General features: G+C 59.2%; 49 protein-coding genes (2 of these 49 cut by a window edge). 27 read left to right on the plus strand and 22 right to left on the minus strand.

All coding sequences use genetic code 11. The annotated features are described in order from the left end of the window. The 5 genes from BWR59_RS05560 to cfaB all read left to right on the plus strand — a co-directional run. Window positions 1-783, plus strand: partial view of a protease modulator HflK gene (locus BWR59_RS05560; protein WP_081564648.1) — the 3' portion only. Its footprint begins 1,185 nt before the window's first position; only the last 783 of its 1,968 coding nucleotides appear in the window; its start codon lies beyond the left edge, outside the window; the stop codon is at window positions 781-783. A gap of 11 nt (window positions 784-794) precedes the next feature. Next, the gene (locus BWR59_RS05565) at window positions 795-1,829 is read left to right on the plus strand and encodes a protease modulator HflC (protein WP_081564649.1); all 1,035 of its coding nucleotides are present in this window, start codon (window positions 795-797) and stop codon (window positions 1,827-1,829) included. After that, a complete protein-coding gene (locus BWR59_RS05570; RefSeq protein WP_081564650.1) occupies window positions 1,826-2,893 on the plus strand; it encodes an SPFH domain-containing protein in 1,068 nt (355 codons plus the stop codon). Before BWR59_RS05565 ends, BWR59_RS05570 begins: the two co-directional genes overlap by 4 nt. A 71-nt stretch (window positions 2,894-2,964) precedes the next feature. After that, entirely contained in the window at window positions 2,965-4,845 is a 1,881-nt protein-coding gene (locus tag BWR59_RS05575) for a heavy metal translocating P-type ATPase (RefSeq protein WP_230981972.1), read from the plus strand. Window positions 4,846-5,125: 280 nt separating this feature from the next. Next, complete coding sequence (gene cfaB, locus BWR59_RS05580) at window positions 5,126-6,310, plus strand: C17 cyclopropane fatty acid synthase CfaB (RefSeq protein WP_081564652.1); 1,185 nt, start codon at window positions 5,126-5,128, stop codon at window positions 6,308-6,310. A 103-nt stretch (window positions 6,311-6,413) separates the two neighbouring features. On the opposite strand, the gene cls is transcribed toward cfaB, so the two are convergent. Beyond that, window positions 6,414-7,853 carry a cardiolipin synthase gene (gene cls, locus BWR59_RS05585; protein ID WP_081564653.1) on the minus strand — a complete coding sequence of 480 codons (1,440 nt, stop codon included), beginning with the start codon at window positions 7,851-7,853 and terminating at the stop codon, window positions 6,414-6,416. 174 nt (window positions 7,854-8,027) lie between these two features. On the opposite strand from cls, the gene BWR59_RS05590 reads away from it, so the two are divergent. Both BWR59_RS05590 and BWR59_RS05595 read left to right on the plus strand, forming a co-directional pair. Beyond that, window positions 8,028-8,549 carry a DUF3617 domain-containing protein gene (locus BWR59_RS05590; RefSeq protein WP_081564886.1) on the plus strand — a complete coding sequence of 174 codons (522 nt, stop codon included), beginning with the start codon at window positions 8,028-8,030 and terminating at the stop codon, window positions 8,547-8,549. Window positions 8,550-8,798: 249 nt separating this feature from the next. Then, the gene (locus BWR59_RS05595; protein ID WP_081564654.1) at window positions 8,799-10,043 is read left to right on the plus strand and encodes an N-acetylmuramoyl-L-alanine amidase; all 1,245 of its coding nucleotides are present in this window, start codon (window positions 8,799-8,801) and stop codon (window positions 10,041-10,043) included. On the opposite strand, the gene BWR59_RS05600 is transcribed toward BWR59_RS05595, so the two are convergent. Then, the gene (locus tag BWR59_RS05600) at window positions 10,040-10,429 is read right to left on the minus strand and encodes a glutamine synthetase (protein ID WP_081564655.1); all 390 of its coding nucleotides are present in this window, start codon (window positions 10,427-10,429) and stop codon (window positions 10,040-10,042) included. The two genes, BWR59_RS05595 and BWR59_RS05600, sit on opposite strands and share 4 nt — an antisense overlap. Before the next feature lie 89 nt (window positions 10,430-10,518). Between BWR59_RS05600 and zigA the strand changes: the two genes are divergently transcribed. Further along, the gene (gene zigA / locus BWR59_RS05605) at window positions 10,519-11,721 is read left to right on the plus strand and encodes a zinc metallochaperone GTPase ZigA (RefSeq protein ID WP_081564656.1); all 1,203 of its coding nucleotides are present in this window, start codon (window positions 10,519-10,521) and stop codon (window positions 11,719-11,721) included. A gap of 14 nt (window positions 11,722-11,735) precedes the next feature. On the opposite strand, the gene BWR59_RS05610 is transcribed toward zigA, so the two are convergent. Continuing rightward, a complete protein-coding gene (locus tag BWR59_RS05610; protein WP_081564657.1) occupies window positions 11,736-12,107 on the minus strand; it encodes an NADH:ubiquinone oxidoreductase in 372 nt (123 codons plus the stop codon). Window positions 12,108-12,161: 54 nt separating this feature from the next. Between BWR59_RS05610 and BWR59_RS05615 the strand changes: the two genes are divergently transcribed. Then, on the plus strand, window positions 12,162-13,124 hold the full coding sequence (locus BWR59_RS05615; RefSeq protein WP_081564658.1) for a CobW-like GTP-binding protein: 963 nt from the start codon (window positions 12,162-12,164) through the stop codon (window positions 13,122-13,124). A 44-nt stretch (window positions 13,125-13,168) separates the two neighbouring features. Here BWR59_RS05615 and BWR59_RS05620 read toward each other — a convergent pair whose 3' ends face one another. After that, window positions 13,169-13,561: a DUF3301 domain-containing protein gene (locus BWR59_RS05620; RefSeq protein WP_081564659.1), complete on the minus strand. Its 393-nt coding sequence runs from the start codon at window positions 13,559-13,561 to the stop codon at window positions 13,169-13,171. Between the two features lie 134 nt (window positions 13,562-13,695). On the opposite strand from BWR59_RS05620, the gene pdxY reads away from it, so the two are divergent. Next, the gene (gene pdxY / locus BWR59_RS05625) at window positions 13,696-14,562 is read left to right on the plus strand and encodes a pyridoxal kinase PdxY (RefSeq protein WP_081564660.1); all 867 of its coding nucleotides are present in this window, start codon (window positions 13,696-13,698) and stop codon (window positions 14,560-14,562) included. A gap of 170 nt (window positions 14,563-14,732) precedes the next feature. Here pdxY and BWR59_RS05630 read toward each other — a convergent pair whose 3' ends face one another. Further along, complete coding sequence (locus BWR59_RS05630; protein ID WP_081564661.1) at window positions 14,733-15,218, minus strand: acyl-CoA thioesterase; 486 nt, start codon at window positions 15,216-15,218, stop codon at window positions 14,733-14,735. 313 nt (window positions 15,219-15,531) lie between these two features. On the opposite strand from BWR59_RS05630, the gene BWR59_RS05635 reads away from it, so the two are divergent. Next, window positions 15,532-17,295 (plus strand): cation:proton antiporter, encoded by a 1,764-nt coding sequence (locus BWR59_RS05635; RefSeq protein ID WP_081564662.1) that lies wholly within the window; start codon window positions 15,532-15,534, stop codon window positions 17,293-17,295. Between the two features lie 28 nt (window positions 17,296-17,323). On the opposite strand, the gene BWR59_RS05640 is transcribed toward BWR59_RS05635, so the two are convergent. The 3 genes from BWR59_RS05640 to uvrD all read right to left on the minus strand — a co-directional run bounded on the left by BWR59_RS05640 (window position 17,324) and on the right by uvrD (window position 21,202). Then, the gene (locus BWR59_RS05640; RefSeq protein WP_081564663.1) at window positions 17,324-17,731 is read right to left on the minus strand and encodes an SMI1/KNR4 family protein; all 408 of its coding nucleotides are present in this window, start codon (window positions 17,729-17,731) and stop codon (window positions 17,324-17,326) included. A 130-nt stretch (window positions 17,732-17,861) separates the two neighbouring features. Further along, window positions 17,862-18,713, minus strand: coding sequence for a Tim44 domain-containing protein (locus BWR59_RS05645; RefSeq protein ID WP_081564664.1), 852 nt, complete (start codon window positions 18,711-18,713; stop codon window positions 17,862-17,864). Window positions 18,714-19,018: 305 nt separating this feature from the next. Continuing rightward, window positions 19,019-21,202, minus strand: coding sequence for a DNA helicase II (gene uvrD, locus BWR59_RS05650; protein WP_081564665.1), 2,184 nt, complete (start codon window positions 21,200-21,202; stop codon window positions 19,019-19,021). Between the two features lie 289 nt (window positions 21,203-21,491). On the opposite strand from uvrD, the gene BWR59_RS05655 reads away from it, so the two are divergent. From BWR59_RS05655 to BWR59_RS05665, 3 genes are all read left to right on the plus strand, one after another. After that, window positions 21,492-23,504, plus strand: coding sequence for an EAL domain-containing protein (locus tag BWR59_RS05655; RefSeq protein ID WP_081564666.1), 2,013 nt, complete (start codon window positions 21,492-21,494; stop codon window positions 23,502-23,504). Window positions 23,505-23,674: 170 nt separating this feature from the next. Next, on the plus strand, window positions 23,675-24,541 hold the full coding sequence (hexR, locus tag BWR59_RS05660) for a transcriptional regulator HexR (RefSeq protein ID WP_074754821.1): 867 nt from the start codon (window positions 23,675-23,677) through the stop codon (window positions 24,539-24,541). Between the two features lie 197 nt (window positions 24,542-24,738). Further along, window positions 24,739-24,963 (plus strand): hypothetical protein, encoded by a 225-nt coding sequence (locus tag BWR59_RS05665; protein ID WP_081564667.1) that lies wholly within the window; start codon window positions 24,739-24,741, stop codon window positions 24,961-24,963. Here BWR59_RS05665 and BWR59_RS05670 read toward each other — a convergent pair. After that, complete coding sequence (locus BWR59_RS05670) at window positions 24,917-25,867, minus strand: LysR family transcriptional regulator (protein WP_081564668.1); 951 nt, start codon at window positions 25,865-25,867, stop codon at window positions 24,917-24,919. The genes BWR59_RS05665 and BWR59_RS05670 overlap by 47 nt on opposite strands. Before the next feature lie 197 nt (window positions 25,868-26,064). On the opposite strand from BWR59_RS05670, the gene BWR59_RS05675 reads away from it, so the two are divergent. Together BWR59_RS05675 and oadA are read left to right on the plus strand one after the other, a co-directional pair. Then, entirely contained in the window at window positions 26,065-27,480 is a 1,416-nt protein-coding gene (locus tag BWR59_RS05675) for an acetyl-CoA carboxylase biotin carboxylase subunit (protein WP_081564669.1), read from the plus strand. A gap of 11 nt (window positions 27,481-27,491) precedes the next feature. After that, a complete protein-coding gene (oadA, locus tag BWR59_RS05680; protein ID WP_081564670.1) occupies window positions 27,492-29,300 on the plus strand; it encodes a sodium-extruding oxaloacetate decarboxylase subunit alpha in 1,809 nt (602 codons plus the stop codon). Window positions 29,301-29,447: 147 nt separating this feature from the next. Here oadA and BWR59_RS05685 read toward each other — a convergent pair whose 3' ends face one another. From BWR59_RS05685 to BWR59_RS05695, 3 genes are read right to left on the minus strand one after another with little or no spacing between them, the layout of a single operon-like run. Further along, on the minus strand, window positions 29,448-30,125 hold the full coding sequence (locus BWR59_RS05685; protein ID WP_081564671.1) for a GNAT family protein: 678 nt from the start codon (window positions 30,123-30,125) through the stop codon (window positions 29,448-29,450). 15 nt (window positions 30,126-30,140) lie between these two features. Next, window positions 30,141-30,587, minus strand: a complete 447-nt coding sequence (locus tag BWR59_RS05690) for a GNAT family N-acetyltransferase (protein ID WP_081564672.1) — start codon at window positions 30,585-30,587, stop codon at window positions 30,141-30,143. Next, window positions 30,580-31,218, minus strand: a complete 639-nt coding sequence (locus BWR59_RS05695; RefSeq protein WP_081564673.1) for an FMN-binding negative transcriptional regulator — start codon at window positions 31,216-31,218, stop codon at window positions 30,580-30,582. Before BWR59_RS05695 ends, BWR59_RS05690 begins: the two co-directional genes overlap by 8 nt. Before the next feature lie 89 nt (window positions 31,219-31,307). On the opposite strand from BWR59_RS05695, the gene BWR59_RS05700 reads away from it, so the two are divergent. Then, window positions 31,308-32,855: a PLP-dependent aminotransferase family protein gene (locus BWR59_RS05700; RefSeq protein ID WP_081564674.1), complete on the plus strand. Its 1,548-nt coding sequence runs from the start codon at window positions 31,308-31,310 to the stop codon at window positions 32,853-32,855. Window positions 32,856-33,034: 179 nt separating this feature from the next. Beyond that, window positions 33,035-34,246, plus strand: a complete 1,212-nt coding sequence (locus tag BWR59_RS05705; RefSeq protein WP_081564675.1) for a YeeE/YedE family protein — start codon at window positions 33,035-33,037, stop codon at window positions 34,244-34,246. Between the two features lie 113 nt (window positions 34,247-34,359). Here the strand turns inward: BWR59_RS05705 and tkt are convergent, their stop codons facing one another. Continuing rightward, the gene (tkt, locus tag BWR59_RS05710) at window positions 34,360-36,441 is read right to left on the minus strand and encodes a transketolase (protein WP_081564676.1); all 2,082 of its coding nucleotides are present in this window, start codon (window positions 36,439-36,441) and stop codon (window positions 34,360-34,362) included. Window positions 36,442-36,657: 216 nt separating this feature from the next. Between tkt and BWR59_RS05715 the strand changes: the two genes are divergently transcribed. Then, window positions 36,658-37,539 (plus strand): bestrophin family ion channel, encoded by an 882-nt coding sequence (locus BWR59_RS05715; RefSeq protein ID WP_143490771.1) that lies wholly within the window; start codon window positions 36,658-36,660, stop codon window positions 37,537-37,539. Between the two features lie 139 nt (window positions 37,540-37,678). Here BWR59_RS05715 and BWR59_RS05720 read toward each other — a convergent pair whose 3' ends face one another. From BWR59_RS05720 to BWR59_RS05745, 6 genes are all read right to left on the minus strand, one after another. Then, window positions 37,679-38,791, minus strand: a complete 1,113-nt coding sequence (locus tag BWR59_RS05720) for a polyamine ABC transporter substrate-binding protein (RefSeq protein WP_081564677.1) — start codon at window positions 38,789-38,791, stop codon at window positions 37,679-37,681. A gap of 29 nt (window positions 38,792-38,820) precedes the next feature. Next, window positions 38,821-39,849 carry a histone deacetylase family protein gene (locus BWR59_RS05725; protein WP_081564678.1) on the minus strand — a complete coding sequence of 343 codons (1,029 nt, stop codon included), beginning with the start codon at window positions 39,847-39,849 and terminating at the stop codon, window positions 38,821-38,823. 160 nt (window positions 39,850-40,009) lie between these two features. After that, window positions 40,010-41,002 (minus strand): AraC family transcriptional regulator, encoded by a 993-nt coding sequence (locus BWR59_RS05730; protein WP_081564679.1) that lies wholly within the window; start codon window positions 41,000-41,002, stop codon window positions 40,010-40,012. 247 nt (window positions 41,003-41,249) lie between these two features. After that, window positions 41,250-42,254, minus strand: coding sequence for an asparaginase (locus BWR59_RS05735; RefSeq protein WP_081564680.1), 1,005 nt, complete (start codon window positions 42,252-42,254; stop codon window positions 41,250-41,252). 30 nt (window positions 42,255-42,284) lie between these two features. After that, on the minus strand, window positions 42,285-43,739 hold the full coding sequence (locus tag BWR59_RS05740; protein ID WP_081564681.1) for an alanine/glycine:cation symporter family protein: 1,455 nt from the start codon (window positions 43,737-43,739) through the stop codon (window positions 42,285-42,287). A 250-nt stretch (window positions 43,740-43,989) separates the two neighbouring features. Next, window positions 43,990-45,414: an aspartate ammonia-lyase gene (locus BWR59_RS05745; protein WP_081564682.1), complete on the minus strand. Its 1,425-nt coding sequence runs from the start codon at window positions 45,412-45,414 to the stop codon at window positions 43,990-43,992. Between the two features lie 221 nt (window positions 45,415-45,635). Between BWR59_RS05745 and BWR59_RS05750 the strand changes: the two genes are divergently transcribed. From BWR59_RS05750 to BWR59_RS05770, 5 genes are all read left to right on the plus strand, one after another. Further along, window positions 45,636-46,547, plus strand: a complete 912-nt coding sequence (locus BWR59_RS05750) for a LysR substrate-binding domain-containing protein (RefSeq protein ID WP_081564683.1) — start codon at window positions 45,636-45,638, stop codon at window positions 46,545-46,547. Window positions 46,548-46,758: 211 nt separating this feature from the next. Continuing rightward, window positions 46,759-47,250: a 5-(carboxyamino)imidazole ribonucleotide mutase gene (gene purE, locus BWR59_RS05755; RefSeq protein ID WP_081564684.1), complete on the plus strand. Its 492-nt coding sequence runs from the start codon at window positions 46,759-46,761 to the stop codon at window positions 47,248-47,250. A 7-nt stretch (window positions 47,251-47,257) separates the two neighbouring features. Next, window positions 47,258-48,340 carry a 5-(carboxyamino)imidazole ribonucleotide synthase gene (locus BWR59_RS05760; RefSeq protein WP_081564685.1) on the plus strand — a complete coding sequence of 361 codons (1,083 nt, stop codon included), beginning with the start codon at window positions 47,258-47,260 and terminating at the stop codon, window positions 48,338-48,340. Window positions 48,341-48,433: 93 nt separating this feature from the next. Then, window positions 48,434-48,679 carry a GlsB/YeaQ/YmgE family stress response membrane protein gene (locus BWR59_RS05765; RefSeq protein ID WP_081564686.1) on the plus strand — a complete coding sequence of 82 codons (246 nt, stop codon included), beginning with the start codon at window positions 48,434-48,436 and terminating at the stop codon, window positions 48,677-48,679. Window positions 48,680-48,760: 81 nt separating this feature from the next. Continuing rightward, the gene (locus BWR59_RS05770) at window positions 48,761-49,297 is read left to right on the plus strand and encodes a DUF3299 domain-containing protein (protein WP_081564687.1); all 537 of its coding nucleotides are present in this window, start codon (window positions 48,761-48,763) and stop codon (window positions 49,295-49,297) included. 158 nt (window positions 49,298-49,455) lie between these two features. Here the strand turns inward: BWR59_RS05770 and BWR59_RS05775 are convergent, their stop codons facing one another. Both BWR59_RS05775 and BWR59_RS05780 read right to left on the minus strand, forming a co-directional pair. After that, window positions 49,456-50,367 (minus strand): D-hexose-6-phosphate mutarotase, encoded by a 912-nt coding sequence (locus tag BWR59_RS05775; protein WP_081564688.1) that lies wholly within the window; start codon window positions 50,365-50,367, stop codon window positions 49,456-49,458. Window positions 50,368-50,467: 100 nt separating this feature from the next. Further along, window positions 50,468-50,869 carry an acyl-CoA thioesterase gene (locus BWR59_RS05780; RefSeq protein ID WP_037016781.1) on the minus strand — a complete coding sequence of 134 codons (402 nt, stop codon included), beginning with the start codon at window positions 50,867-50,869 and terminating at the stop codon, window positions 50,468-50,470. 380 nt (window positions 50,870-51,249) lie between these two features. Between BWR59_RS05780 and BWR59_RS05785 the strand changes: the two genes are divergently transcribed. Continuing rightward, window positions 51,250-52,554, plus strand: coding sequence for an MFS transporter (locus tag BWR59_RS05785; RefSeq protein WP_081564689.1), 1,305 nt, complete (start codon window positions 51,250-51,252; stop codon window positions 52,552-52,554). 50 nt (window positions 52,555-52,604) lie between these two features. Here BWR59_RS05785 and BWR59_RS05790 read toward each other — a convergent pair whose 3' ends face one another. Beyond that, window positions 52,605-53,954 (minus strand): hypothetical protein, encoded by a 1,350-nt coding sequence (locus tag BWR59_RS05790; RefSeq protein ID WP_081564690.1) that lies wholly within the window; start codon window positions 53,952-53,954, stop codon window positions 52,605-52,607. A gap of 506 nt (window positions 53,955-54,460) precedes the next feature. On the opposite strand from BWR59_RS05790, the gene BWR59_RS05795 reads away from it, so the two are divergent. Together BWR59_RS05795 and BWR59_RS05800 are read left to right on the plus strand one after the other, a co-directional pair. Next, window positions 54,461-55,432, plus strand: a complete 972-nt coding sequence (locus BWR59_RS05795; RefSeq protein ID WP_081564691.1) for a phosphate ABC transporter substrate-binding protein PstS family protein — start codon at window positions 54,461-54,463, stop codon at window positions 55,430-55,432. 198 nt (window positions 55,433-55,630) lie between these two features. Continuing rightward, window positions 55,631-57,671, plus strand: partial view of an ABC transporter permease subunit gene (locus BWR59_RS05800; protein WP_081564692.1) — the 5' portion only. Its footprint extends 245 nt past the window's final position; the window shows 2,041 of its 2,286 coding nt (coding positions 1-2,041); its start codon is at window positions 55,631-55,633; its stop codon lies beyond the right edge, outside the window.

The following is a 57,671-nucleotide window of genomic DNA, read 5'->3' on the forward strand; positions in this document are numbered from 1 at the left end:
CCGCCGGCCGTCGCCAACCGGCTGTGGGACGCGACGCACATCAACGATAAATCCCAGGTCATTGCCAGCGGTTCGGGCGACAAACAGAGCTTCCAGATCGTCAACATGGACGTGCGCTTCGTGTATCGCGTCGGTCTCTCGGACGAGGCGGCGATGGCTGCGACCTACAACAGCGCGGACATTCCGAGCCTGATTCGCAGCACCGCCAGCCGCGTGCTGGTTCATGATTTTGCATCGCGCACCCTCGACGAACTGCTCGGCGAACAGCGCACCGATCTCGCCGCCGACATTGGCGACGCGGTACAGCGTGACCTCAAGAAACTCGACAGCGGGGTGGAAATCCTCGCCACCGTAGTCGAATCGATTCACCCTCCAGCGGGCGCTGCCAACGCTTATCACGCGGTGCAGGCTGCGCAGATCAGCGCTCAGGCGTTGATCTCCCGAGAGCGAGGCGCGGCAGCGGACAAGGCCAACCTGGCGCAACTGCACGCCAGCATCGCTCACGATCAGGCCGCAGCCAATTCCCGCGAGACCATGGCAACCGCGCAAGGCGCGGACCTGCGCTTCACGGCTGAACAACAGGGCTATGCCAAGGCCGGTCAGGCGTTTCTGCTCGAGCAGTACCTGAGCCAGCTGACCCTGGGCATGACCCACGCCAAGTTGCTGGTTCTGGATCACCGTTTGGGGGGCACAAGCGCGCCCACCATCGATCTGCGTTCATTTACCCTCCCGGTCGACCCGTCGGCGTCGCCCAAGTCAGCTGAACAGCCATCGGCTGAATAAGGAGTCGTCCCTTGAGTCTGTTTCATAACCACGATCATTCCGGCCACGACCACGGCGGCCACGGTCATCATCACGGTCACCACCATGGTGAGGCATCGGCACCGGTGGGTTTCCCGTGGCGTCGTGCTTCGCTGGCAGCAGTGCTGATCGCCTTTGCGGTCGCGGCCGCGAGCCTGGTGCAGGTGCGCTCCGGGGAGGCCACAGTCGTCACTCGCTTCGGCAATCCTTCTCGGGTATTGCTCGACCCTGGTCTGAGCTGGCGCTGGCCTGCGCCGTTCGAAGCGGCCATTCCTGTGGACCTGCGCCTGCGCACGACGTCGAGCGGTCTGCAGGACGTCGGCACCCGCGACGGCCTGCGGATCATCGTTCAGGCCTATGTCGCCTGGCAGGTACAGGGCGACCCCGACAACGTGAAACGCTTCATGCGCGCTGTGCAGAACCAGCCTGACGAAGCGGCGCGGCAGATCCGCACCTTCGTCGGTTCGGCGCTGGAAACCACGGCCGCCAGCTTCGACCTGTCGAGCCTGATCAACACCGACGCCAATCAGGTGCGCATCGCTGATTTCGAAGACCAGCTGCGTCAGCAGATCGACAAGCAACTGCTGACCACTTACGGCGTACGCGTCCTGCAAGTGGGTGTCGAGCGTCTGACACTGCCATCGGTGACCCTCAACGCCACCGTTGACCGCATGCGTGCCGAGCGTGAAACCATCGCCACCGAACGCACCGCCATAGGCAAGCGTGAGGCAGCGCAGATTCGCTCCGCTGCCGAGCGTGATGCTCGAATCGTCGAGGCGGATGCCACGGTGAAAGCCGCCGATATCGAGGCGCAATCCCGAGTCGAAGCCGCGCTGATCTACGGCCGCGCCTACGCCAGCTCACCGCAGCTGTACAACTTGCTGCGCTCACTGGACACCCTCGGCACGGTCGTCGGTCCGACCACCAAGCTGATTCTGCGTACCGATGCCGCGCCGTTCCGCGTACTGGTTGACGGTCCGCCTCAGCTGGACGGAAAGCCGGATGGCAAGCCTGGAACGCAGCCATGAGTGAACAGGACTCGACGCAGATCGAGCGTCCGGTGGTGAACAGCCCGTGGCTGCAAGCCAGTCGCCTGGCGTTTTTGGGTCTGTACGCCGTCACGTTGCTGGCTGCGCTCGGTTGGGCGGTGTCCAATGTCCGGCAGATCGACCCTCAGAACCGAGCGGTCGTGTTTCGTTTCGGCGAGCTGGATCGTGTGCAGAATGCAGGCTTGCTGATGGCCTGGCCGCAGCCGTTCGAACAGGTGGTATTGCTGCCATCGGCGGATCGCGTGATCGAGCGCCATGTGGAAACCCTGCTGCGTTCCCCGACCGCCTTGGCGGCCGACAAGGTCACCAGCTTTGCCACGCCGATGAGCGACGCGCTGGCTGGCTCCGGTTATCTGCTGACAGGCGACGCTGGTGTCGTACAGCTGGATGTGACTGCGTACTACAGGGTCACCGACCCTCGTGAGTTTGTGCTGCAGGGCGAGCATGTGCTGCCAGCGCTGGATCGTCTGGTCAATCGCAGCGCCGTCAGCCTCACGGCGGCGCGCGACCTGGACACTATTCTGGTGGCGCGTCCTGAGTTGGTGGGTTCGGACAGTCAGTCTGCCGAACGTCGTGAACGCTTGCGGGGCGACCTGGTGCAAGGCATCAACAAGCGCCTCGACGATCTGGCGAAGACCGGCGTGGGCCTGGGCGTTGAAGTGGTTCGGGTGGACGTACAGTCGAGTCTGCCTGCCGCTGCGGTCAACGCGTTCAATGCCGTGCTCACCGCCAGCCAGCAAGCCGATCAGGCGGTAGCCAACGCGCGCACCGATGCCGAGAAGGTCAGCCAGACCGCCAATCAGCAGTCTGATCGCACCTTGCAGGTCGCCCATGCTCAGGCATCGGAACGGCTGGCGAAAGCCCAGACCGACACCGCTGCCGTCACAGGTCTTGCCCAGTCGATTCAGAACAAGAGCGACCCGGGCTTGCTGCTGCGCATCTATCGCGAGCGTGTCCCGGCCATTCTCAAGCAGGCGGGTTCTGTGACGACGGTTGATCCCCATGACGATTCACGCCTGATCATTCAGGGAGCCGACAAATGAGTGGCGAAGTTGCACACACCCATGCTCACGATCATGACCACGGTCACAGCGATGCGCCCGCGCCGGGCAGCATGCTGACCAGCACCGAGCAACGCAGCGCTGCGCGACAACTGACCATGGCGATGCTTGCTCTGGGCTTGCTGGCGCTGGGGTTGGTCTGGCGTTTTTTTGCGCCCGAACAAGTCGGCGTCAGCCAATTGCTGCTCGGCGCCGCCTCCCTACTGGTAGCGATTCCCGTGGTCAGCGCTGGTTGGCACAGCCTGCGTTACCCCAGCCTGCATGGCATCACTGATCAACTGATTGCGCTGGCCATGCTAGGTGCCTGGGCCACGGGAGACCTGATGACTGCCGCATTGCTGCCGATCATCATGATCTTTGGTCACGTGCTGGAAGAGCGTAGCGTCATCGGCTCTCAGGAAGCGATTCAGGCTTTGGGCAAGTTGACCCGCAGCCACGCACGCCTGATTACCGCGGACGGCTCGATTCGCGAAGTCGACAACGGCTCGCTGGTTGCCGGTGACCGGGTTGAAGTGCGCGCCGGTGACAGGGTGCCCGCCGACGGTCTGGTGATGTCCGGCCAGGCGAGTCTCGACACTGCACCAATCACGGGTGAGTCGGTACCGCTGGAGGCCCGCGCGGGCATGGAAGTGTTCGGTGGTGCGATCAACCTCGACGGACTGCTGCGCATTGAAGTGACGCGCATTGGTAACGAGTCGACGTTGGGCAAGGTCATCGCGCTGATGCAGAGCGCCGAACGTTCGAAGCCACCCATCACTCGCCTGCTGGAACGTTACGCAGGCAGTTACATGGTGCTGGTGTTGCTGATCGCAGCCGTGACCTGGTTCATCACCAACAACGCGCAAGCGATGCTCGCGGTGCTGGTGGCGGCCTGTCCTTGTGCGCTGGTGCTGTCCGCGCCCGCGACGGCGATTGCCGGGATCGCGGTGGCCGCACGCCACGGCATTCTGATCCGCAGCTCGGCGTTTCTCGAAGAGTTGGCGGACCTGACTTCGCTGGTCGTCGACAAGACCGGCACACTGACCTACGGCAGCCTGCGATTGCAATCGGTGCAGGCCGAGGAGGGCGCTGGCGATGAGGTGATTGCGCTGGCGGCGAGCCTTGGCGCGGCCAGCAGTCACCCCGTCAGCCGTGCTCTCGCGGGGTTGGTGGAGAAAGATCATCTGCTGGCGCTGGAAGATATCCGCGAGCGTCAGGGTCTGGGCGTCGTTGCGCAGACTGCTCGTGGCGAAGCGGCGTTGGGACGTCCCGAATTATTCGCGCAACTGGGAATCCAGACGTCGCCGGTTCCGAACCACGACGGCCCTATTGCAGGGCTCTCGGTCGATGGTGTTTTCCTCGCCTGGCTGCTGCTGGCCGACAGTCTCAAACCCGAAGCGCGTCAGGCCTTGAGCGAACTGCGTGAGCTGGGCATGGGGCGTCAGCTGCTGCTGACCGGCGACCGCCAAAGCGTGGCTGACAGCCTGGGTCATGAGGTCGGTATCAGCGACATCCACGCTCAGGCGCTGCCCGAGGACAAGCTGAATCGCGTCATGGGCGAGATCAAGAATGGCTTCCGGCCGATGGTGGTGGGCGACGGCATCAACGACTCACTGGCTTTGAAAGCCGGTGTGGTCGGGGTCGCCATGGGTGCGGGCGGGGCGGATATTGCGCTGGCGTCCGCTGACATCGTGCTGATTGGCAGCGACCTGCGCCGCCTTGGCACCTGCGTGCGGTTGAGCCGACAGTGCCGCCACACCTTGCAGGTCAATGTGATCATCGGGCTGGGCTGGACTCTGGCGATAGTCGCCCTGGCTGCTTTTGGCGTGCTCGGTGCTGCGGGCGCAATGATCGCTGCGATATTGCACAACCTCAGCACATTGCTGGTCCTTGGCAACGCGGGTCGTCTCCTGCGCTTTCACGAGCCCATCGCAAAATTTCACAATCCTTCCTAAGTCTTTGAATTTGGCGCTTTCCCTGAAAGCGCCGGGCTAGAGGGTCCGCTAAGTATAAAATTTTGCTTGAGCTTTGAAGAACTCTGTAACAAATTACCAATCAGTCATGAGAGGGTGCTCCATCGCAGGCTTCAAATTGGCTCGAACCCTGGGGCGCATGGAAGTACCCGTATTCAGGTTCATCGTCGTCGTTCATAAAAGCCGATAGCCTGACGGTTCCTGCTCCGGAGCCGGTTTTGGACTACCCTTTTCCGTGTTTCTGGATCAGGGGGTTTTCTCAATGCTCGCGCAACTTCCACCGGCGTTACAGAAGCTTCACTTACCACTGCGACTCAAACTCTGGGACGGCAATGCGTTCGATCTGGGTACTGATCCCAGCGTCACCATCGTCGTCAAAGACCCTTCACTGGTTTCCGACTTCTCGCATCCCAGCCTCGACCTTCTGGGCAGCGCCTTCGTGGAAGGGCGGCTGGAACTGGAAGGCTCGATCAGCGAAGTGATGCGCGTCTGTGACGAGTTGACGGCCGCGCTGGTGGACGAAGACGAGGAAGTCGTCCCGGTCCGCACGGAACACGACAAGGAAACCGACGCCAAGTCGATCTCCTACCACTACGACCTGTCCAATGCGTTCTACCAGCTGTGGCTGGACCAGGAAATGGTCTATTCTTGCGCGTACTTCAAGACCGGCAATGAAACGCTGGAACAGGCTCAGCAGGACAAATTCCATCACCTGTGTCGCAAGCTGCGCCTGAAACCCGGCGAGTATCTGCTCGATGTCGGCTGCGGCTGGGGCGGGTTGTCCCGCTTCGCTGCCCGCGAGTACGGCGTGAAAGTCTTCGGCATCACGCTCAGTCGCGAGCAATTGGCGCTGGCGCAGGAACGTGTAAAAGCCGAAGGACTGGAGGATCGCGTCGAGCTGCAATTGCTTGACTACCGCGACCTGCCCCAGGATGGTCGCTTCGACAAGGTAGTCAGCGTCGGCATGTTCGAGCACGTTGGTCACGCCAACCTGGATTTGTACGCCAAGTGCTTGTTCGGGGCGGTGAAGGAGGGCGGCCTGGTGATGAACCATGGCATCACCGCCAAGCACACAGATGGCCGTCCGGTTGGGCGAGGTGCGGGCGACTTCATCGACCGCTACGTGTTCCCCAACGGCGAGTTGCCGCATCTGGCGATGATCAGCGGGTTCATCAGTGAGGCGGGACTGGAAGTGGTCGACGTGGAAAGTCTGCGTCTGCACTACGCCAAGACGCTGGATCACTGGAGTACGCGCCTGGAAGAGAAGCTAGATGTGGCGGCGGCGATGGTGCCTGAGCAGGCGCTGAGGATCTTCCGTCTGTACCTGGCTGGCTGCGCGTATGCGTTCTCCAAGGGCTGGATCAACCTGCACCAGATCCTGGCCGTGAAGGCGCGAGCCGATGGCAGCCATGACTTGCCGCTGACTCGGGATGATCTTTACGCCTGAGTGGCTCTTGTGGGGTCCTGTAGCCGTCCGGCTTGCCGGCGGTGGCGAATTTGAAATCGCTACCGTCGGCAAGCCGGACGGCTACAGAGTGATGGGCCGCGCCTCAAAGAATCGGTGAAATCAACCGCGCCACGCGCATCCCCAACTGCTGCAAATGATGGGTCTCCTTGCTGTCTTCGATGGAGATTTCCTTTGCCTGGGCGAAGTCGTCGCTGAGCATCGCCTCCACTTCCCTGGCGAAGTCTTCGTCCACGGTCAGCAGCATCAATTCGAAGTTCAGGCGGAACGAGCGGTTGTCGAGATTGGCGCTGCCAATCGCTGAAATCTCGTTGTCCACCAGCACCACCTTCTGATGCAGGAAACCGGGCTGATAGCGGAACATCCGCACCCCGGCGCGCACGGCTTCGAACGCGAACAGACTCGACGCGGCATACACGGTGTAATGGTCTGGACGCGAAGGCAACAGCAGGCGCACGTCGACCCCCCTCAGCACTGCAAGCCGCAAGGCAGCTGATACCGCCTCATCCGGAATGAAATAAGGGGTCGTGATCCACACCCGCGTGGTAGCAGCGTGAATCGCTTCGACAAAAAACAGCGAGCAGGTTTCTTGTGCGTCGGCAGGACCGGTCGCCAGGAACTGGCACAGCACGCCGTCTTCCGGGTAACTGTCGGGCAGGATCAACGGTGGCAGTTGGCGGGTAGCCCAGAACCAGTCCTCGGCAAACGACTCTTGCAAGCACGCCACCACGGGGCCGATGATCGCCACATGCGTATCTCGCCAAGGCGCAAGAGGAGGCTTGAGGCCCAGGTATTCGTCGCCAACGTTATGGCCGCCAACGAAGCCTTTAATGCCGTCCACGACAACGATCTTGCGGTGGTTGCGGAAATTGACCTGAAAGCGATTGAGCCAACCCCCACGAGTGGCGAAGGCTTTGATCTGCACATTGCCTGCCCTGAGTTTTTGCACATAGCTGGCGGGCAATGCGTGGCTGCCGATGCGGTCGTACAGCACGAAGATCTCGACGCCCTCGGCCGCCTTCTCCAGTAACAGCGATTGCAATCGGCGCCCCAGATCGTCGTCATGAATGATGAAGAACTGCACGAACACCACACGCTTCGCCGCGCGAATCGCGTCGAATATCGCGGTGAATGTCGCGTCACCGTTAATCAGCAGCTTTACCTCGTTGTTGGCCAGGCACGGCATGCGGCCCAGCTTCGGCATGGCGCGCAATGACGCGTAGGCGTCCGAGCGTCTAGCAGCGACAGCTTCTTCGATCCAGGGCTTCCAGTTGAAATCGACGATGGCGTTGCGCATCTCGTTGTTGGCCTGCCGTCGCGCCTTGATGTAGGCGTCGAACGTGCTGCGGCCAAACACAAGGTAAGGAATGAGCGTGATATAGGGGATGAAAATCAGCGGCATCGCCCAGGCGATGGAGCCTTGTGCAGTGCGCACCGTCAGCAAGGCATGAATCGCTGCTACGATGCCCAGCAAGTGGGTGAAGCCCAGCAAATAGCCAAAGAAATACGGGCTGTGATAATCCATGCGCAACCTTGTGCTTTAGGCATATTGGTGTCTAACAGACCACAGTACGCGGGGATTGTCGCTATTTTATTCAGGGTGCAACTGGTTAACCCGATTCGTCGTCTAAGCGTCATCGTCAGATGGCCTGAAAGTGCCGTGTTCAAACTGCCTCAGAGCAAAAAGGAAATCAGATTCATGAAAAAGCGCGTATTGGCGTTGATGGTTTGTCTGGCTGCGCCCTTCGCTCAAGCGCAAGTGCTGCAGCCCGGTTTGTGGGAGCTGACCTCGAGCAACATGCAGGTCGACGGCCAGCAGATGCCGGACATGCAAGTCATGCTCGCCCAGCTGCAAATGATGGCGCCGCAGCAGCGCGCGGCAATGGAACAAATGCTGGCAAAACAAGGTATTACCTTGGGCGGTCAGGGGGTCCGGGTATGCCTCACACCGGAACAGGTGAAAAACGAGCAGATCCCGCTGACCGATCCAAAGACTGGCTGCACTCAGCAGATCACCGATCGGAATGGTCCGACCTGGAAGTTCAAGTTCAGCTGCCCACGTGCGCAAGGCACGGGCACTGCGCAGTTCCTCAGTGATCGCGCCTTCAATACTCATGTGATCGGTTCGTTTAATGCGACTGGCCAGCAGCAGAACGGCAGCATGGATACCAAAGCCGTATGGCTGGGGAAGGACTGCGGCACCGTGAAGCCAAGAACCTGATCTACCGTTTGTCCGAACGCCTCGCCTGCCGGGGCGTTTACATTTCCCCGCTTTAGCCTCACGTGTGTTCCACGTGGAACATGCTCTTGTTTCACATGAGGTTTTTGCTCTTTACCTTTGATTTACGTCTTAAAATTCCAGGCGTTTCTGTAAAAAGCTTCATCTATGTCGCTTGATCGGCATGTTATATTGTTACTAACAATGTCATGTCTATCAGAGCCAGGATGCTCATCTTTTTCGGAACGTGTCATGCACCGACGTCAAATGCTGCTCAATATGCTTTTGGCCAGCGCCGCCTTCGCGCTCCCTTTCTCCGTCAACGCTGCTCAGATCCGTAACGCGCGATTGTGGCGTTCCGACAACAAGCTACGACTGGTCTTCGATCTCAGCGGCCCGGTGCAATACAAAACCTTCACCCTCAGCGCCCCTGAACGCATCATCATTGATGTCAGCGGCGCCCGGCTGGAAGGCAATTTCCCGGAACTGGCGCTGGAGAACACGCCGATCAAGGCGATTCGCTCCGGGCACTTTGGGCAGGGCGATACTCGCATCGTGCTGGATCTCGCCTCACCGGTGCAGCTCAACAGCTTCCTTCTGGGGCCTGAAGGTTCTCAGGGTAACCGGCTGGTGATCGATCTGGGCCATGAGGCTGTTGCGCATCCCCCCGTGCAACTGGCTGCCGTTGCTGCTCCCCTTATGAAAGAGCCGCCCGCGCCGGTCATCGATAAGAATCACCCCAAGCGCGACATCATGGTGGTCGTCGATGCCGGACATGGCGGCAAAGACCCCGGCGCGATTGGTTCGAAAGGCGAGCGCGAGAAAGACGTGGTGCTGTCCATCGCGCAGTTGCTGGCCAAGCGCCTGAAGCGCGAGAAAGGTTTCGATGTGCGTCTTGTGCGTAACGATGACTTCTTCGTACCTCTGCGCAAACGCGTGGACATCGCCCGCAAATACAATGCCGATATGTTCATCTCCGTTCACGCTGATGCTGCTCCACGGCTGACGGCGTCGGGGGCATCGGTGTTTGCCTTGTCGGAGAACGGCGCTACCTCGGCGACCGCGCGTTTCATGGCGCAGCGCGAGAACGGCGCCGACCTGATCGGTGCCACCAGCCTGCTAAACCTCAAGGACAAGGACCCGATGCTGGCTGGCGTGATTCTCGACATGTCGATGAACGCGACCATCGCTGCGAGTCTGCAACTGGGTCACACGGTGCTCGGCAGCCTGGAAGGCGTCACCACGCTGCATCAGAAGCGCGTAGAACAAGCCGGTTTTGCGGTGCTGAAGTCACCGGACGTGCCATCGATTCTGGTGGAGACCGGTTTCATCTCCAACAGCCGCGACAGCCAGCGGCTGGTCACTGCACGCCACCAGCAGGCCGTGGCGGATGGCCTTTTCGATGGCATGAAGACCTACTTCGAGCGCAATCCTCCGGCAGGTTCGTTCATCGCCTGGCGACAGGAACAGAAGGCAGCCGAACAGGCCGTTGTTTAACGGCAGCCCGTCACGCGGCTACAGGTGATCTTGCTCCGGCTGCCGCTGGAGCTGGACACCCGGCTGATCGTCGTCCACCCGACCTTCTGGATATACCCCACCCACGCCTCGCCATCCGAGGCCAGTCCTGTGAAAAACGTCATCGAGCCGTAGCGGCTGTTGGTTTGCGCCCAGCGGCGTTTGTCCGCGCTTTCGTAGCCGCGCAGATACATCGTCGTGCCCGACATCGCCACGCTGTAGCTGTTGTCATAAGCGTCGATGCACGCCAATAGGTTCGCGCTGCGTGTACACAGCGCCTGACCCAGCTTCGGCGATGGCGGCGAGGCAAACACCTGCGTACTCAGCAGCAGGCAAAACCCCAGGAAAACCTTCAGAACCCTGACCATCGAGCTGACCTTGTAAAAAGTGTTAGCAGGTTTGTGTTGTTATACTATAACGTAAAAAGCACATGAACCTGCTACCTGATGAGACCTCCATGAACCGCCTCCCCGTTACTGTCCTGTCCGGCTTTCTCGGTGCCGGCAAAAGTACGCTGCTCAATTATGTCCTGCGCAATCGTGAGAATCTGCGCGTGGCTGTCATCGTCAACGACATGAGCGAAATCAACATCGACGGGGGCGAGGTGCAGCGTGACGTCAGCCTCAATCGCGCCGAAGAAAAGCTCGTGGAAATGAGCAACGGCTGCATTTGCTGCACGCTGCGCGAAGACCTGCTGGAGGAGGTCAGCCGCCTGGCCAATGACGGCCGCTTCGATTATCTGTTGATCGAGTCCACCGGCATTTCAGAACCGCTTCCAGTGGCTGAAACCTTCACTTTTCGCGACGAGTCGGGACAGAGTCTCGCCGACATCGCGCGGCTCGACACGATGTTGACGGTGGTCGATGGCCTGAATTTTCTGCAGGACTATCAAGCCGCCGAAAGTCTGGACACTCGCGGCGAAACGTTGGGTGAAGACGACGAGCGTTCCATCACCGATCTGCTCATCGAACAAGTCGAATTCGCCGACGTGATCCTGATCAGCAAGATCGACCTGATCAGTTCCAGCGAGCGGCAGGAACTGATGGCGATTCTGAAACGGTTGAACAGCCAGGCCGAGATTCTGCCGATGGTGATGGGGGCAGTGCCGCTGGGCAAGATTCTCGACACCGGACGATTCGACTTCGAGCGCGCGGCCCACGCGCCGGGCTGGCTCAAGGAGCTACGCGGCGAACACACGCCGGAAAGCGAGGAGTACGGCATCGCTTCGACGGCGTATCGGGCGCGCCGGCCGTTTCATCCGCAGCGCTTCTTCGACTTCATCAACCAGCCATGGACCAATGGCAAGCTGCTGCGCTCCAAAGGTTTCTTCTGGCTGGCGAGCAAACATCAGGACGCTGGGAGCTGGTCACAGGCGGGTGGATTGATGCGTCACGGGTTTGCTGGCCGATGGTGGCGCTTCGTGCCCAGGGCGCACTGGCCGCAGGATGAAGAAAGCACCCAAGTGATCATGCGGAACTGGTTGGCGCAGACCGGCGATTGCCGTCAGGAACTGGTGTTCATCGGCCAGAACATCGACTTCGAACAACTGACGGCTGATCTTGATGGTTGTCTGCTAAACGATGCGGAGATGGCTATCGGCGTCGAGGGTTGGGGCCAACTGGCCGATCCGTTTGGTGATTGGTACGGCGAGGTGGCCTGACCCGCCGCTGCGCCTCACTGCGCCTTCCACACACCCTTGCTTTGCTGTTCGCAAAACGGTTTGAGAAAGGCTGCATCGCTCGCCACGCCGTAATAGTGAATGTTCTGCCGATAAGGCATATTGGCGACTTGCGCGTTGCTGCACTGGCCGAATGAGCCGGTCGGGCACTGTTCCATGTAGGTTACTTCGACCTTCTGATCCTTGAGTTGGGGTTTGCAGAAGCCGTCGTGAAACAGATCGGGCGGGATGTTCAAATTTTCCTGACAGACTTTTACATCAAGCCGCTCGGCCTGACTGTGAACCACACAGGACTCCGCCCACGCCTGACTCGACGACACCGCCAACAGCACCAACGCCAGCCGCACGGGCAGCCAGATTGCTCGCATCGTTTACCTCCGTCTGCGCTCGTTTTCGGGAGCGACGTTCAAGAATGGCCGGACATGCTGCAGAACATTCCTACCCATGTCATTGCTGGCCCTTTGGGCGCGGGCAAGACCAGCCTGATCAAACACCTGTTGACGCAAAAACCGGCGCACGAACGCTGGGCGATCCTGCTCAATGAATTCGGCCTGATCGGCCTGGATGCCGCGCTGCTGACCACGGCCGAGGATGGTATCGCACTTGGTGAAGTGGCTGGCGGTTGCTTGTGCTGCGTGAACGGCGCGCCATTCCAGGTCGGGTTGGGTCGGTTGCTGCGCAATGCCAGGCCTGATCGGCTGTTTATCGAGCCATCTGGTCTCGGCCATCCTGTGGAGTTGATGAAGCAGTTGCGAGACGCGCCATGGGTTGGAGTGCTTGCCGTTCAGCCTGTTGTGATGGTGCTCGACGCACAAGCCTTGGCGGCCGACAAACCCCTGCCTGTAACCCAACAGAATGCGTTGGTAGATGCTGGCTTACTGGTGCTCAACAAGTCTGCGGGGCTGGATGAATCGACGCGACAGACCATCGTTGGGACTTTGCCCGAGCGGCCTGTTTTCTGGACCGAATCCGCTGCGCTACCCCTGGAGCATCTGCCCGGCATCCATGCTCATGCCATCGAGGGTGTGGATAACTTCATCGCGCCCAAAACGCTCACTCAGTTGCCTGCAGTGTGGGCCGACACGATGACCCCGATCTGCCTGAGTCAGGGTCAGGCAGATGGCTGGAGCGTCGGATGGCGCTGGCATCCTGAATGCATTTTCGACGCATCGAAAGTGCAGGTGTGGCTGCAACGCCTTGATTGGCGCCGGGCCAAGCTGGTTATCCACAGCGAGTCGGGTTGGGTGTCTGGCAATGCCCTGGAGGGAGGGGAGATTGCATGGTCGGCAAGTGAATGGCGCAAGGATTCGCGTCTGGAACTGATCTTCGCCGAGCCTCGGGACGAAGCCTTGTTGAGCGCGCAGCTCGCGGGTTGTTTGGCGTAGGACCTCGGAGAATTACCGCAGGGTAGCCGTCCTACCACAGCAGCTTACTGCTTCCACTTGTTGTGTTCCTGACGCCATTCGCTCAGTTGAATGATCTCGGCCGTCGGCTTGGGATTCTTGATCTCGAAAGGGTAGGGTGCCAGTTCGATCTGCGCGGTGTGCGCGCCGAACATGGTGATCGTGCCGGGATGACGCTGCTCGCCGGTGACCGTGAATTCGAAGTTGTACACACGCGCCAGCCGCTTGCGGCCTTCATTGTCACGCTTGAAGGTGATGCGGCGCAGGGCGACATTACCGTCGAGCAATTCGATATCGAGCTTGGCGCAATGTTGTTTGACGCGCTCCAGTGCCCGTTCACGCAGACCATGGGAATGCCACAGCCAAGCGCCAGCGGTCGCCAGCAGCATCAGGACGAATATGTTGCCCAGGGTCAGCATGAAAAGAGAGCTCCAACAGAAGATGTCCAGCTTAACTGCGTCGGGCGACCGACAGCCATAGTCCGAAAGCTTAATTTCGCTTCACTTCGTCCGGCATCGCTACTACTGTGCTTTCCCGGCCTCAGGAACCCGTCATGAAACGCTCGCCTCATTTACTCGCCATCCAGTCACACGTGGTCTTCGGGCACGCTGGCAACAGCGCAGCCGTGTTCCCCATGCAGCGTATCGGCATCAATGTCTGGCCGCTGAATACCGTTCAGTTCTCCAACCACACTCAGTATGGACACTGGGCGGGCGAAGTGTTGGCGCCGCAGCAGATTCCTGCGCTGGTCGAGGGTATCGCGGCGATTGGCGAACTGGGCCACTGCGATGCGGTGCTATCGGGGTATCTGGGCAGTGCGGCGCAGGGGCGGGCGATTCTGACGGCGGTGTCGCAGATCAAGCGCGCCAATCCGCGTGCGCTTTACCTCTGCGACCCCGTGATGGGCCATCCGGAAAAGGGCTGTATCGTGCCGCAGGAGGTCAGTGATTTCCTGCTTGAAGAAGCGGCTGCGGTGGCCGACTTCCTATGCCCGAATCAGCTGGAGCTGGACAGTTTTTCAGGACGCAAGCCGAGTTCGCTCCTCGACTGCCTTGCCATGGCTCGCGCGCTGCTGGCTCGAGGCCCGAAGGCTATCGTCGTCAAACATCTGGATTATCCGGGGAAACCCGCAGACGGGTTTGAAATGTTGCTGGTGACTGAGCACGAAAGCTGGCACTTGCGTCGGCCGCTGCTGGCGTTCCCGCGTCAGCCAGTCGGCGTGGGCGATCTGACCTCGGGGTTGTTCCTGTCCAAGGTGCTGCTGGGCGAGGATTTGCGCAGTGCGTTTGAGTACACAGCGTCGGCAGTCCATGAAGTGCTGCTTGAGACTCAGGCGAGTGGCAGTTACGAGCTTGAACTGGTCAGAGCACAGGACCGGATTGCCCACCCGCGGGTGAAGTTCGAGGCGGTTCGTCTCTGAGCAGGACGCTGTTCTGACGCCGGCATAGAACCTGTGGGAGGGAGCAAGCTCCCTCCCACGTGATTCGGCGTTTGCCAGATATGGTCCTCAGCAGCGCCACCGCTGGCAATCCGTGCTGCAGGATCTCGTATCTCTTCAGTTGAAACGGGGTGCCGAATGACTGTTGTACTTCAAACCCCATCTTCCCGAATTTCGCGGTAACGCTTTTCCAGCTCCTGACGAAGCTGACGACGCTGCTGCGCCTGCACGTAACGGCGTTTGTCTTCGCTGGTTTGCGGGTCCAGTGCAGGCACGCTGGCCGGTTTGCGTTGGTCGTCCACGGCCACCATGGTGAAGAAGCAGCTGTTGGTGTGACGCACCGAGCGCTCGCGGATGTTCTCCGTCACCACCTTGATGCCAACTTCCATGGACGTATTGCCGGTGTAGTTCACTGATGCCAGGAAGGTCACCAGTTCGCCGACATGAATCGGCTCGCGGAAAATCACCTGATCCACCGAAAGAGTCACGACATAACGGCCGGCGTAACGGCTCGCACAGGCGTACGCGACTTCGTCGAGGTACTTGAGAAGGGTGCCGCCGTGCACGTTGCCAGAAAAGTTGGCCATGTCCGGGGTCATCAATACAGTCATCGACAGCTGGGCGTTTCCGGGTTCCATAGCGTGCTCACGGTCAGTTGAGTCAGAAAAATTGGCACCTGTGTCGGTGCTCGATGCAAATCGTTGATACAAACCACCATATCGGGACGCTGACAGCCGTGTTGCCGTCACGCCTGATGGCTATCTGTTTCCATATATTGCACCGGCTTTATCCGCTTTTGTGCGGTGTTAACCTGCGAAAACCCTTGGATGGGGTATTTCCTGCGTTTCGCACAGATTTATCTGACTCCGCTGACGATCTTTCGTACAGCAGGCGTCCGTCTTTCCGGTAGAAGCCCGCACCTTCACGGTTCGTCACAAGGAGTCCGCGCCCATGCATGCCATCAGTTTCATTCAGGATCTGGCAGTCATCATGCTAGTGGCGGGCGTGGTCACCGTGTTGTTTCATCGTCTCAAGCAACCCGTGGTGCTGGGTTACATCGCAGCCGGCTTCATCATTGGTCCTCACACGCCGCCATTCGGCCTGATCCACGACGAAGACACTATCAAGATCCTCGCCGAGCTGGGAGTGATCTTCCTGATGTTCTGTCTGGGCCTGGAATTCAGCCTGCGCAAGCTGTTCAAAGTCGGCGCCACGGCATTTATTGCCGCTTTTCTCGAAATCATGCTGATGATCTGGATTGGCTATGAAATTGGCCAGCTCTTCGGCTGGAGCACCATGGATTCGCTGTTTCTGGGCGCGATCCTTGCCATTTCTTCGACCACCATCATCGTCAAGGCCCTGAATGACCTGAAGATGAAAAACCAGCGCTTTGCTCAGCTGATCTTCGGCGTGTTGATCGTCGAAGACATTCTGGGCATCGGCATCATCGCGCTGCTGTCCGGGATTGCGGTCAGCGGCACGGTCAGTTCGGGCGAAGTCTTTTCCACTGTCGGAAAGCTCTCGCTGTTCATGGTCGTCGCGTTGGTGATCGGGATTCTGCTGGTGCCGCGTCTGCTGGCTTATGTGGCGAAATTCGAAAGCGACGAAATGCTGCTCATAACGGTTTTGGGCCTGTGTTTCGGCTTCTGTCTGCTGGTGGTCAAACTCGAATACAGCATGGTGCTCGGCGCATTCCTGATTGGGGCGATCATGGCCGAATCAAAGCAGCTGGTGAAAATCGAGCACCTGATCGAACCCATTCGCGACATGTTCAGTGCCATCTTCTTTGTTGCCATCGGGCTGCTGATCGACCCGCAGATTCTGCTGGATTACGCCTGGCCCATTGCGGTGATTACCGTAGCGGTTGTTCTGGGCAAGATGTTGTCTTGTGGGCTTGGAGCGTTCATCGCTGGCAACGACGGGAAAACCTCACTTCGCGTGGGCATGGGGCTGTCACAAATTGGTGAGTTTTCCTTCATCATTGCAGCGCTCGGGATGACGCTGCAGGTCACGAGCGACTTTCTCTACCCTGTGGCGGTGGCTGTTTCGGCGATCACCACACTTTTGACGCCTTATCTGATTCGTGCCGCTGACCCGTTATCGCACTCGCTCGCAGGAATCGTTCCCAAACGCGTGGCTCGGGTTTTCGGCATGTATGGTGAATGGTTACGCAGCATTCAGCCACAAGGCCAGGGAGCGCTTCTGGCATCGATGATCCGCAAGATCCTGCTGCAAGTTGGGGTAAATCTCGCGCTGGTGGTAGCGATCTTCTTCTGCGGGGCTTATTTCGCTGAGCGGATTGGCGAGTATTTCAGCGAGTGGGTCACTGAAGTCGGACAGCAGAAGGCGTGGATCTGGGGAGCGTCGTTGCTACTGTCGCTGCCATTCCTGATCGCGGCGTATCGCAAGCTCAAAGCGCTGTCGATGTTGCTGGCGGAAATGAGCGTCAAACCGGAAATGGCGGGACGTCACACCGAGCGCGTGCGGCGGGTGATCGCCGAGGTGATCCCATTGCTGTCGTTGGGGGGGATCTTCCTGCTCATTGCACTGCTGTCGGCAAGCATGTTGCCGACCAGCGAATGGCTGCTGCTGATCGTGCTGGTGGCCGCTGTGATCGCCGCTGTGCTGTGGCGTTGGTTCATCCGTGTGCATACGCGGATGCAGATCGCGCTGCTGGAAACCCTCGGTAACCATCAGGAGCCTTCAGACCGTTAGGGGTTGAAGGCTCTCCAAAGCGCGGGTCTCAGCTTTCCAGCCAGACGTCCCGCGCCCAGTGCCAGACCGATTCCCAGCTGTCTTCGGTGACCAGTTCTTCTTCACCGGACCACAGCACCACGGTGCCGTCTTCCTCGACGCAGTAGTAATCCTCGCCATCCTGACAGATCGGGATCAGCTCACGGGGTACGCCGATGTCCCAAGCGTTCGCTGCTACATCCGGCAGGTAGGTGTGGGACTGTGGGTCGGTCACGGTGACCGGCTCCAGGCTGCCGTAAACCACGTCGCTGACGGTCAGCAGAAACTCTTTGAAGACAAAAGGGATATTGATGAACAGCTGCTCTTCGATTTCGACCAGCTGATCTTCGTCCGGCAGCTCGAGCGGGACGGGAACCGGCTCATTGGCTTCACGGAGTTGTTCGATGACTTCTTCCACGACGTGGATCCTCTAACGATTTGCGCGGTTTATACAGTAGCTCAAAGACATCACCAAATTAACTGCGCACTCTAAAAAACAAAACCCCGAACACAGTCGGGGTTTTGGATTAGCGAAGCGGCAAAGAGTTTCAGCCGTTCTGGCGAATACCTGCCACCAGCCAAGGCTGGTTGTCGCCAGGAGCGCGTTCCATGTTCCAGCTTTCGCTGAACACTTCACCCTGATCGAAGCGCGAGGTTTTCGATACGCCGGCAAATGTCAGCGTAGCGATGGTCCTATCGGCACGATCATCCAGGCCGTCCAGTTGCACGGTCAGGTTGTCGATGTAGGTCGACTGGAAGCCGTCGCCCAGATCCGCGCGTTCTTTCTTCAGGAACTGCAGCATTTGCGGGGTCACGAACTCGGCGATCTTGTCCATTTCGTTCGCATCCCAGTGCTGCTGCAGCGACTGGAAGTGCGTACGGGCAGCTTCAAGGAAGCGTTCTTCGTTGAACCAGGCCGGAGCATTGATCACTGGACGCGCTGCAGCGGCAGGCGAACCACCGAACATCGAGTTTTGTGGCTGCGCAGGCTGCTCGAAGGTTTCACGCTGGTAAGGAGCGCCAGCCGGAGCCATTTGCGGCTGCTGCTTGCGTCGACGTGCCGCGATGAAGCGGAAGATCACGAAGGCGATGACCGCCATGATCAGGATGTCGAAGAACTGCATGCCCTGGAAACCACCGCCCATGAACATGGAGGCCAGCAGGCCACCGGCAGCGATACCGGCCAATGGACCCAGCCACTTGGAAGCACCGCCTGCAGCAGGCGCAGGGCGGCCCGCGGCGTTAGGTGCAGCGGCAGGAGCGGATGGGGCTGTCTGACGCGCCTGGTGACTTGGCGCCGAGCCCATGCTCTTGCCGCCACCGAAACGCGCGGCGTTGGCATCAAGACTCATGGTGAGCCCGATGACCAGCGCCAAAGCGATGCTTAGAAAACGTTGCATATTGGGAATTCCCGTTTGTGGATTGCACGCGCGCCATATTGAACAGGACAAATGTGTCTGACCAGCGGCCATATGTTTCTGGCTTTTGCGTGGATGTTCAAAGCGCCTGTACTACTTGGGTTGTAGGCCGATGAAGAAAGTTCTGTAGGAAAGATGGGGGTGAGATGTGGGAATGCAACTGTGAAGGATCATGCATCACACAAATATCTTGTAGCAGTCCGGCTTGCCGGCGGCGACGAGCTCAAAATCGCTACCGCCGGCAAGCCGGACTGCTGCAGAGGGATCAAAACATTACCGACACCGGCTCAAACCGGCTCCAGCTTCGCGTAACCCAGCATCAGCCATTTGCTGCCTTCAGCGAAATTCACTTGAACTCGGGCCTGCGCGCCGGCACCTTCGAAGTTGAGAATCACGCCCTCGCCGAACACCGCGTGCTGCACTCGCTGGCCCAGGGAGAACTGGCTCTGCGGGATCCCTTCACCGTCGAACAGGCGGCTTGGCGCCATGGTCTTGGAACCACCGAAAGGACGCGTGACGCTGTTGGACAGGCGCACTTCCTGAATCAGGTTCGGTGGCACCTCGCGTACGAAGCGTGAGACCTTGTTGTAGGTCTCGCTGCCGTACAGCCGTCGGGTTTCGGCGTAGGTCAGTACCAGATGCTGCATGGCACGGGTGATACCGACGTATGCCAGACGGCGCTCCTCCTCCAGACGTCCCGGTTCTTCCAGGCTCATCTTGTGCGGGAACAGGCCTTCTTCCATTCCCACCAGGAACACATACGGGAATTCGAGGCCCTTGGCGCTGTGCAGTGTCATCAGCTGAATGCTGTCTTCGTGCTCGTCAGCCTGGGTGTCGCCAGCCTCAAGCGAGGCATGACCGAGGAAGGCGGCCAGCGGTGTGAGGTCCTGCTCATCTTCGCTCGCTTCGAAGGCGCGCGCAGCACTCACCAGCTCCTCAAGGTTTTCTACCCGGGCCTGGCCTTTCTCGCCTTTTTCTTCCTGATGGTAAGTGATCAGTCCGGACTGCTCGATGACGGTCTGGGTCATCAGATGCAGGGGCATCTCCATGACCTTGGCCGACAGGTTTTCGATCAGCTCGATAAAGGCACCCAGCGCGCCGGCCGCGCGACCGGTCAGGCCCTTGTTGGCAACCAGCAGGCGCATGGCCTCCCACATCGAGACATCAGAGTGGCGCGCGTGCTCGCGAATGGCCTCGACGGTTTTCTCGCCGATACCCCGCGGCGGCACGTTGATCACGCGCTCCAGCGCCGAGTCGTTGCCGCGACCTTCCAGCAGACGCAGGTACGCCATGGCGTTCTTGATCTCGGCGCGTTCGAAGAAGCGCTGACCGCCGTAGATGCGATACGGAATGCGCTCGCGCAACAAGGCTTCTTCGAGCACCCGCGACTGGGCGTTGGAGCGGTAGAGAATGGCGATATCGCTGCGCGACATGCCTGTCTTGATCGCGCTCTCGATGGTTTCCACCACATAGCGCGCTTCGTCGTGTTCGTTGAAGGCCGCATACAGGCTGATCAACTCGCCATCGCCGACGTCGGTCCACAGCTCTTTGCCCAGACGGCCGCTGTTGTTGACGATCAGGCCGTTGGCGGCTTTCAGGATGCTGGCCGTGGAGCGATAGTTCTGCTCCAGACGAATGGTTTCGGTGTCCGGGAAGTCATCGGAATACTGGTGGATGTTCTCGATCTTCGCGCCGCGCCAGCCGTAAATCGACTGATCGTCGTCGCCGACCACCATCAGGCTGTCCCCGCCCCGGGCAAGCAATTGCAGCCAGGCGTACTGCACGGCGTTGGTGTCCTGGAATTCGTCCACCAGGATGTGCCGGAAACGACGCTGATAATGTTCCAGCAAGCCTTTGTTGTCGCGCCACAGGTCCAGGGCGCGCAGCAGCAGTTCCGAGAAGTCGATGACGCTCGCTCGCTGGCAAGCCGCCTCATAGTTTTCGTAGATCGACTTCATGGTGCTCAGGAACAGGTCGCCGGACGCCTGGATGTGTTTGGGCCGCAGCCCTTCATCCTTCTGCCCATTGATGAACCACTGAGCCTGACGCGCAGGCCACTTTTGTTCGTCCAGGCCCATTTCTCGAATGACGCGTTTGACCAGGCGTTGCTGATCGTCGCTGTCGAGGATCTGGAATGTCTGGCTCAGCCCGGCTTCCTGCCAGTGCGCACGCAGCAGGCGGTGCGCCAGACCGTGGAAAGTGCCGACCCACATGCCCGCCGGGTTGATACCCATCAACTGCTCGATGCGATGACGCATCTCTGCAGCGGCCTTGTTGGTGAACGTCACCGACAGGATCGAATGCGGTGAGGCATTCTCGACCTGCATCAGCCAGGCGATACGATGCACAAGCACACGGGTTTTGCCGGAACCAGCGCCGGCCAGGACCAACTGACGACCCAGGGACGCGGCTACGGCCTGACGTTGGGCATCGTTGAGGGAATTAAGCAGAAGGGAGAGATCATCGCGCATCGGCGCATTCTAGGGTGCTGGGGTGGCGTGGGCAAACTCTAACGCTGGTCGGTCGTGAAATCGGTCATCCCGATGTCTGCTGGCACTTTTAGCAGTCCGGCTGGCCGGCGTTGACGAACTCAAAATCGCTACCGCCGGCCAGCCGGAAGGCTACAGGGTGGCGCTGGATCAGGCTATCCAGTGTCAGGCCACGACCGTCCATGCAATTTATTTTTCTGACTGTTTGGTCTGTCCGGTGGCTTGTGTATGCTCCGCTGACGTTCAAGGCTCACTAATTACAAGAACCGCCATGACCTCCAGCTCAGAAGCCCCGGCCGACTCTGTGGCGACACGCCGTGTCATTCACAAACAGTTCGCCACTCAGCTTGCCGTCGAGCGCACACGCCTTCTCTATCAGGGGTCGTTGCTGCCGACCCTGTTCATGTTCATCAATGGTTTGCTCTGCGCCTGGTTGCTCTGGAGCCCGGAGCGCTATGTGCTGGTCAGTGTCTGGCTCGGCTGGTTGTCGGCGCTGGTGTGCCTGCGCGTGCTGCAGGTGGCGGCGTTTCGAGCAGCTGCCCCGGAGCGTCAGGCGCAGCCGATCTGGAAGCGCATGTTTCTCGCCGGTGCCTGTGTCAGCGGCCTCACGTTGTCCAGCGCGGCTTTAGTGCTCGTGCCGGTCGAAAGCTTCGTTCAGCAGGCCTGGGTGTTTGGGTTGATCGGTGCTGCCACGCTGTCCGCCAGCGTGGCCTACGCCGCGAGTATTCCAGCGTTTCTGACGTTCGCCGTACCTTGCCTCTTGCCGCCGATCGTTTACCTGTTCTGGGGCGGCGACGTGCCGTTGCGGGGCTGGGGCTGGCTGGGCCTGATCCTGTTGCTGGCGCTGATCGTGGTGGCTGCGCAGGTCAACCGACTGATCCAGCGGGGCCTGACGAGGCGATTCCAGAATCTGGCGTTAATCGAGCATCTGCAACAGGCGCAGGCTCGGAGCGAAGAACTCAACCGCGAACTGGCTCGACAGTACGAAGAGCGCACCCGCTATTTATCGCATTACGACGAACTGACGGGCCTTGCCAATCGCTTGTTGTTCAACGAGCGGCTGCGTGAGGCCAATCAGCGTGTGCGTCAGGGCGGACGAAACCTGGCGCTGCTGCACATCAATCTGGATCGCTTCAAATTGCTCAACGACAGCCTCGGGCATGATGTTGCCGATCAGCTGTTGCGTCAGGTAGGACGCCGTTTGAGCGCCGAGCTGACGGATGCAGACACCGTTGCACGTCTGTCTGCCGACGAGTTTGCGGTGTTGTTCGACGGCTACGGCAACCTGACCACCCTGGCGCGGGTCACGACTCGCTTGTTGGCCAAGTTGCGCTCACCGTTGTGTGTTTCCGGACACGAACTGGTGGTCAGTGCCTCCGTCGGCATCGCCCTGTTGCCGGATTCGGCGCGAGACATCGCCGCTCTAGTCTCCCAGGCCAACATGGCGATGCAACACGCCAAGCATCTGGGCGGCAACAACTTCCAGTTCTACACCGAAAGCCTGCAGGCACGGACGCTCGAGCGCCTGCAACTGGAGATCCAGTTGCGCCGGGCAATCGAGGAAGGGCAGCTTGAAGTGTTCTACCAGCCGAAGCTGGAGCTGGCGAGCGGGCGTCTGAGTTCGGCCGAGGCACTGGTGCGCTGGCGGCATCCGACCCGGGGAATGGTGCCGCCGAGCGAATTCATCGGGCTGGCGGAAGAAACCGGACTGATCGCCGACATCGGCGAGTTCGTGTTGCGTCAGGCCTGTCGACAGGCTCGTGAATGGCAGCGCTGCGGGCTGCTGCCAATTCGTGTCTCGGTCAACCTGTCGGTGCATCAGTTGCGCCAAGGCAAACTGGTGAGCCTGGTGCGTCAGGTTCTGGATGAAACCGGCCTGATGCCTGAATACCTTGAGTTGGAACTGACCGAGAGCCAGTTGCTGGACAGCGTCGAACACATCATCAGCACATTCCAGCAACTGCGCGAGCTGGGTGTAAAGCTGGCCATCGACGATTTTGGTACCGGTTACTCATCGCTGAGTTACCTCAAGCGTTTTCCGGTGGATTACGTGAAGATCGATCAGGCGTTCATTCGTGGTCTGAACGAAGGCACCGAAGACGCCGCAATCACGCGCGCGATAATTGCGATGGCCCACAGCCTGGACCTGAAAGTGGTTGCCGAGGGCGTCGAGAACGCCGAGCAACTGAGTTTCCTCAGGGCGCATGATTGTGATGAGGTGCAGGGCTACTTGATCAGTCGGCCCGTTGAGGCCAGTGCGATGGGTGAGGTCCTGCGAAATTGAAGCTGTGGCCTGGAGTCACGCGTGAAAAGTCCTACACTGCACGGCGACCCCGTCGTCCAAAGCTGATCGATTGCCAAGAGCAGGATCGTTTCGCTGTGCGGTTTGCAGGTCATGTAGTATAACTACAAGAAAGCTACAGCCCGGCCCATCCTTCAATTGAGTCCTGTCCATTGAATCTGTTGCAGCACATCGCCCAGTCCCGCCATCTCTTGCGTAAGTCGGAGCTCAAGGTAGCAGACCATGTGCTGCTCGATCCGGCGGCCGTGATGCACAGTTCCATGGCCGATCTGGCCCACAGCGTCGGTATCAGCGAGCCCACCATCGTGCGCTTCTGCCGTGCCATTGGCTGCACCGGCTTTCAGGACCTGAAGCTCAAACTTGCGCAGAGCCTGGCAGCGGGCGCGAGTTTCGGCCAGTTCGCGATTCATGAAGACGATTCGGTCGCCGACTACAGCCTGAAAATCTTCGACACCACGCTGCACACGCTGATGGAAGTGCGCGAGAAGCTCGATCCTCATGCCCTACAGGCCGCTGTTACGGTCATGGCCGCGGCGCATCGTGTCGAGTTCTATGGCTTCGGCGCGTCGGGCGCGGTCGCTGCCGATGCCCAGCACAAGTTCTTCCGTCTGTTGCTGACCGCAGCTTCTTATTCCGACCCGCACATGCAGGCCATGTCGGCGGTGACGCTCAAGCCGACCGACGTTGCGGTGTGCATTTCGCAGTCCGGTCGTTCGAAGGATTTGCTGATCACTGCCAACCTTGTGCGTGAGAGTGGCGCGAATTTGATCACTCTGTGCCCGAGCCAGACGCCATTGGCCGAGCTTTCGACAGTCAATCTGGCAATCGATGTTCACGAAGACACCGAGATCTATACGCCGCTGACCTCGCGCATCGCGCATCTGGTGGTCATCGATGTGCTGGCGATGGGCGTAGCGATGGCGCGTGGTCCTAGCCTGGTCAACCACCTCAAGAGCGTGAAGCGCAGTTTGCGCAGCCTGCGTCTGTCGCCCAAGTCGATCAAGTCGGCTGAGGATTGAGCATTTCGCCCTCGCTGCTTTTTATTCAGCGGCCCGGCTTGCCGGGGGACGCGCACTCAGGTCCGTTACGGCCGACAAGCCGGACTGCTACAAGGAGTGAACGGCACCAGCTTTCACCAACTTGTAACCCTCGCGCCACCTGATCGTCATGCCTCGAGGCCACTCTGTACTCCCGCACACGCAATGGGAGACAGGATATGCCTCGGCACTACGATGACTCACTCCAGCACAGCACCGCCAAGACCCGCCGTCAGCAGGAAGATCAGCGCCGCATGGCGTTTCGGCGTGCGATCGAAACCTACTCTGAAGAACGCCGCCTGAATCAGGAGCTGTCTGACTACCTCGATGCTGCCTCGGCCAACTTCTGGCAGAGCGCTAGCATTTCGGAAGGTGCCCATCAAAGCGCGCGACCAACTCGCTGATCTGCGCTCGCTCGGTGCGAATGAATGCCAGGAAGGCGTGAGCTACCGGCGACAGACGCTTCTCCCGAGCCTGTACCACGCACCAGCTTCGATACAGCGGCAACTCGGCCACTGGCAGCTCTTTCAGCGTGCCGGTGGCCAGTTCCAGGCTCAGCGCGTGTCGCGTCAGCAGCGCGACACCCAGCCCGGCAACCACGCATTCACGTTGCGCCTCCGCTGAGGACACCTCCAGCGTGTGCTCGAAGTGGATGCGCTTCTCCTTGAAATATTCCTCACAGGCTTTGCGTGTGCCCGAGCCCGGTTCGCGGATGACCAGCGTCTGGCTTTCCAGATCCTTGAGCGCGGGATTTGGCAGTAGACACAACGGATGATCCGGTCGCGCCACCGCCACGATGGGGTTGTTCAGGAAGGGCAGAAACTCCAGGCCCATGTCCTGCGGCACCATCGACATCACCACCAGGTCGTCGCGGTTATCCGAAAGGCGACGAATCACTTGCGCCCGGTTAACTACCGTCAAATTGAGCATGACTTCGGGATATTGACGCTTGAATGCGGCAAACAGGTGGGGAACGAAATACTTCGCGCTGGATTCGATTGCCAGCTTCAATTGACCCTGCAACGAGCCCTGCATGTCCGACAGCTGCATGTCGAGATTTTCCAGTCGCCCGAAAATATCCCGACTGGCAAGTTGCAGAGCTTCTGCTGCCTCCGTGAGGTAAAGCTTTTTGCCCACGTATTCGAAGAGCGGCTGACCTATCAGCTCTTCGAGCTGACGAATTTGTAGGCTGACGGCCGGTTGCGTGAGCGACATTTCTTCAGCCGCACGGCTGTAGGAACGCAGGTCGCAGACTTCATTGAAAATCCGCAGCTGACGCAATGTCATACGCATCAATGACTTACGCAATTTTCAAACGCTCCGAAAATGGCTGAAAACGTGACTATAAGGTTTTACTTATGTTTAACCCAATTTTTACTCATTTTTGTTAATTACTGATTCGTCATAGGGTGACTCCATCGCCGCGACGCAACATGCAGTAACGGAATGTCGCTACGTACTGACCGGGTTTCCGGTCCGTCTGCTCATCGGTCGAGGAAATGCCAGTGATAACAAAAATCCTGATCGCCAACCGTGGAGAGATTGCTGTCCGTATCGTGCGCGCTTGCGCCGAAATGGGCATCCGCTCGGTTGCGATCTATTCCGACGCGGACCGCCACGCGCTCCATGTGAAGCGTGCGGATGAAGCCTATGGCATTGGTTCCGAACCGCTCGAGGGTTACCTGAACCCGCGCAAACTGGTGAACCTGGCCGTGGAGACCGGCTGCGACGCATTGCACCCCGGTTATGGCTTCCTCTCGGAAAACGCCGAACTCGCCGAGATCTGCGCTGAGCGTGGGATCAAATTCATCGGTCCGTCTGCTGAAGTGATCCGCCGGATGGGCGACAAGACCGAAGCTCGCCGCAGCATGATCAAGGCCGGTGTACCGGTTACGCCGGGTACCGAAGGCAACGTCGCCGATATCGCCGAAGCGCTGACCGAAGGCGATCGCATCGGCTACCCGGTGATGCTCAAGGCCACTTCCGGGGGCGGTGGTCGCGGCATTCGTCGCTGCAACAGCCGTGAAGAGCTGGAACAGGCATTCCCCCGCGTCATTTCCGAAGCGACCAAGGCGTTCGGCAAGGCCGAAGTGTTTCTCGAAAAATGCATCGTCAATCCCAAGCACATCGAGGCGCAGATCCTCGGTGACAGCTTTGGCAACGTCGTGCATCTGTTCGAGCGCGATTGTTCTATTCAGCGCCGCAACCAGAAGCTCATCGAAATCGCCCCGAGCCCTCAGCTGACGCCGGAGCAACGCGCCTACATCGGCGACCTGTCGGTGCGTGCGGCCAAGGCTGTGGGATACGAGAACGCCGGTACCGTGGAGTTCCTGCTCGCCGAGGGCGAGGTGTACTTCATGGAAATGAACACCCGCGTGCAGGTTGAGCACACGATTACCGAAGAAATCACCGGTATCGACATCGTTCGCGAGCAGATTCGTATCGCGTCCGGCCTGCCACTGTCAGTCAAACAGGAAGACATCATTCACCGTGGCTTTGCGTTGCAGTTCCGTATCAACGCCGAAGACCCGAAGAACAACTTCCTGCCCAGTTTCGGCAAGATCACCCGTTATTACGCGCCCGGCGGGCCCGGCGTGCGTACCGACACGGCGATCTACACCGGCTACACCATTCCGCCGTACTACGACTCGATGTGCCTGAAACTGATTGTCTGGGCACTGACCTGGGAAGAGGCGATGGACCGTGGCCTGCGTGCGCTGGACGACATGCGCCTGCAAGGTGTGAAGACCACCGCAGCCTATTACCAGGAAATCCTGCGCAATCCGGAATTCCGCAGCGGCCAGTTCAACACGAGCTTCGTTGAGAGCCACCCTGAACTGACCAACTACTCGATCAAGCGCAAACCCGAAGAGCTGGCTCTGGCCATCGCCGCCGCCATTGCCGCCCACGCAGGCCTGTGAGGAATACAACAATGTCCAAGAAGATTTTTGTAACTGACACCATCCTGCGCGACGCTCACCAATCGCTGCTGGCGACCCGCATGCGCACCGAGGACATGCTGCCGATCTGCGAAAAGCTCGACAAGGTCGGCTACTGGTCGTTGGAATGTTGGGGCGGCGCAACCTTCGACGCCTGCGTCCGGTTTTTGAAAGAAGACCCGTGGGAGCGCCTGCGTCAACTGCGCGCTGCCCTGCCTAACACGCGCCTGCAAATGCTGCTGCGCGGTCAGAACCTGTTGGGCTATCGCCATTACAGCGATGACGTGGTCAAGGCGTTCGTCGCCAAGGCGGCGGTCAACGGCATCGACGTGTTCCGTATCTTCGATGCCATGAACGACGTGCGTAACCTGCGCGTGGCCATTGAAGCCGTTAAAGCTTCCGGCAAACATGCCCAAGGCACCATCGCATACACCACAAGCCCGGTGCACACCATCGAGGCCTTTGTCGCTCAAGCCAAGCAGATGGAAGCCATGGGGTGCGATTCGGTCGCGATCAAGGACATGGCTGGTCTGCTGACGCCGTACGCCACTGGCGAACTGGTCAAGGCACTGAAATCCGAGCAGTCGTTGCCGGTTTTCATCCATTCCCACGACACTGCCGGTCTGGCTGCTATGTGTCAGATGAAGGCGATCGAGAACGGCGCCGATCACATCGATACCGCGATCTCCAGCTTCGCCTGGGGCACCAGCCATCCGGGCACTGAATCGATGGTCGCGGCGCTCAAGGGCAGCGAATTCGACACCGGTCTGGATCTGGAACTGCTGCAGGAAATCGGCCTGTATTTCTACGCTGTGCGTAAGAAGTACCACCAGTTCGAGAGCGAATTCACCGCGGTCGATACTCGCGTGCAGGTCAACCAGGTGCCGGGCGGCATGATTTCCAACCTCGCCAACCAGCTCAAAGAGCAGGGCGCGCTGAACCGCATGGGGGAAGTGCTGGCCGAGATCCCGCGCGTTCGCAAGGATCTGGGCTACCCGCCTCTGGTGACCCCGACATCGCAGATCGTCGGCACTCAGGCGTTCTTTAACGTGCTGGCGGGTGAGCGCTACAAGACCATCACCAACGAAGTGAAGCTGTACCTCACCGGCGGTTACGGAAAGGCGCCCGGCCAGGTCGACGAGAAACTGCGCCGTCAGGCCATCGGTAACGAAGAGCTGATCGACGTACGTCCAGCCGATTTGCTGAAGCCGGAGATGACCAAGCTGCGCGGTGAGATTGGCGCGTTGGCGAAATCCGAGGAAGACGTGCTGACTTACGCCATGTTCCCAGACATTGGCCGCAAATTCCTTGAAGAGCGCGCGGCAGGCACTTTGTCGCCGGAACCGCTGCTGCCGATTCCGGAGCCAGGCACCGTGGCCAAGGCGGGCGGTGAGGGCGTTCCAACCGAATTCGTCATCGATGTTCACGGCGAAAGCTACCGCGTTGACATCACCGGTGTCGGGGTCAAGGCGGAGGGCAAGCGTCACTTCTACCTGTCCATCGACGGCATGCCGGAAGAAGTGGTGTTCGAGCCGCTCAACGAATTCGTCGGGGGCGGGATTGGCAAGCGCGCTCAGGCCAGCAAACCAGGCCATGTCAGCACCACCATGCCAGGCAATATCGTCGATGTGCTGGTCAAGGAAGGCGATATGGTCAAAGCAGGTCAGGCCGTGCTGATCACCGAGGCGATGAAGATGGAAACCGAGGTTCAGGCCGCCGTTGCAGGCAAGGTTGTGGCGATCCACGTGGCCAAAGGCGATCGCGTGAACCCGGGCGAAATTCTGGTCGAGATCGAAGGCTGATCGCGACGTTTCAAAAATAAACAGCCTCCCGCGCACAGACGCGGGCATGGCTGATGGTTACCTCTGGGGGAGCTCTCGTGGCTCCTCTTTTTTTGTCTGCGATTCAGTGATGCGCAGCGATGCCCGGATCCAGACTGGCACCGACCATCAAACTGTCGCGATCCGGATTTGTTCCAGCGTCTTGAGCTGTTTCCCGTCAGCGAAGTTATCCGCAGCGAGCCAAGCCGCAAAAGCCTTTTCCCGCTGCGGCCACTCGCTGTCCAGAATCGAGAACCAGGCAGTGTTGCGGTTTTTGCCCTTTACCACCATGTGTTGGCGGAAGGTGCCTTCGAAGCTGAAGCCGAACCGCTCTGCTGCACGCATGGAACGCGCGTTGTCGGCGTTGCACTTCCATTCCAAGCGACGATTGCCCAGCGCGAACGACTCCTTGGCGAGCAAGTACACCGCTTCGGTGCTTTTAGGGGTCCGTTGCATCGAGGCGCCAAAGGTTACGTGACCGATTTCTATGCGGCCCTGACTCGGGACGATGGACATCAGGCTGAGAAAACCGTCCAGCACACCGGTTTCCTGATCGATCACGGTGTAGAACCATGGGTCGGTTGACGTTTCGAGGCCGGCGAGATAGTCACCGAAGGCGCTACGCTCGTTGAATGGGCCCACCGCGAGGTAGTCCCAGAGTTTAGGGTCAGCAGTGGGGCCCTGCAGCGCGGTCCACAGACCCTCGGCATGCCGGGCCGCGGCGAGCTTTTCCAGGCGAATGAAGCGTCCATTCAAGATTCGTGTGTCCGGCAGCTTTGCCGATTGCCAGTGTTCAAGGTTCGACATGTTCGGATTCCAGTCTTAAAGCGGTTTGCGGAATTGGATGAAGCCCGGGCGTTCAGCGATGCGCTCGTACAGTTGAATGGCCGTGGCGTTGGTCTCGTGAGTCAGCCAGTGAACCTTGTCAGCGCCGCCTTGCTTGGCGGCGACGTACACATGCTCGATCAGTTTGCGGCCCACGCCGGTGCCGCGTTGATCGGGGACCACGAGCAAGTCCTGAAGGTAGCAGGAATAATTGATGCTCCAGTTCGAGCGATGAAAGATGAAATGCACCATCCCGACTGCTTTGCCATCTTCCCAGGCGAGTGCAGCGTTGGTGGGTTCGGTGCTGTCGAGAAAGCGCTTCCAGGTGCTTTCGGTCACGGCGTCGGGCAACTCGGTCTTGTAGAAGGTCAGGTAAGCCTTCCACAGCGGCAGCCATGCTGCGTGGTCTTCAGCGGCGACCGGGCGGATTTGTATCTCAGACACGGGTTTCTCCTTGGCTCATCAAGCGAGCAATTTCCTGATCGGTTGGGTTCTGGCTGGCCGCCAGGCCTTTGCTCACGCCGGTGATGTCTTCGGCGCTGCGGTTCTGGTTGAGTTTGCGCTTGCCTTCCAGGCGTTCGATGGGAATGGCAAACCCGACGATGCCGTTGAGCATCTTCTGAATGTAGTCATCCGGGGCATCGCTGACGGCCCAAGGGGCTGGGCGGCGAGCCTCATGCTTGTCGGTCAGATCGCTGACCACTCGCAGGAGGCGCTGGGGATCGGTAAAGACTTGCGCGCGGCCGTAGACGTGGACCGCCAGGTAGTTCCAGGTCGGAACCACTTTGCCGTGCTCGGCCTTGGCGGCATAAAAGGAGGGGCTGATGTAGGCGTCCGGTCCCTGGAAAATCACCAGCGCTTCCCTGGCCCCCAGCGTCTTCCACTGAGGGTTGGCCTTGGCCAAGTGTCCGTAAAGCGTGCCGTTCGGCCCTTCATCGGGGTTCAGCAGCAGCGGCACGTGGCTGGCCAGCAACCCGCTTTCGTCAAATGTGACCAGGGTTGCCAGGCGGGTGCCATCGATTTGCCGGTGCAGGCTGGCGATATCCTCATCTTTGAAATAGCTGGGTGTGTACATGAGATTTTCCTTGGCGACTGGGTCAATCCTAGGCAGCCTATTGGTCTGTTGTAAGAACCATTAATGGTCAATTTCATAGGGCCAATCTGATGCCTGTCGCCACGCCATCCCTGACATTCGACTTTGCCGGCATCGAGCTTGACCGGCGCCACGGCTTGAGTCGGCAGCTTTATCAGGTGTTACGCCAGCGAATATTGGACGGGCGGCTGGGCAGTGGCACCCGCTTGCCAGCGAGTCGCGATCTGGCGCTCTCTCTGTCGATCTCTCGCAACAGCGTGATGCGCGCATACGACCAACTCTACGCCGAAGGCTTTACCGAGGGACGAATTGGCGACGGTACTTACGTGGCACAACTTCCGAAAAAATCAGTCGCTTCGGAAAAAGTATCCACAAAACTGTCCACAGGGTTATCACCAGGCTTATCAACAGGTTTATCCACAAAATCGCTGCTTGATGCTGGTGATCCATCCAGTAAAGTTATCCACAGTGCATCGTTGGAACTGCTCCAGCGCCATCATTTGGGGGCGCACAAAACCGGCTTGCCCAGAGCTTTTCGAGTGGGGGTTCCGGCATTCGATCTCTTTCCTTTTGACGTCTGGGGCAAGCTGCACGCGGCTTTCTGGCGTAAGCCGGGGTTGCATCAGTTGGGGTATGGAGATCCTGCGGGCGAGTGGCGGCTTCGTGAACTCATTGCTGCATATTTAAGAACATCCCGTGACATGCACTGCGCACCTGAACAAATAGTGATCACCAGTGGCGCGCAGCAGGCGATTACCCTTTGTGCACAGTTGCTATTGGATGCCGGTGATGGAGTGGCGGTTGAAAATCCGGGGTATCGCGCAGCCGGCCATGCCTTTGCCGTGGCGGGGGCGAAGTTGCGTGGCATGCCGGTGGATGCGCAGGGTATGCGATGTCCGGATCTGGGCGGTAGCGATTGCAAGTTGGCCTATGTCACGCCTTCGCACCAATACCCCTTGGGCGTGACCATGACCTTGGCGCGGCGTCTTGAACTGCTCACGTGGGCCGAGCGCACCCGAGGCTGGATCGTCGAAGACGACTACGACGGCGAATACCGCTACAGCGGTGCTCCCCTTGCGCCTCTGGCCGCGCTGGACCGGCATGGCCGCGTGCTCTATGTAGGTACCTTCGCCAAGGTTGCGTTTCCGGCGCTGCGTCTGGGGTATCTGGTGTTGCCGCATAACCTGGTCACGCCATTCAGCCAGCGGCGAGCGGTGGACATGCGCCACTCGGAAATTGGCACGCAAGCTGTGATGGCTGAGTTTATCGCCGCAGGGCATTTTCAGCGCCATATCCGTCGTATGCGGCGGGCTGCGCTGAATCGGCGTGATGCGCTGTTGGCAGGCTGGCCGGAGGGTCTGCGCGGGTGCAGCCCGATGCCTAAACCACTGGCGGGTTTACATGTGTCAGTGGCGGTCGACTGTCTCGAGCGAGAACGTGAGTTGGTCGTCAAAGCCGAAAGCGTAGGTGTCGAGGTTGCCCCGCTGAGCGAGTATTGGCTTCCCGAATCCGATATGCCTGTGGATAACCGGGCAGGGCTGGTGCTGGGATTTGCGGCGGTACCGGAAGCTGATATCGCATCGGCGCTGGATAGGCTGCGCCGGATTTGGCGAGATTGATAAAACGGCCTCTCGACCGGAGCGATGTAGCAGTCCCGCTTGCCAGCGGTGAGGGCTTTGAGAACGCCACCGCCGGCAAGCCGTGATGCTACAAGTGGTTCACTGTCCGGCAACCCTTAATGCTCAGCATTTACGGGGGTATACTCGCGCCCAACGTAACTATTCCCCGAGATACCTTCATGAGCCTTCCTCTTTCTGCGACGCCGGAACGCAAGTTCGGCACGCCGCTGATCGCCTTCATTCTGCTGGTGGTTGGCGCACTTTTCCTTCAGTCCGCCGTGAGCGGTAAACAGGTGTTGCTGCTGATCGTCGGCGCGGCGCTTGGGCTGACCCTGTACCACGCAGCCTTTGGTTTCACGTCGGCCTGGCGGGTGTTCATCAACGAACGTCGCGGCGCCGGTCTTCGCGCGCAGATGGTGATGCTGGCAATTGCCGTGGTTCTGTTCTTTCCGGCTCTGGGTGCGGGCACCCTGTTTGGGAATCCGGTGACCGGTCTGGTCGCGCCAGCGGGTGTTTCCGTTGTATTCGGCGCGTTCATTTTCGGCATCGGCATGCAGATGGGCGGCGGTTGTGCTTCGGGCACGTTGTTCACCGTAGGCGGTGGCAACGCGCGGATGCTGGTCACGTTGCTGTTCTTCATCATCGGCTCGGTGGTTGCGACCCATCATGCGGACTGGTGGTTCTCGCTGCCGTCGTTTCCGGCTACCTCCATCGTCAAGGTCTTTGGCGTGATGCCCGCGCTGATCATGAGTCTGGCGCTGTTCGCCGTGATTGCGCTGGTCACGATCAAGCTGGAAAAGCGACGTCATGGCGAGCTGGAAGCGGCTGTCACCAGCGAGCACGTCGGCCTGCGCCGTTTCCTGCGTGGTCCGTGGCCTCTGGTGTGGGGTGCCATCGCGCTGGCATTGCTCAACTACGCGACCTTGGCGCTGGCGGGCCGTCCATGGGGCATCACCTCGGCGTTCGCCTTGTGGGGCGCTAAAGTGGCCAGCAGTATGGGCGTGGATGTCGGCAGCTGGGTGTTCTGGCAGATGCCTGCGAACGCCAAGGCACTCGCCGCGCCCGTGTGGGAAGACATCACCACCGTCATGGACATCGGCATCATGCTCGGTGCCGCAGTGGCGGCAGGCCTTGCAGGACGTTTCTCGCCAAGCCTGAAGATTCCGACCCGTTCGCTGGTGGCTGCAGTGATTGGCGGCCTGCTGCTGGGCTACGGTTCGCGTCTGGCGTATGGCTGCAACATTGGTGCGTACTTCAGCGGTATCGCGTCGGGCAGCCTGCATGGCTGGCTGTGGCTGATCGCAGCGTTCGCCGGTAACGCAGTGGGCGTACGCATTCGGCCGTTTTTCTTTGAAGGGGAGCGGCGCCCGGTTGTGCTGACTGGTTGCTGATCAGAAGCTGACGCAATCGGTCTGTAGCGGTCCGGCTCTCCGGGCGGTGGCGTTTGCAGTATCGCTACTGCCGGCAAGCCAGACTGCTACAGGGGATGGTCCACCGATCGGTATTACTTCAGCTGTTTCTTGGCCACCTTGACGATGTTGTCAGTGGTGAACCCGAACTTCGCCTGCAGCTTGTCGATCGGGGCCGACGCGCCGAAGGTGTTCATGACGATCTTCGCCCCGCTCTGCCCGACATACCGGTCCCAGCCGACCGGCCCGGCCTGTTCCACCACCACGCGGGCGGTCACGCTCGGCGGTAGCACGCTGTCGCGATAGGCCTTGTCCTGATCTTCGAACAACTCCCAACTCGGCATCGACACCACGCGTGCGGCAACTCCGTCAGCCTTGAGTTTTTCGAACGCCTCGACGGTCATGCCCACCTCGCTACCGGTGGCAATCAGGATCACATCGACTTTGCCCTTAATCGCATCGGCCAGCACGTAAGCACCTTTGGCGACGTTCTCGGCACTGGCATATTTCGAACGATCCAGGGTCGGCATCGGCTGGCGGGACAAGACCAGGCAGCTCGGCCGATGAGTCTGCGCAAGCGCGACCTTCCAGGCTTCGGCGGTCTCGTTGGCGTCACCCGGACGCAACGTCAGCAAGCCAGGTGTGGCACGAAGTTGCGTCAGCTGCTCGATAGGCTGGTGGGTCGGGCCGTCTTCACCCACGCCAATCGAGTCATGGGTGAAGACAAAGATCACCGGCAATTCCATGATCGACGCCAGGCGAATCGGCGGCTTCATGTAGTCGCTGAACACCAGGAAGGTCGAGGTGTACGGACGGATGTAGGACAGCGCCAGGCCGTTGGCAATCGAGCCCATGGCGTGCTCACGAATACCGAAATGCAGATTGCGGCCGCTGTAGTTATCTGACTCGAAACTGCCCGCGCCGTCGAACGTCAGGTTGGTTTTGGTCGAGGGTGAAAGGTCTGCCGATCCGCCGATGAGCCAAGGTATTTGCTGGGCAAAACCGTTGAGAACCTTGCCGCCCGAGGCTCGTGTGGCAATCCCTTTGGCATCGGCGTCGAAACTGACTGCGGTGTTGCGCCAGCCTTCGGGCATCTCACCGGCGCGCATTCTCTGGAGCTCATCAGCCAATGCCGGTTGATCCTTTTCAAAGCGAGCGAAGGTCTGCTGCCAGGCATCGTAACCACCGCCACTGCGCTTGAGCAGGGCGTCGCGCAGGTAATGGCGCGCTTCTTCCGGTACCAGAAAGCTGCTGTTTTCATCCCAGCCATAGGCTTTCTTGGTCAGCTTGATTTCATCTTCGCCCAGCGGTTCGCCATGGGCCGAAGCCGTGTTGTGTTTGTTGGGCGAGCCGTAGCCGATCACGCTGTCGACCACGATAAGGGTCGGCGCATCGTCGGTTTTCTGGAAAGTCTGGATCGCCTTGGCCAGCGCCGCAGCGTCGTTGGCGTCTTTTACATGCAGGGTTTTCCAGCCGTAGCCTTCGAAACGTTTGAGCGGATCGTCGCTGTAGGCCAATTCGGTATGGCCTTCGATGCTGATGGTGTTGTTGTCGTAGATCCAGCACAGATTCGACAGCTTCAGGTGTCCGGCCAGTGACGCTGCTTCAGCCGTCACGCCCTCCATCATGTCGCCGTCGCCGCACAGCACGTAGACGTTGTAATCGAACAGCGTAGCGCCCGGTTTGTTGAAATGCTCTCCCAGCCAGCGCTCGGCCATCGCCATGCCAACGCTGTTGGCGCAGCCCTGACCCAGCGGGCCGGTGGTGGTTTCAACGCCAGTGGTCATCCGGTATTCCGGGTGTCCCGGGGTCTTGGAATCCATCTGGCGAAACTGCTTGATGTCTTCAAGGCTCACGGCCGGTTTGCCGGAGCGTTTGCCGTGCTCGTCTATCTCGACCACGCCCGCCAGGTGCAACAGCGAATAGAGCAACATCGAGGCATGACCAACCGACAGCACGAAGCGGTCGCGGTTTGGCCAGTCGGGATGTTCAGGGTGATAGCGCAGGAAATCTTTCCACAGCGTGTAGCCGACCGGAGCAAGTGCCATTGGAGTGCCGGGGTGGCCGGAGTTGGCTTTCTGCACGGCATCCATCGCCAGGGTGCGAATGGTGTTGATGGTCAGTTGGTCGCGGTCGCTGTGTTCTTCGATGGAGTGAGATGTTGAAGACGAGCCCATTACTTTCTCCTCGTGACGAGTGGCTGAAGCATCCAGATAGGTGTTGAGCGCACGTGCAGCGCGTTCGTTCCATGAAATCTATGTCACCCGACCAGCACCGCCGATTTATCGCTGAAATGTTTCAGGCGCGAACCATATGGGGCATCTGTATTCGAACCCCATGGGGTTTGTGCATGTTGCCGTACCCGATCGCTGGCTTATGAACGGGGGTGGCCTTTGCAGGAAACGATCATCAAGAAATACCGCGCCATGATCAGGACCTTTACCTACATTGGTTGGTCGCTGTTCTGGCTGTTGATCTGGGATGTCATCGTCACGGTCGACTTCATGCTGTACCTGGAACGCAAGATCACGTTGCCCTCCATGCCGCTGACGTTGCTTGGCTCGGCGCTGGTGGTACTGACCAGCTTTCGCAATTCCAGTGCCTACAATCGCTGGTGGGAGGCGCGTACGTTGTGGGGTGCGCTGGTCAATAATTCGCGCAGCTTTGCGCGGCAGGTGCTGACGCTGATCGACGACGACGGGGAGTTGAATCCGGTCAAAGCTGTACTGCTGCGTCGGCACGTGGCCTACGTGGAATGCCTCTCGGCGCACTTGAAGGGGGGCGATTGCGGCGAGGACGTGACCGCAATGATTCCGCGCGAAGAATACGACCGTCGCAAGCGCACCAATAATTTCCCCAACGACATCCTCAATGAATCCGCCGCGATTATCGCGGGCGAATACAAGGCCGGGCGGCTGGACAGCATTCGGCTTGAGCGGCTGGAAGCGACACTGGTTGAAATCTCCAATTGCCAGGGCGGCATGGAGCGGATCGCCAATACGCCGCTGCCTTATCCTTATGTGACCTTTCCGCGGCTGTTCATCACCATGTTCTGCATCATCGTGCCGATTGGTCTGGTTGAAACGCTGGGCTGGTTCACGCCGCTGGCTTCAACCGTGGTGGGTTTCATGCTGCTGGCGATCGAGAAGATCGGCACCGATCTGCAAAGCCCGTTCAAGGCGTCCGAGCACGAGATTCAGATGAAGGCGCTGTGCGCCAACATCTCCGGGAATCTGAATTCGATGCTGCGTGATGCCACCGAAAAGCAGCGGTAAGCCCCAAGCGGCGTCCTGATCGTTCCCACGCTCCGCGTGGTAATGGCGCCCGTGACGCTCGGCGTCACACAATGGACGCGGAGCGTCCGGCATGCATGCCCACGCAGAGCGTGGGCACGATCAGCTTTGTCGCTTGCTTCTAGGTGCCCGACTTGATCTTGGTCCAGACCCGCGTCCGCGCGCGCTCTGCATCACGGGGAAGCGGCGTCAGCGTATACAGCGTCTTCATGGCCTCGTCGGTCGGGTAGAGGTTCGGGTTGTTGCGGATCGCCGGATCCACCTTGTCGGTAGCGTCCTTGTTCGGGTTCGGGTAACCGACGAAGTCACTGATCGGCGCGATCACTTGCGGCTGCAACAGGTAATTGATGAAGGTGTGCGCATCTTCCACATCCTTGGCGCCTTTCGGAATCGCCAGCATGTCGAACCAGATCGGCGCGCCTTCCTTGGGCAGACGCATGTCTACCACTACGCCGTTCTTGGCTTCCTTGGCGCGATTGGCGGCTTGCGAGAAGCTGCCCGAATAACCCACGGCCACGCAGATATCGCCATTGGCGATGTCAGCCATGTACTTGGAGGAGTGGAAGTAGGTGATGTACGGACGAATCTTCATCAGCAAGGCTTCCGCCTTGTCGTAGTCCTTGGGATTCTTGCTGTTCGGATCCAGCCCCAAATGCTGCAGGGCCAGCGGCAGAATCTCTGAAGGCGAGTCGAGCAGGGTCACGCCGCATTGCTTCAACTTGCTGATGTTCTCTTCCTTGAAAATCAGATCCCAGCTGTCCACAGGTGCTTTGTCGCCGAGCACGGCCTTGACCTTGTCCGGGTTGAAGCCGATCAGAATGGTGCCGTACATGTATGGCACCGCGTACTTGTTGCCCGGATCGTTGGCCTCCAGCAGCTTCATCAGCTTGGGGTCCAGGTGCGAATAGTTGGTCAGCTTCGACTTATCCAGCGGCTGAAATACGCCGGCCTCGATCTGCTTGGCCAGAAACACGTTGGACGGCACGACGACGTCGTAGCCCGAATTGCCCGTCAGAAGTTTGGCTTCCAGTGCTTCGTTGGTGTCGAAAATGTCGTAGATCAGCGGGACCTTGGTGTCCTTTTTGAAGTTCTCCAGGGTCTGCGGCGTGATGTAGTCGAACCAGTTGTAGACGCGCAGGGTCTTTTGCTCGTCGGCGTGCGCCGCACCGCCGAGCATGGCCGCGCCCGACGTTGCGATGAGGGTCGAGGCGATAAAACGCTTGAGTCTGTTCATCGTGGTTGCTCTTCTTCGAATTGAGAGTGTCAGACGCGTTCGAAACCTTCCAGCACGTTCACGGCGTTGATGCCGATTTCCTCGACGGCATAGCCGCCCTCCATCACGAACAGTGTAGGTTTGCCCAGTCGCGCGATTCGCTCGCCCATGCGCAGGTAATCCGGACTGTCGAGTTTGAATTGCGAAATCGGGTCGTCCTTGAACGTGTCCACGCCCAACGACACGACAATCACATCGGCACCGAAGCGTTCGATTTCGCCGCAGGCCTTCTCCAGCGCTGCGCTCCACTGCGTCCAGTCGCTTCCGGCCGCCAGTGGATAGTTGAAGTTGAAGCCCTCACCGGCGCCTTCGCCCAGCTCATCTTCATAGCCCAGAAAAAACGGGAATTCCGCTTCCGGATGCCCGTGAATCGAGGTGAACAGCACGTCGCTGCGCGCATAGAAAATCGACTGCGTCCCGTTGCCGTGGTGGTAATCGACATCAAGGATCGCAACTTTTTTGTGGCCTTGATCGAGGAATGCCTGTGCGGCGATGGCGGCGTTGTTCAGGTAGCAATAGCCGCCCATTACGTCGCTGGCAGCGTGATGTCCCGGCGGGCGGCACAGGGCGAACGCGCTATGAGCGCCATTCTGGATCGCTGTCTGAGCCGTGAGTGCGACCTGAGCTGCGCTGTACGCGGCCTGCCAAGTGCCGGCGGTGATCGGTGCGCCGGCGTCGAAGGTGTAGTAGCCCAACTGGCCGTGCAGGCTGGTCGGGATTACCGAACGCAAAGTCCGCGCAGGCCAGGTGTAGGGCAGCAGATCGCCTTCCGGGTTTGTCTCGGCCCAGCGCGCCCACGCACCTTTGAAGAATTCGAGAAATGCCTGGGTATGAATGCGTTCGATCGGCGCGATGCCGAAATCCTGCGGGGCTTGGACAGCACCGAGTTCGCGGTCTTTGACTCGTTGCAGCACATGATCAGCGCGCGATGGCATTTCGAAGCAGGGCATCAACTTGCCGTCGATCAACTCGCAGCGGCCATGATGCAGATGGTGATCGTCTGAATAGATCGTCAGCATTCTCTTGTTCTCCTGTGGCTAATTTGTCCGACATTCTTGTGGCGGATGACTTTTCAGAGAACGACGGAAACGGCCAAAAGGGGATTATTACGGCCATAAACTCTGTCCGTAAATCGCCCCCTTATGAGGCGAGATGCCCTGTTTCGAGGCAGGCGCGTGATCAGACCCGAAACTGGCTCGGCGCTACGCCGCTCCAGCGAATGAAGGCATGGCGAAAGCTCGCCGTTTCGCTGAAGCCCAGCACCTCGGCGATGCGATGAATCGGCATTTGATCGTCCTGCAACAGCTGCTTGGCGCGGTCGAAGCGCAACTCGTCGAGCAGTTGTTGATAGCTGCTGCCGGTGGCTTGCAGATGTCGGCGCAGGGTGCGTTCCGAGCAGTTCATCTTTTGTGCGAGCACCCCCAGGCCAGGCGTTTGATCGAGTGCGTCCGACAGCAGATGTCTAATCCGCCCAAGCCACGCCTGGCGGCCCGTGAACTCGATGTTCTGCCGGCGGCAGCGCTCTCGCATATCGCGATGAGTGACCGGGTCGGCGAGGGGCAGCGGCTGATCGAGCCAACGCTTGTCGAACGCGAAGGCGTTGTCTGCGACATTGAAGTGCAAAGTGCAGGCGAAGCTTTCGCGATAGCTGGCTTGATAATCCGGCGCATCATGGGCGAAGCGCGCATCGAGCAGGGGCAACGATTTGCCGAGCAGGTCGTCGCAGATCACTTTCAGCGAGGCCATGCACAACTCAGCGTTGAAGATCCGCAGGCTCTCGTCGTCGCGATAGTCGCTGGCGCTGAACCAGATGCGCTCGCCGTCCTCGATCAACTTCAGCTCGAACAGCGTACCGAGCAATGCGGGGTACTCCAGTGCCAGGCGCAGGGCGTCACCGAAAGTGGCACTGGTGAGCAAGGCGTAACCGAGAATCCCGTAGGACGACACATGCATCCGTCGTCCGAGCGGCAACCCGATCTCCCTGCGCAGCGCGACAGCGTTGGCGCAGACCTGCATTTCCTGAAAAGTGGTAATGCGGATATCCGGCCGACTCAGATCCGCTTCAGTGATCCCGCTCCCGGCCAGCAACGCTTCGCTGCCCCAGCCGTCAGCCGAAAACGTCTCCAGCACCAGCGATACAGCGTTGAGGGTGGTGAGGTGGGAATGAAGCATGAGCGCGTTCCGATCGTTTTTGACCGGAAGAGGGAGCAAGAGGTGTGCCGGGTGTAGTGATCACAGAGTTCAAAACGCGCGCTTGACTCTGGCCGCGGGCCGCGGGATGTGGGAGGGAGCTTGCTCGCGAAAAAAAGTGGAAACAGGCCACGAATCTCTATCGCCTGAAACATTGAATCGCGAGCAAGCTCCCTCCCATAGGATCGAGTCCGACCTTATGGTGCGCGGATGGCAACTATCGGCGCCCTCAGCGCAATTCCCCACACACATCCAGCTCTACCAAGCGACGCACTTCATCCTGCGCCAACCCTGAACCCAGCAGCGCGTGCAGTTTGCCGAACGCCGCTTCACGGGTCATGCCGCCGCCGGACAACACGCCCACGTCGCGCAGGCGGCTACCGGCTTCGTAGACGTCCAGCTCCACACCTCCTTCATGGCATTGAGTGATTGCTACAACGCAGATGCCTTGTTCGCGTGCCCGTTGCAGGCTCGCGAGGAACTCCGGGTTGTCGCTGGGTCCGGTGCCGCTGCCGAAGCATTCGAGGATCAGACCCTGGATGCCGCTGTCGATCAGCCCGTCCAGTTGCGCAGCGCCGATACCGGGAAACAAAGGCAGCACCGCGACGCTGACTAGTTGTTTCGGCTGATGGTAATCCAGTGCTTCCGGTAGATCGCAAACCCCTTCGCCACCACGGGCGCGATTCAGTGCCGCGAACGGATTACGCCCGAAACTGCGGATCTTCGCGCAGCGAGTCGGTTGCAGCAGTTCGCCGTGGAAATACAGATGCACACCCGCAGGCAAGCCTTTGCCAAGTGACTGCAAGGCACCGTTGACGTTCTCCCAGGCATCGCTGTCCGGGACACCGGCAGGCAGCATCGAGCCGGTAAACACCACCGGCGCATTCAATCCCAGCAACTGGAAACTCATGGCCGCTGCGCTGTAGGCCAGCGTATCGGTACCGTGCAGGACCAATACTGAGTCGCAGCCGTTCACCTCAACGGCATCGACTACGGCCTCGCGCAGTCGCTGCCAGTAATCGGGGGTCATGTTGGCGCTGTCGATCAGGGGAGACATTTCGCGAAACTGCCATTGCGGCACTACCAGCGCAGGCTGGCCAGCCAGTTGCTCCGTCATCCGCGCGTCAAAACCGGAGGCGGGTGCAAGGCCGTTTTCGCTGGCCTGCATGCCAATGGTTCCGCCGGTGTAGAGCACCATCACTTGCTGAGCCGGTGCGTGGTTTTCGCGATTCATGCCTGTCTCCCTAAATTGATTTTCGGATGATTAAGAGGCGTCGACGACTGCTTTTGCGCTGGTCTTGTCAGGTGCTACGGCAGGCTGTTCATGGCCCGGTTTCGGCCAGGCCCTGAGGTCCAGATCCAGGTCGGGGAACTGACTGGAATCGAACACCGGCGTCTCGATGCCGGCCTTACGCTGTGCATCGTAGTCATTGAGCAGGCGCAGACCAATGTTGAACAGCATCGCCAAGGCAATCAGGTTCACGAACGCCAGCAGCGTCATGGTGATGTCGGCGAAGGCGAAGACTGTGCCCAGATCTTCCACGGCACCCCACAGAATCAGCGCAAGTACCAGCGCACGATAGCTGATCAACGCCTTGCGGCTTTCGCCGATCAGGAAGCGCAGGCTGTTTTCGCCCAAGTAGTAGTTGTAGAGGATCGAGGTGAACACGAACAACGCCAGTGCCACACTGATGAACAGCTTGCCCCAGTCACCGACGACTGCCGCCAGCGAGTTCTGGGTCAGGGCGATGCCGTCCCCTTCGAAGCCTGGTGTGTAGAACCCGGACAGCAGAATCAGCAAGGCCGTGCAGGTGCAGATGACGAAAGTGTCGAGAAACACGCTGAACGCCTGAACTACGCCTTGAGCGATTGGGTGTTGAACCTCGGCCACCGCCGCCACATTGGGCGCGCTGCCCAGACCCGCTTCGTTGGCGAACACGCCGCGCTTCACGCCCATCACGATGGCACTGCCGATCAGGCCGCCAAAGACTTCGTCCATGCCGAATGCGCTTTTGACGATGGTCATCAGCATGTGCGGTACCTGTTCGAACTGCACGGCAATCACGTAAACGGTCACTGCGATGTAGACCAGCGTCTTGATTGGCACCAGCAGGTCAGCGACTGCGGCGATGCGCTTGATACCGCCCACGAACACCAGCCCCAGCAACACCGCCAGACCCAACCCTGCATAGCCTGGCGACACGCCAAACGCGCTGTTGAGCGAATGCGTCACGGCGTGGGATTGCAGGCCGTTGAAGGCGAAACCGAACGTCACCAGCAGCAATACCGCCATGATCATCCCGAGCCAGCGTTTGCCCAGCCCGTGCTGGATGTAATAGGAGGGGCCGCCGCGATATTGCCCTTCGGCGTCGCAACGTTTGTACAACTGACCCAGAGAGCATTCGAAGAAGCTGCTGGCCATGCCGACCAGCGCAGTGACCCACATCCAGAAGACCGCACCCGGCCCGCCGAGGGTCACCGCGATGCCGACGCCTGCGATGTTACCGGCGCCAACGCGTCCGGCGAGGCTGAGCATCAGTGCCTGAAACGAACTCAGCTGGCCCGAGCTGCTGCGCAGGCTGTCGCGAAATACCGCGAACATATGAAAGAAGTGACGTAACTGAACGAAACGCGAGCGAATCGTGAAATATCCACCGAGCCCGACAATGAGCACGATCAGCAGTTTTCCCGAGAGGAAGTCGTTGATGACTTCAAGCATGTGTGTTCCTCGCTTTTTAGAGGGGGCGCACTATACCGGTGCGCGTTATTGGAGTCTTTATCCGGTTGTTGCTTTGGCTGGCTTACCGCTCTGCGGGCGTGTGCCGATGGGTGTGTGACCGGGATCGGAATCAAATGATTCCGGGCAAAAAAAAGGGCCTGGAAGCGTCTACTTCCGGCCCTCAAAAGGGTGAGGGGTGTCTAGGCCCTCAGCCTGGTGATCATGTTGCAGCTAAAACGGGAGCGGTCGATCAGGCCTTCAGGGGTACCAGTCGTGGGGCGATCATGTTCTCGGGGCGCAGGATGTCGGCGAGCATCACGTCGTCGAGCAGGCCTTCCTCACGCACCAGTTCCAGCACGCCACGGCCCGTTTCCAGCGCGACGCGGGCGATACGGGTGGCGTTTTCGTAACCGATGTACGGGTTCAGCGCGGTCACCAGGCCGATCGAGTGCTCGACCAGCTCACGGCAGCGTTGCTCGTTGGCGGTGATGCCGACGATGCAGTGCTCGCGCAGCATGTCCATGGCGCGTTGCAGTAGGCGGATCGAGTCAAAGATCTTGTAGGCGATCAGCGGCTCCATCACGTTCAGTTGCAGTTGGCCGCCTTCGGCCGCGATGGTGAGTGCCAGGTCGTTGCCCATGATTTCGAAGGCGCACATGTTCACGGCCTCCGGAATCACCGGGTTGACCTTGCCCGGCATGATCGAGCTGCCCGGCTGGCGCGCTGGCAGGTTGATTTCGTTGATGCCGGTGCGCGGGCCGCTGGACAGCAGGCGCAGGTCGTTGCAGATTTTCGACAACTTGACCGCAGTACGCTTGAGCATGCCGGAGAACAGCACGAAGGCACCCATGTCGGAGGTGGCTTCGATCAGGTCAGCCGCGGGAACCAGAGGCTGGCCGCTGATGATTGCAAGGCGCTCTACAGCCAGGTGCTGATAGCCAGGGTCGGCGTTGATGCCGGTGCCGATGGCGGTACCGCCCAGATTCACTTCGGTCAACAGCTCAGGCGCCAGGCTACGCAGGCGATTGAGGTCTTCGGTCAGGGTGGTGGCAAAGGCGCGGAATTCCTGGCCGAGGGTCATCGGCACAGCGTCCTGCAACTGGGTGCGGCCCATTTTCAGAACGTGGTTGAATTCCTGGCCCTTGGCGGCGAACGCCTGAATCAGGCTGTCGAGGCTGGCGAGCAGGGCGTCGTGACCCAACAGCAGACCCAGGCGAATCGCCGTCGGGTAGGCATCGTTGGTCGACTGCGCCATGTTCACATCGTTGTTCGGGTGCAGGTATTTGTATTCGCCTTTCGCATGGCCCATCGCTTCGAGTGCAATATTGGCGATGACTTCGTTGGCGTTCATGTTGGTGGACGTACCCGCGCCGCCCTGGATCATGTCGACCACGAACTGCTCGTGGAAGTCGCCGCGAATCAGACGTGCGCAGGCTTCGCTGATCGCTGCATGCTTTTCGCTGCTCAGGTGACCGAGCTGATGGTTCGCATCGGCTGCCGCTTGTTTGACCATGGCCAGACCCACGACCAGCTTCGGGTAGTGAGCGATTGGAACGCCGGACAAACGAAAGTTGTGTACCGCGCGCAGCGTCTGGATGCCGTAATACGCTTCAGCGGGTACTTCGAGGACGCCAAGCAGGTCTTTTTCGATGCGAAATGATGCAGCGGAGGACATGATAGAGAAAGTCTCAAGAGAGGCACGGACTAAGCCGGAACGCCTTTAATACTAGGCCTGTGGCCGATTGCGAACCAATGCTGTTAAGCGCTAGCCTATGCACAAACGGCATAATGTTGATGTGACGTTCGGATTGTGACGAGCGTATGAATGCTGTACGGCAGCGCTCCAAAAAGGCGCCGGATTTTCTGCAGCGCGATTCACCTTGCTGGGAGTGAACGATGAACCTGGAAAGCAAATGGCTGGAAGACTTCAGTGCGCTGGCCGCTACCCGCAGTTTCTCCCAGGCGGCGGAGCGCAGATTCGTCACGCAGCCGGCGTTCAGTCGACGGATTCGCAGCCTCGAAGCCGCGCTGGGCCTGACTCTGGTCAACCGCTCCCGTACGCCCATCGAGCTGACAGCGGCGGGGCAGTTGTTTCTGGTCACGGCCCGGACTGTGGTCGACCAACTCGGCGAAGTGCTGCGCCATCTGCATCATCTGGAAAGCGGGCAGGGCGAGGTCATGCAGATCGCGGCGGCTCACTCGCTGGCGCTGAGTTTCTTTCCCCGCTGGATCGCGCAGTTGCGCAACGAAGGGCTGAATATCGCGACCCGGCTGGTCGCCACCAACGTCGGCGACGCCGTGCATGCCCTGCGCGAAGGCGGCTGTGATCTGATGCTGGCCTTCTACGACCCGGACGCGGCGCTGCAGATGGACGCCGAAATATTCCCGTCCCTGCATCTGGGCATGACCGAAATGCTCCCCGTGTGTTCGGCGGATGCCGATGGAAAACCACTGTTCGATCTGGAAGGCGAGCTCAGTGTGCCTCTGCTGGCCTACAGCGCCGGCGCATTTCTCGGGCGCTCGGTGAACCTGCTTCTGCGCCAACGCAGTCTGCGTTTCACGACGGTGTACGAAACGGCGATGGCCGACAGCCTCAAGGGCATGGCGCTGCAGGGTTTGGGCATTGCCTGGGTGCCGCGTCTGAGCATTGTCGCGGAACTCGAACGAGGCGAACTTGTAGTTTGCGGCGGCACACAATGGCACGTGCCTCTGGAGATTCGGCTGTATCGATGTGCGCTGGTCCGCAAGGCCAATGTGCGGCTGTTGTGGCGCAAGCTTGAGGGTGGCGTGGCGCAGACGGCGGTCTGACCTTGGAGTCAGTAAATACGGGGCTGGAGGCTACAAGCGGCTGGCTGACAGGAGGTCGTCAGCGTTCTGTCAAACGAAACTCTTTGCGGTATACTGCGCGGCCTTTGGCCGGTTGCACCGGTCATTATTCGTACGACAAGCCACGCCGGTCTTCCCGCGTGGCTTGTTGTTTTTAGACGCGCCTGCGGGCGCCCTATGAAGAGGCACGACGATGAGCGCACTGGTTGGCGTGATCATGGGCTCCAAGTCCGATTGGTCCACCCTTAGCCACACCGCCGATATGCTGGAAAAGCTCGGCATTCCGTACGAAGTCAAAGTGGTTTCGGCGCACCGCACGCCCGACCTGCTGTTCAAGTACGCCGAAGAGGCTGAAGGTCGTGGCATCGAGGTGATCATCGCCGGTGCCGGTGGTGCTGCTCACCTGCCAGGTATGTGCGCTGCCAAGACTCACCTGCCAGTGCTGGGTGTTCCGGTGCAGTCGTCGATGCTCTCGGGTGTCGACTCGTTGCTTTCCATCGTGCAGATGCCAGCAGGCATCCCGGTTGCGACCCTGGCGATCGGCAAGGCTGGCGCGATCAATGCCGCTCTGCTGTCGGCCAGCATTCTGGGCGCCAAGCACCCGCAATTCCATGCAGTGTTGAAAAAATTCCGCACTGAGCAGACAGACAGCGTTCTGGACAATCCAGACCCACGCGAGGCCTGAGGTTTTCATGAAGATCGGCGTAATCGGTGGCGGCCAGCTGGGTCGCATGTTGGCTCTGGCGGGCACTCCGCTGGGAATGAACTTCGCGTTTCTCGACCCCGCGCCGGACGCATGTGCCGCTGCGCTGGGCGAGCATCTGCGTGCCGATTACGGCGATCAGGATCACCTGCGCCAGCTGGCCGATGAAGTCGATCTGGTGACTTTCGAGTTCGAAAGCGTTCCGGCTGAAACCGTGGCCTTCCTCTCGCAATTCGTCCCGGTCTACCCAAGTGCCGAAGCCCTGCGCATTGCGCGCGACCGTTGGTTCGAAAAGAGCATGTTCAAGGACCTGGGCATTCCAACGCCTGCCTTCGCTGACATCCAGTCCCAGGCGGATCTGGACGCGGCGGTGGCCAGCATCGGTCTGCCGGCGGTATTGAAAACCCGCACGCTGGGTTACGACGGCAAGGGCCAGAAGGTCTTGCGCAAGCCGCAAGACGTGGTCGATACCTTCGCAGAGTTGGGCAGCGTACCTTGCCTACTGGAGGGCTTCGTACCGTTCACCGGCGAAGTCTCGCTGATCGCCGTCCGGGCTCGCGATGGCGAAACCCGCTTCTACCCGCTGGTCCACAACACCCATGACAGCGGCATACTGCGCCTGTCCATCGCCAGCACCGATCATCCGCTGCAGGCACTGGCTGAAGACTATGCCGGTCGCGTACTCAAGCAGCTGGATTACGTTGGCGTGTTGGCGTTCGAATTCTTCGAAGTCGACGGTGGCCTGAAAGCCAACGAAATCGCGCCTCGCGTTCACAACTCCGGTCATTGGACTACCGAAGGCGCCGAGTGCAGCCAGTTCGAGAACCACCTGCGCGCTGTTGCCGGCCTGCCGCTGGGTTCGACGGCCAAAGTGGGCGAGAGCGCGATGCTCAACTTCATCGGCGAAGTGCCTGCCGTGGACAAGGTCATCGCCATCGACGACTGCCATCTGCACCACTATGGCAAGGCATTCAAGGTCGGCCGCAAGGTGGGACACGCTAACGTGCGCAGCAAGGACCGCGCGACACTCGATCGCCAGGTGAAGCTGGTCGAGGCGTTGATAAAGAGTTAAGCGTTGAACCATTCATCCCCCGCGCCCCTCTCATAGCGTGTTGCCAATTGCCGACTAGGCTTTGGCATATTCATTCAAACAGAGGGGCATGGCATGGGAATCATCGGAACCATCTTCATCGGCCTGATCGTGGGTCTGCTGGCTCGTTTTCTGAAGCCTGGCGACGACAGCATGGGCTGGATCATGACCATTGTGCTCGGGATCTGTGGTTCGCTCGCCGCGACCTACGGTGGTCAGGCGCTGGGTATTTATCAGGCAGGCGAGGGCGCGGGTTTCCTGGGCGCTCTGATCGGCGCGATTATCTTGCTGGTCATCTACGGCATGATCAAAAAGAAATGAAACTGATCCTGGCCCTCTGCGCTAATGCTGCGCAGGGGGCTAGAATGCCCGGCACTTGAATCTTCCATGCCGAGCCACGTAATGCGTCGTCTTCTTCTCGTTTCCTTGCTGCTGGTCTGCGGACTGGCAAGCGCCGCTGACATCCCTGAAACCGATTGGCTCGAACTGATGCCCAAGTCGGATCAGAAAGCCCTCGAAGCCATGCCCGAAATCGATCACAACTCCCCGGAAGCTCAGGGTACGTTCGACAGCAAGGGTGGTTTGAAGCAGAGCAAGGGCCTGCCTGCCGTGATGTACTCCACCAAAACCGTTGCGGCCATGGACGGCAAGAACATTCGCCTGGGTGGTTATCCCGTTCCGCTGGAAACCGATGCCAAAGGACATAGCACGCTGTTCTTCCTGGTCCCGTATCCGGGCGCCTGCATTCATGTGCCGCCACCGCCGCCCAATCAACTGGTGCTGGTGCGCTACCCCAAAGGCCTGAAGATCGACGACATCTACACGCCGCTGTGGGTCATCGGCACATTGAAGGTCGAGAAGGTCAGCAATGATCTGGCCGATGCGGCCTACGCGCTGGATGCCTCGAAGGTGCGGGTTGTGGTTGAGGCGGATTTGTAAGAGCTGGCGCTGGAAGGCACCCATCTTTGGTTCACTGCGAACCTTGCGGGAGGGAGCTTGCTCGCGAATATGACGGTACAAGCGACACATTGTCGCTGCCTGCTACCCGGTAATCGCGAGCAAGCTCTCTCCCACAACTGCACCACCCGCCAGTTCTATCAATCGTCCGTCAAAGGCTCTGCCCAGATACTCACGCTCATCATGTGCATGTCACCGGGCTTGAGCGTCACGATGTCGCTCATGACATTGGCGGTCTCAACACACACCATGTTCTGCCAGCCATCGGCCTGCATGTCGCCTAACGTCTTGGTCTTCTCGATCCATGGGTTCCACACCACCGATGAATTCGAGCCGATGGTCTGGATCTGAATCCGGCGTTTCCACTCAGGGTCGACGATGGAAATCAGCTCAGGTGTGTCCTGATAGATGCGATCTGTCTCACCGGTGAACGTAATGTCGCCCACTTGCACGTTCTGTGTTTCCCAGCTTTCCAGCGTATTCAGATAGCTGACACCGTCCAGGCCCTCAATGCTGACCTGTTTGATATCGCTGACTGCGAAGTAGCTGTGCAGCGCCTGGCTCAAGGTCACATCTTCAGGGCCTGCATTGAAGCTGACCAGGCTGACATTCAATGCCGAGTCCAGGCGAATCTGCAGCTTCAGGCCCACGGTATGCGGCCAGCCTGGCAGATGCCCTTCGGCCTTCGGCTGAATGAATTCGACGATCAGTGCATCGCCGTCCTCACCCATCCCCATCAACTCCCAGTCGAGGGCGCGAACTTCGCCGTGGGCGTTGGCAGGTTCGCTGCTCTGACGCATGGCCTGCACGCTTTGTGGGTTGCGCTGGAAGTTGCCGAACCAGGGCCAGCAGATCGGCATGCCGCCGCGAATTGCCTTGCCGTGCTTGAACACTGCGCCTGGGTTGGACCAGATCAGCGGCTGATCGCCATCGATTTGATAACTGACGATATGCGCGCCCTGCTGGGCGACCACCAGTTCGGCCTGACCGTGGCGGATACGCCAGCAATTGAGCTCACCGAGCTGGATGGATTCGACTTCTGGCGTAGGCATAAGGGTACTCACTCAAAGGACAGTGACTGAATCAGACTGTGCCAAGCTTGATGAGTTTAGTGCGCCCTGCCAAGTGCGACGAAGTCGACGCCGAACGATGTCAGCGTCTGGCCGGGACCGAGCGGGTACGACCGCTGCCGTCAATGGCGACGAAAACGAATACGGCTTCTGTCACCTTGCGCCATTCGCTGGACAGCGGGTCATCGCTCCACACCTCGACCATCATCTGGATCGAGCTGCGGCCGATTTCCAGGGTCTGGGTATAAAAGGACAACTGCGCGCCCACGGCCACGGGGACCAGAAACGCCATACGGTCGATGGCGACGGTTGCAACGCGTCCGCCTGCAACCTTGCTGGCCATCGCGGTGCCTGCCAGGTCCATCTGCGAAACCAGCCAGCCGCCGAAGATATCGCCAAAGCCGTTTGTTTCGCGTGGAAGTGCCGTGATCTGCAACGCGAGATCACCTTGTGGAATCGGATCTTCTTGTTCGAGCTCAATCATGCCGGGGTCCCTCTGACCCATGACTCTCAAAGTCTTCACTGCGTTAAAAAGGGAAACTCTGCGAAAACGACTTGGTTAAATGGCTTCGCACAAATTCCCTGAAAAGACCGGTTGAGTCGCGGTCGGCAAGTATATCGGGCCGGGCGTCATGAGACGACCGCCGGGTTCCGATTTTGCCGGCCTCACGTTGCAATCCATGTGCATTCGCGCGCAATTTGCTATCGTGCCGAACCGATTTGGCGCACTACGCCGTTATTGGCACGCAATTTTGATGCCCGATTACATCTTCGAGTCGAGAAATCGCGTGCACAGCCGTTACCCGCGGCTGCATCGCTGTTGATTTTTCGCCCCGAGAGAGCCTCAAAAGAGAAGCCATTGTCATGTCCTTTGTGCCTTCAAGTGCCGCGCAGCCTTCGCGCCCACTGACCCGCAACGATTACAAAACCCTGTCGCTGTCCGCCCTCGGTGGCGCGCTGGAATTCTACGATTTCATCATCTTCGTGTTCTTCGCGGCGGTGGTCGGCAAGCTGTTCTTCCCGGTAGACATGCCCGAATGGCTGCGCCTGATGCAAACGTTTGGCATTTTCGCTGCCGGATATCTGGCTCGCCCACTGGGCGGCATCGTCATGGCGCACTTTGGTGATTTGCTGGGCCGCAAGAAAATGTTCACCCTGAGCATCTTCCTGATGGCCGTGCCAACGCTGATCATGGGTCTGCTGCCGACCTATGCGCAGATCGGCATCTGGGCGCCGCTTTTATTACTGCTGATGCGCGTCATTCAAGGCGCCGCGATTGGTGGCGAAGTGCCGGGTGCGTGGGTATTCGTTTCCGAGCACGTTCCCGCACGTAACGTCGGTTACGCCTGCGGTACCCTCACGTCGGGTCTGACCGCTGGGATTTTGCTGGGTTCGCTGGTCGCCACCTGGATCAACAGCCTCTACACCCCCGCCGAGGTTTCGGACTACGCCTGGCGTATTCCTTTCCTGCTCGGCGGTGTATTCGGTCTGATGTCTGTCTACCTGCGCCGCTGGCTGCACGAGACGCCGGTTTTTGCTGAGCTTCAGCTGCGCAAGCAACTGGCCGAGGAAGTCCCGCTCAAGGCTGTATTGCGTGACCACCGCGGCGCCGTCGTGCTGTCGATGGCCCTGACCTGGCTGCTGTCGGCCGGTGTGGTTGTCGTCATCCTGATGACCCCGACTCTGCTGCAAACTTCATACGGTTTCGCACCTGCTGTCACCCTCAAAGCCAACAGCCTGGCCATCGTCCTGCTAAGCCTGGGTTGCATCGGCGCAGGTGCGCTGGCTGATCGCTTCGGTGCGGGCCTGGTGTTTCTGTTTGGCTCGCTGGGTCTGCTGATCAGCTCGTGGACCTTCTACCACACCGTGGGTGACCACCCGGATCTGCTGTATCCGCTCTATGCGATAACGGGCCTGTTCGTCGGCACCATCGGCGCGGTGCCGTTCGTGATGGTCAAGGCATTCCCGCCCGTGGTGCGTTTCTCCGGGCTGTCGTTCTCCTACAACCTGGCTTACGCAATCTTCGGTGGCCTGACACCGATGGTCGTGACGCTGATGCTCAAGGCCAACCCGATGGGGCCTGCGTGGTACGTGGCGATTTTGTGCGGGTTAGGGATGGTGATCGGGGTTTATCTGCTTAGGGGAAGAGATAACAATCCATTGGGATGAGCAGCCGATGGTCGCGGATAGACAATCGTAACTGTCCGCGACATGTGCCGTTACACCTTCAGAGCGATTATCGCGGCCTGGTTGTTGTATCGCGCAGCGCACAAGATCTGGTTATCGCCAGTCACGACAAAGCTGTTTGCTGACGTTGCGCTTGAGACGGACGTATTTTCGTCTAGTGTGCAAAAATGAAGATCACCTCCGAAAGAGTCGTCAGGTTTGCCGCTAGCAAGGAATCTCCCTATCATGTTCCAGCGTTCTCCATCAGGGGTTTGGTCCTCTGCGTTTCCAATGCATAAAATTTGGTCCGTGGACGGGGTCGCCGTGCTGATACGTGAGCTTGTGGCTGCCCAGAAATCCAACAGTTTGGACCCAAACGAATAAATTGCCGGCTCTCCGTTGTTGAACGTTTTATCAGGGATACCGTCGATATTGAACCTCATGATCATGCTGCTGTAGCGCAATAGTTTTTCGACATAGACGTAACCGACCGCGGTGAATTTTTGCATATTAATGTCTACATCTACGTCTGATAGGGTCGTCAGTACGCCTGAGCTAATGTAGGCGACGCCATCTTCGCCGAAGCTGCGAACCGTTTCCCCCCTCCGGTCTAGCATCTTTATAAAACCTGCGATTTTCGAATCCGTACGACTGGTTCCGAATGCCAAAATGTACTCGCTTTGCGTCGTCCCTACGACACCGCTTAGTCCAGCGTGGCCGCCGGTGACGATTTCGAGTTTGCCTCCGTTTTGAAAACTGTTATCGAGTACGCCTAAAGATGTCAGTCTGACTATATAGCTGACCTGGGGTGAGCTTTTGGTCCGAATTGCACATGTTACGGTGTTGTCGGAGTGTACAACTACGGTCATCGGTCCCACGGAAAATAATTCCGGTATGTCAGGGGCTAACAACTGGTTAAGATGACAGTGGCCATCTTTGCCGAAGCTAGGATCTGCAGCTCCGTCGCTGAGTAGCTTTGAGACGATATAGATAGGTTGTGTTGAGGGGGAGTAAACCCCCCAAACGAATATGTCTCCGTTGGCAGTTTCGTAGATTCCGTCAATCATGCAGTAGCCGTCCGAGTAGCCGAAGCGAAACTCCTTGGAGCCGCCGTCGCCGAACGAGCTTTCTAGTTCGCCTTTATCATTAAATTTCGCAATGCCGGAAACAGGGTAGTCAGGGGCAGCGAAGCCTTGAAAGCTCGCTAAATACAAATGCGTTTCCGAGTGGCATCGAACAATGCTCTTAGCTGGCCCACCAGGGCGATCACCTAGTTTAAGCATCAGCCTTCCATTGTTGCCAAAGCTGGTATCAAGCTCGGCTACGCGATAGGATGGGGCGATTTCTTTTGTACGTTCTTTTTCAATAGATTGGAGCTTGTGGTCCAGAGGTGTTATGTCCATTTTTATCCTTGTTTATCTATTCCTCGTTTTGCCATCACTCTGTTGGGTTGAGTTTAGGTCTTTGAGGTTGAAACTGGTTTTGGGTAGCGTCACTCAAAAAACTGTAGTTGCAATTAGGTGCTCCGGTTATATTGATTAGAAATAAAATGCTCACGGGTTATTGCGCTAATCAATAGCTCTCAGTGAAGCCTCAGCTGTTTCATTAAATCTGGTGCTAGGTGAGTTGGACTTCCTCAATGCTGCTGCGTAACGTTCAAGAAGATTTTGGTGCTTAACGTATTTCAAGATGACCTGATTTTTGTTTGCTTATTAGTCAGATCGAATTGCATTATTCTTCATTGCCCAGCCCGCAGATCCAGCGATTAAATAACCTGTGGCTTAAGGTGCGACAAGCGCGTCGAAATGGCTGCTCAGCGTTCATCTACTTGTCACAATCTCGCCATAAAGTAGTCACATGGCCATCACGGACCACCGGCCGACCCTTCCGACCTCGCCAGGAGCCAGGTATGACACTCAAGCGTTTTATGACTGCACTCACCTTTGTCGCCGCCAGCGTTGCCGCTGCCAATGCCATTGCGGCGGTTGATCCTGCGATCAAGCCATACGTCAAAACCTCAGGCGTGTCGGGCAATCTGTCCAGCGTTGGTTCGGATACCCTGGCCAACCTGATGACCATGTGGGCTGAGGCCTACAAGAAAGAATACCCATCCGTGAACATTCAGATTCAGGCTGCCGGTTCCTCGACGGCACCACCTGCGCTGACCGAGGGCACCGCGACGCTGGGCCCGATGAGTCGCAAGATGAAAGACGGGGAGTTGTCGGCGTTCGAGCAGAAGTATGGCTACAAGCCGACGGCGATTCCGGTAGCGGTCGATGCCCTGGCGGTGTTCGTGCACAAGGACAACCCGATCAAGGGCCTGACGCTGCAGCAGGTCGATGCGATCTTCTCGGCGACCCGTTTGTGCGGCGCCAAGGCCGATGCCAAGACCTGGGGTGATGTCGGCGTGACTGGCGATCTGGCAGGCAAGTCCGTTCAGCTGTTCGGTCGCAACTCTGTATCCGGGACCTACGGCTACTTCAAGGAAGAAGCCCTGTGCAAAGGCGACTTCAAGCCAAACGTCAACGAGCAACCGGGCTCGGCCTCAGTGGTCAGCTCCATCAGCAGCTCCTTGAACGGCATCGGCTACTCAGGCATTGGTTATAAAACGTCCAGCGTACGCACCGTGCCGTTGGCCAAAAAAGAGGGCGGCGAGTTCGTTGAGGACAATGAAGCCAACGCGTTGAACGGGACTTATCCGCTGGCGCGCTTCCTTTATGTCTATGTGAACAAGGCGCCGAACAAACCGCTGAACCCGCTGGAAGCCGAATTCGTCAAACTGGTTCTGTCCAAACAAGGTCAGGAAGTTGTCATGAAAGACGGGTACATTCCTCTACCAGCCAAGGTCGTCAGCAAGTCATTGGCTGATCTGGGGCTATAAGAACGGCAGCGAGCATTATCGCTGGCAGGACAACCCGGAAGCGGGGTGGCAGGTTCGTCCCGCCGATAGACAAAAAGGCCTTATGGAACGAGGCTCGCGAAACAATGAGCAGTCCGTTGCCACGATTCCGGGGCGACGGGCTTTTTTGCGTCACCGCGCTGTAATGTATTTGTCATACAGAGTGGCTAGGGTGTGCGCATGAATGATTTGGCCAATTCATCGATGACCGAAAAATCCCCACCCGAGCGCATTGATTTCAATACGCCGGAGCTGCAACGCAAGCGTCGTATTCGTGCGCTCAAGGACCGTCTGACGCGCTGGTACGTGCTGGTGGGTGGTCTCGCTGTGCTGGCCGCAATCACGTTGATCTTCTTTTATCTCGCCTACGTCGTATTTCCCCTGTTTCAGGGCGCAAAGCTGACCCCCCGAAACGTTCAAACTCCCGCCTGGATGCAAGATGCCGGCAAGCCGATGGTGCTCGTCATCGAGGAGCAGAATCAGGTCGGCATGCGCGTGTCCGACAAGGGCGAAGCGCTGTTCTTCCATATCAGCGACGGCAGCGAACTGTCCCGTTTGACCCTACCAGTGCCCGTTGGCGTTCATGTCACCTCGGTTGCCCAGGATCAGCCGGGCAAGCCGCTGATAGCGGTGGGCCTGTCGAACGGCCAGGTGCTGGTGTTCAAGCACGCATATCCGATCACCTACCCGGACAACAAGAAAACCATCACCCCGACCATTACCTGGCCCTACGGCGAAACGCCGCTGGTGCTGGACGAAGAAGGGAGGGCGCTTGAGCACGTCAATCTCAATGCCAGCGATACCACGTTGATTCTCGCGGGCGCCACTGGCGCTCAGCTGCATGTTCTGTCCCTGACCCAGGCAGAGAACATGATGACTGGTGAAACCACCCATGAAGAAAGCCGTATCGATCTGCCGCAATTGTCGGCGGCGGTGAAGGCGATCTACGTCGATCCGCGTCAGCAATGGTTGTATGTCATCAACGGCCGCGCTCAGGCCGACGTCTTCAACCTGCGCGACCGCACGCTCAATGGCCGCTACAAGCTGCTCGAAGATGCCAATGCCGAAACCACCGCCAGCACCCAATTGGTGGGCGGTATCTCGCTGATGATTGGCAGCTCCAAGGGCAACATCGCGCAGTGGTTCATGGCCCGTGACGTCGATGGCGAAATGCGTTTGCAGCACATCCGCGACTTCAAGATGGGCGGCGCGCCGATCTCGCAGATCACCGCAGAGCAGCGTCGCAAGGGCTTCATCGCCATGGACACCGCAGGCAAGCTGGGGGTGTTCCACAGTACCGCCCATCGCACGCTGCTGATCGACCCGGTCGCCAGGGGCCCTGCCGTCATGGGAATGTCGCCTCGTGCGGACCGCATCATCGTCGAGGACAGCGGCAAGTTGCTGCCGTTGAACCTGAAGAACCCGCACCCGGAAGTCTCCTGGAGCGCGTTATGGGACAAGGTCTGGTATGAAAACTACGACGAGCCCAAGTACATCTGGCAGTCCACGGCATCCAACAGTGATTTCGAGCCCAAGCTGAGTCTTGCGCCGCTGACCTACGGCACGCTCAAGGCCGCGTTCTACGCCATGCTGCTGGCAGCACCGCTGGCCGTGGCTGCAGCCATCTACACCGCTTATTTCATGGCCCCGGGCATGCGTCGCAAGGTCAAGCCGGTGATCGAACTGATGGAGGCCATGCCGACGGTGATTCTGGGTTTCTTTGCCGGCCTGTTTCTGGCGCCGTATCTGGAAGGGCATCTGCCGGGCATCTTCAGTTTGTTGATCTTTACCCCGATCGGGATTTTGCTGGCGGGGTTCCTGTGGACACGCTTGCCTGAGTCCTTGCGCCTGCGCGTTCCCGATGGCTGGGAAAGCGCCATCCTGATTCCGGTCATCCTGTTGGTGGGCTGGGTGTCCCTGGGCATGAGTTCGCACCTGGAGAACTGGTTCTTCGGCGGCGACATGCGCTCCTGGATCACCAACGATATGGGCATCACCTACGACCAGCGCAACGCTTTAGTCGTCGGGCTGGCCATGGGCTTTGCCGTCATCCCCAACATTTATTCGATTGCCGAAGACGCCATATTCAGCGTGCCTCGCGGGCTTACCCTCGGTTCGCTCGCGCTGGGCGCCACGCCGTGGCAGACCTTGACCCGCGTGGTGATCCTGACCGCCAGCCCCGGCATCTTCTCGGCCCTGATGATCGGCATGGGCCGCGCTG

This window comes from Pseudomonas sp. Bc-h, assembly GCF_002080045.1.
Taxonomy (GTDB): Bacteria; Pseudomonadota; Gammaproteobacteria; order Pseudomonadales; family Pseudomonadaceae; genus Aquipseudomonas.

Excerpts from the sequence above, each read along its gene's own strand:
- BWR59_RS05570 (WP_081564650.1), top strand. The coding sequence starts at position 1,826 with ATGAGTGAACAGGACTCGACGCAGATCGAGCGTCCGGTGGTGAACAGC.
- BWR59_RS05575 (WP_230981972.1), top strand. The coding sequence starts at position 2,965 with ATGCTGACCAGCACCGAGCAACGCAGCGCTGCGCGACAACTGACCATG.
- cfaB (WP_081564652.1), top strand. The coding sequence starts at position 5,126 with ATGCTCGCGCAACTTCCACCGGCGTTACAGAAGCTTCACTTACCACTG.
- cls (WP_081564653.1), bottom strand. The coding sequence starts at position 7,853 with ATGGATTATCACAGCCCGTATTTCTTTGGCTATTTGCTGGGCTTCACC.
- BWR59_RS05590 (WP_081564886.1), top strand. The coding sequence starts at position 8,028 with ATGAAAAAGCGCGTATTGGCGTTGATGGTTTGTCTGGCTGCGCCCTTC.
- BWR59_RS05595 (WP_081564654.1), top strand. The coding sequence starts at position 8,799 with ATGCACCGACGTCAAATGCTGCTCAATATGCTTTTGGCCAGCGCCGCC.
- BWR59_RS05600 (WP_081564655.1), bottom strand. The coding sequence starts at position 10,429 with ATGGTCAGGGTTCTGAAGGTTTTCCTGGGGTTTTGCCTGCTGCTGAGT.
- zigA (WP_081564656.1), top strand. The coding sequence starts at position 10,519 with ATGAACCGCCTCCCCGTTACTGTCCTGTCCGGCTTTCTCGGTGCCGGC.
- BWR59_RS05610 (WP_081564657.1), bottom strand. The coding sequence starts at position 12,107 with ATGCGAGCAATCTGGCTGCCCGTGCGGCTGGCGTTGGTGCTGTTGGCG.
- BWR59_RS05615 (WP_081564658.1), top strand. The coding sequence starts at position 12,162 with ATGCTGCAGAACATTCCTACCCATGTCATTGCTGGCCCTTTGGGCGCG.
- BWR59_RS05620 (WP_081564659.1), bottom strand. The coding sequence starts at position 13,561 with ATGCTGACCCTGGGCAACATATTCGTCCTGATGCTGCTGGCGACCGCT.
- pdxY (WP_081564660.1), top strand. The coding sequence starts at position 13,696 with ATGAAACGCTCGCCTCATTTACTCGCCATCCAGTCACACGTGGTCTTC.
- BWR59_RS05630 (WP_081564661.1), bottom strand. The coding sequence starts at position 15,218 with ATGGAACCCGGAAACGCCCAGCTGTCGATGACTGTATTGATGACCCCG.
- BWR59_RS05635 (WP_081564662.1), top strand. The coding sequence starts at position 15,532 with ATGCATGCCATCAGTTTCATTCAGGATCTGGCAGTCATCATGCTAGTG.
- BWR59_RS05645 (WP_081564664.1), bottom strand. The coding sequence starts at position 18,713 with ATGCAACGTTTTCTAAGCATCGCTTTGGCGCTGGTCATCGGGCTCACC.
- uvrD (WP_081564665.1), bottom strand. The coding sequence starts at position 21,202 with ATGCGCGATGATCTCTCCCTTCTGCTTAATTCCCTCAACGATGCCCAA.
- BWR59_RS05655 (WP_081564666.1), top strand. The coding sequence starts at position 21,492 with ATGACCTCCAGCTCAGAAGCCCCGGCCGACTCTGTGGCGACACGCCGT.
- BWR59_RS05665 (WP_081564667.1), top strand. The coding sequence starts at position 24,739 with ATGCCTCGGCACTACGATGACTCACTCCAGCACAGCACCGCCAAGACC.
- oadA (WP_081564670.1), top strand. The coding sequence starts at position 27,492 with ATGTCCAAGAAGATTTTTGTAACTGACACCATCCTGCGCGACGCTCAC.
- BWR59_RS05685 (WP_081564671.1), bottom strand. The coding sequence starts at position 30,125 with ATGTCGAACCTTGAACACTGGCAATCGGCAAAGCTGCCGGACACACGA.
- BWR59_RS05695 (WP_081564673.1), bottom strand. The coding sequence starts at position 31,218 with ATGTACACACCCAGCTATTTCAAAGATGAGGATATCGCCAGCCTGCAC.
- BWR59_RS05700 (WP_081564674.1), top strand. The coding sequence starts at position 31,308 with ATGCCTGTCGCCACGCCATCCCTGACATTCGACTTTGCCGGCATCGAG.
- BWR59_RS05705 (WP_081564675.1), top strand. The coding sequence starts at position 33,035 with ATGAGCCTTCCTCTTTCTGCGACGCCGGAACGCAAGTTCGGCACGCCG.
- tkt (WP_081564676.1), bottom strand. The coding sequence starts at position 36,441 with ATGGGCTCGTCTTCAACATCTCACTCCATCGAAGAACACAGCGACCGC.
- BWR59_RS05720 (WP_081564677.1), bottom strand. The coding sequence starts at position 38,791 with ATGAACAGACTCAAGCGTTTTATCGCCTCGACCCTCATCGCAACGTCG.
- BWR59_RS05725 (WP_081564678.1), bottom strand. The coding sequence starts at position 39,849 with ATGCTGACGATCTATTCAGACGATCACCATCTGCATCATGGCCGCTGC.
- BWR59_RS05730 (WP_081564679.1), bottom strand. The coding sequence starts at position 41,002 with ATGCTTCATTCCCACCTCACCACCCTCAACGCTGTATCGCTGGTGCTG.
- BWR59_RS05735 (WP_081564680.1), bottom strand. The coding sequence starts at position 42,254 with ATGAATCGCGAAAACCACGCACCGGCTCAGCAAGTGATGGTGCTCTAC.
- BWR59_RS05740 (WP_081564681.1), bottom strand. The coding sequence starts at position 43,739 with ATGCTTGAAGTCATCAACGACTTCCTCTCGGGAAAACTGCTGATCGTG.
- BWR59_RS05745 (WP_081564682.1), bottom strand. The coding sequence starts at position 45,414 with ATGTCCTCCGCTGCATCATTTCGCATCGAAAAAGACCTGCTTGGCGTC.
- BWR59_RS05750 (WP_081564683.1), top strand. The coding sequence starts at position 45,636 with ATGAACCTGGAAAGCAAATGGCTGGAAGACTTCAGTGCGCTGGCCGCT.
- purE (WP_081564684.1), top strand. The coding sequence starts at position 46,759 with ATGAGCGCACTGGTTGGCGTGATCATGGGCTCCAAGTCCGATTGGTCC.
- BWR59_RS05760 (WP_081564685.1), top strand. The coding sequence starts at position 47,258 with ATGAAGATCGGCGTAATCGGTGGCGGCCAGCTGGGTCGCATGTTGGCT.
- BWR59_RS05765 (WP_081564686.1), top strand. The coding sequence starts at position 48,434 with ATGGGAATCATCGGAACCATCTTCATCGGCCTGATCGTGGGTCTGCTG.
- BWR59_RS05770 (WP_081564687.1), top strand. The coding sequence starts at position 48,761 with ATGCGTCGTCTTCTTCTCGTTTCCTTGCTGCTGGTCTGCGGACTGGCA.
- BWR59_RS05775 (WP_081564688.1), bottom strand. The coding sequence starts at position 50,367 with ATGCCTACGCCAGAAGTCGAATCCATCCAGCTCGGTGAGCTCAATTGC.
- BWR59_RS05780 (WP_037016781.1), bottom strand. The coding sequence starts at position 50,869 with ATGATTGAGCTCGAACAAGAAGATCCGATTCCACAAGGTGATCTCGCG.
- BWR59_RS05785 (WP_081564689.1), top strand. The coding sequence starts at position 51,250 with ATGTCCTTTGTGCCTTCAAGTGCCGCGCAGCCTTCGCGCCCACTGACC.
- BWR59_RS05790 (WP_081564690.1), bottom strand. The coding sequence starts at position 53,954 with ATGGACATAACACCTCTGGACCACAAGCTCCAATCTATTGAAAAAGAA.
- BWR59_RS05795 (WP_081564691.1), top strand. The coding sequence starts at position 54,461 with ATGACACTCAAGCGTTTTATGACTGCACTCACCTTTGTCGCCGCCAGC.